Below are 56,389 nucleotides of genomic sequence, written 5' to 3' on the forward strand. Positions count from 1 at the left end.
GAGGGGGCGGGAGCTGTGGATCTGGAACTGGCGCGGGGCATGCGCCGATTGTGGCTCAGCGCGTGAGGGTGAAGCCTTCGAGGGCGCCGATCATCGGCTTGGGCAAAGGCTTTGCGAGTTCTCCGTGCTTGCTGGTGCGCAGTTTCAGCGTCACCAGCGATTCGATGAGCTTGGTGCCCGCGGCCACGCCGTCGATCACCGGCACGCCCAGCACCTGCTCGATGTGCTCGCACAGGTCGGTCATGCCGGCGCAGCCGAGCACGATGCAGTCGGCGCCGTCTTCTTCCAGCGCGCGCCGGCATTCCTCGACGATGCGCTCGCGGGCGTTGGAGCCGGGCTCCTCCAGCTCGAGCACCGGCAGCTCGCAGGCGCGCACGTTGGCGCAGAAGCGTTCCATGCCGTAGATTTCGGCCAGGTGCCAGGCTTGGCCCATGGTGCGGCCCAGCGTGGTCACCACGCTGAAGCGGCTGCCGATCATGCTGGCCAGGTGCATCGCCGCTTCGGCGATGCCCACCACGGGGCCGCGTGCCAGTTCGCGCGCGGCCTTGAGGCCTGGGTCGCCGAAACAGGCAATCACGTAGCCGTCGATGCCGTCGCGCTCGCCCGCCGCGATCTCCTGCAGCAACCCCGGCACGGCCAGGGCCTCGTCGTAGTGGCTCTCGATGGAGGCCGGCCCCATGGCCGGGCTCACGGCCACGATCTCGGTGCCGGCGTGCGCCACCGCGCGGGCGCAGGCACCGATCTTCTCGGTCATGCTCCAGGTGGTGTTGGGGTTGATGATCTTGATGCGCACGGCGCGGTCCCTTCTCTTTCAGTGTTTCAAGTCTTGCTGTTGCGGTTCAGCAGCACGTACAGGATGAAGCCCAGACCCATGCCGATGAACCACGCATAGTTGGCGGCGCCGCGCAGCGTCGGCACCATCACGCACAGGATGGGCACGATGGCCGAGGGCACCATGGCCTGGATCGCCTTCGGGTTGTAGCCCTTGCTGTACCAGTATTCGCCCTTGGTGCTCATCGTGTAGAGCGCGTCGACGTCGATGCGCTGCTTGCGCACGATGTAGTAGTCGGCAATCAGGATGCCGAACAGCGGCCCGATGAACGAACCCAGCACGTCCAGCGTGTAGTGGATGACCTCTGGGCTGTTGTAAAGGTTCCAGGGCGTGAGGAACACCGAGCCCACCGCGGCGATCATGCCGCCCGTGCGCCAGCTGATGTGCTGCGGCGCCACGTTCGAGAAGTCGAAGGCCGGCGAGACGAAGTTGGCCACGATGTTGATGCCGATGGTGGCGATCATGAAGGTCAGCGCGCCCAGCACGACGGCGGTGGTGCTGTCGATCTTGCCCACGGTGTGCACCGGGTCGGTGATCAGTTCACCAAAAACGGGCAGCGTGGCCGCCGTGGCGATCACCGTCAGCAGCGAGAAGAACACGAAGTTGACCGGCAGGCCCCAGAAGTTGCCCTTCTTCACCGCGTCGAAGCTCTTGCCGTAGCGCGAGAAGTCGCCGAAGTTGAGCATCGGGCCGCTGAAGTAGCTCACCACCAGCGCGATGGCCGAGAGCATCACGGGCAGCGCGTCCCAGCCCTGGAACTTGATGCCGCCCAGGTTCAGGTCGATGTTCTGCCAGCCGGCCTTCCACACCAGCCAGCCGCACAGCACGGCCATCACCACGTACACGGCAGGGCCGGCCCAGTCGATGAACTTGCGGATGGCTTCCATGCCGTGCCAGAACACGAAGGCCTGCAGCACCCACATGACCATGAAGGCGACCCAGCCGAGGGCGGAGAGGCCGACGAAGCCGTACTGCGCGACATCGGCGTACGGCGCCAAGCCGGGGGCCATGTGCAGCGCCAGTACCATGAAGGCGGCCGACGCCAGGTAGGTCTGCACGCCGTACCAGGCCACCGCGATCAGCCCGCGGATGATGGCCGGGATGTTCGCGCCCAGCACGCCGAAGGAGGCGCGGCACACCACGGGATAGGGCACGCCCGTCACCTGGCTGGGCTTGGCCACCAGGTTGCAGAAGAACTGCACGATCACGATGCCCACCAGCAGCGACACCAGCACCTGCCAGCTCGACAGGCCCAGCGCGAACAGGCTGCCGGCCGTGATGTAGCCGCCCACGCTGTGCACGTCGGACATCCAGAAGGCAAAGATGTTGTATTGCCCCCAGGTCTGCTTCTTGAGCGGGGCGAGGTCCTCGTTGGTCAGGCGCGGGTCGTAGCCGGGCTTGATGAGGGCGTTCGATTCCGCGTGCGGCGCGATGCCGGCTTCGCTGGCCCCGGCGGGGGCATGGCTGGCGACTGTGCTCATGGTCTTTTCCTCGTGCATGGTTGGGATGAGGGACTTTTTGACGCAAATTTCGCGCCGTCTTTATGGGTGCGTTATTTGTATACAAAAATTGAACCCAATCAAGGCCATTCAAGAAGTCATATATCCGTAGATTCCCTGATGCGGGGGCGGGCGGAGCCATAGCGCTGGGCGGTGCTGGACGCCTTGCCAGATGAAGTTCACACGGATGCACACCTGTGAAAGGCGCGGTGGTGATGTGCGGGATGTCGAGGCCTGGGCATGCGGCGCATGAGCGCCTTCAGCCCGTAAGATGCCAGCGCCTGCGGAGGTCGCAGGCCGCGTCTTGCCGCAATCGGGAGGTCTTCATGCTCGAGCTTCTGTCCGATCCCCAGGTGTGGATTGCCTTCGCCACCCTGACCGCGTTGGAGCTGGTCCTCGGGATCGACAACATCATCTTCATCTCGATCCTGGTCGACAAACTGCCGCTGGCCCAGCGGGAATTTGCGCGGCGCATCGGCCTGTTCATGGCCATGTTCATGCGCATCGGCCTGCTGCTGGTGCTGGCGTGGATCGTCGGCCTCGTGGCGCCGCTCTTCTCGGTGTTCAACCAGGAAATCTCGGGCCGGGACCTGATCCTGATCCTGGGCGGGCTGTTCCTGATCTGGAAGAGCACGAGCGAGGTGCATCAGTCGCTGGAAGGCGAAGAGGGGCACCACCAGAGCACGGGCAAGGCGACCTTCGCTTCGGTGATCCTGCAGATCCTGATCATCGACCTGGTGTTCTCGCTCGACTCGATCATCACCGCGGTCGGCATGGTGGACGATGTGCGCATCATGATCGCGGCGGTGATCGTCTCGGTGCTGCTCATGATGCTGTTCGCCGGACCGATCGGCCGCTTCGTTTCCAGGCACCCCGCCATCAAGATGCTGGCGCTGTCTTTCCTGGTGGTCGTGGGCGTGGTGCTGGTCGCCGAAGGCTTCGGCCACCACGTGCCCAAGGGCTACGTGTACTTCGCGATGGCGTTCTCGCTGACCGTGGAAATGCTCAACATCCGCATGCGCAGCAAGGCGGCCCGGCGCGTGGCACTGAATCCGCCCCGCATGCCGGGCGAGCCGGGCAACTGACGGGCGGGCAGATCCAGACCCGCCCAGGCGGCGGGGGAGGGCGGCCTACTGCGCCGCCACCTTCACGAACACCGGGTTCGAATAGAACCACAGGTCGTTGTAGTTGCGCGCATTGATCGCATTGAAGCGCGTGACCGGGTCGTCGCCAGAGGGCGTGGGCGTGCGCGCATCGAACAGCGGCTCGCCGCCGCTGGTTTCGTTCGGCACGTCGGTCCCCAGGTTGGTGCCCCGCAGGCGGAAGTACTGGTTGTTGCCAGCCTTCACCGTGTAGCTCACCGCGAAGTAGCCTTCGGCGTCGAGGGTCCAGTCGGCGCGGGTGAAGCGCTTCACCACGCGGGTCGTCGGGTTGGTGTCGCGTGCGTAGCCGGGAGTGCCCGGGAGTTCGCGGCCGGTCACGTCGCCTGCGATGAGGTCGATGTGGTCGACCACGGGCTTCACGTTGGCATACACGCCGCTGCCGAGCTGGTACTCGAAGTTGTTGTGTTCGGGGCTCTTGAAGCGGATGGTGATCTTCAGGTCTTCGCCCGGCTTGGCGCTCACCTCTGCGCCCATCTCGCCCGCGCCCTTGGCGCTTTGCACCTTGAAGTCGAGCGCGTTGATGAGGTCGCCGTTGACCGCGAAGAGTTTGCCCGAGCGCATGGCGGTGAGCAGCGATTTCGGGTCCTTGATGTCGCCCCACAGGTGGTTCTTCGCGTACTCGCCGGGCGCGTAGCCGCTGCTGTACAGGCCCTTCGAGGTCGTGAAGTGGTAGTCGGAATCGGCCACGTTCCAGATGCGGCGGCCTTCGGACAGCAGCGCGTCCCAGGTGCCGCCGAGTCTGGCGACAAGGTAGTCGACGCCTCCGTAGGTGCGCGAGGGCAGGTTGGCCGGCGTGTAGGCGCTTTCGTAGCCGCCGCGGTCGGGCTCCATCTGGTTGCCGACCATGCCTTCGAGCGAGAACACGATGTCGGGCGCGGCGTCGTTCATCTCGCGCAACTGGGCGGCCGTGTATTTGCCGGGGCTGCGCGAGGGGTGGTTGATCTGCAGGTAGCTGGAGTCGGGGTAGTTCTTCTTGAGCCAGGCGATGGCCTTGAGCACGTCTTCGTGCGTCGTGAAGGCGCGCGCGTCCTTGGCATTCCAGGCCGCGACGTCGGCGGACGGGAACAGCGCGGGGTCGCGGTTGGTGAAGAGGTACTCGAACTGGCTCACCGCCTTGAGCGCCGCGTCGGACATCGGGCTGTCGGTCAGGATGCCGACGTTGCCGTGGTCGTGCGTGGCCATGTCCCACTCGAAAGACGCGAAGATCGTCTTGTCGGCGTACTTGCCGCCGGCCTGCAGTGCCTTGATGCGCGGCACCTGGTAGAGGGCCATGCCTTGCGAGAACGGAATCGCCGGGGCGAGCTTGCGGCCGTCGTTGTCATAGGAAGACATGCGCAGATGGTCCGAAAGCGCGACCCAGTCGAGGCCGAAAGTGTCGAAGGCCTTGGCGAGCACCTGGTCGAGCGTGGAAATCTGCTGCGTGTCCTCCGACTGGATGGTGTGGACATGCAGGTCGCCCACGGTCCATCGACCGGCGGGCGCGGCCGGTGGCGGCGGTGTGGCAGGTGCGGGTGCCGGGGCGGGCGCCGGCGGCACGATGGGCAGGCCGGCGAACGGTGCGCTGCCACCGGAGCCGCCGCCGCAGGCGGTCAGCAGAGCCGCGCCGAGCGCGAGGGACGAGAGAAGGGGCGAGCGAAAGCGGGGAGCGGGAGGCAGGGTTTTCATGACGGCACAAACAGCAACGGCCAGCGCAAGGCTGGCCGTCGCTTCGGGATTTCAACGAGGCGGACTGCGTGAAAGCACATCCGCCGGAGAACCCCGGAGTCTGAAATCCTGTCGTGACGCTCCGATGAAACTGCGATGAAAGTTCGCACCCGAAGGGGCGTGCTTTCAGTCGCGTTTCAAGGTGATCAGGCGAGCAGGTCGCTCAGCGTGCGCGCCACCACCTTGGTCGCGCGGCGCAGGTCTTCGAGCACCACGCGCTCGTCGCTGCGCTTGGCGTGCGACTCCAGCACGGTGCGCGGGCCGGCGCCGTAGATCACGCCCGGAATGCCGGCTTCGACGTACAGGCGCACGTCGGTGTACAGCGGCGTGCCCATGGCCTTGACGGGCTCGCCGAACAGCTCGCCGCCGTGCTTCTGGATCGCATCGACCAGCGGCTTGTTGCCGGCCAGCGGCTTCATCGAGTTGGCCAGCAGCATGCGCTTGATCTCGACCGTGATGCCCGCGCTCTCGGCGGCGGCATCTGCGATCACCTGGCGGATGTTGGCTTCGACTTCGACCGGGTTCTCTTCGGGGATCATGCGGCGGTCGAGCTTGAACACGACCTTGCCGGGCACGACGTTGGTGTTGGTGCCGCCCTCGATGCGGCCCACGTTCAGGTAGGGGTGCGTGATGCCCTCGACCTTCGACGTGACTTGCTGGTAGAGCGTGTTCTGCGCGTACAGCGCGTTGAGGATCTTGGTCGCGCCCTGCAGCGCGTCGATGCCGGTGGCGGGCACGGCGGCGTGGGCCATCTTGCCGTGCACGGTCACTTCCATCTGCAGGCAGCCGTTGTGCGCGGTGACCACTTCATAGCTGAAGCCGGCTGCGATCATCAGGTCGGGCTTGGTCAGCCCCTTCTCGAGCAGCCAGCCCGGGCCGAGGATGCCGCCGAACTCTTCGTCGTAGGTGAAGTGCAGCTCGATGCTGCCCTTGGTGGGCTTGGCCACGGCCTCGAGCGCGCGCAGCGCGAAGGTGAAGCTGGCGAAGTCGCTCTTGCTGACGGCGGCGGCGCGGCCGTAGAGGCTGCCGTCGACGATCTCGCCGCCGTAGGGGTCGTGCGTCCAGCCTTCGCCGGGCGGCACCACGTCGCCGTGGGCATTGAGCGCGACCGTGCGCCCGCCGCTGCCGTACTGGCGGCGCACGATCAGGTTGGTGATCGATTCGAGGCCGTAGTCCTTCACTTCCTGCGCGGGCACGGCGTGCTTCTCGGCGTCGAGGCCGAAGTCCTTCAGCAGTTCGGCGGTGCGCTCGGCGTGGGGCGCGTTGTTGCCGGGCGGCGTGTCGGTGGGCACCTGCACCAGTTGCTGCAGGAACTTCACTTCCTCGTCGAAGTGGGCGTCGATCCAGGCGTCGAGTTTGGCGTAGTCGGTCATGGTTGTTCTTCTGTGGTCGGTCAGTGGGCTTGTTCGGCGGCGAGGTTGTCCAGCAAGAGCTGGAACGCTTGCACGGCGAGCTGGATGTCGTCGTTGGTGCTCGATTCGAGCGGGTTGTGGCTGATGCCCGAGTTGATGCCGCGCACGAAGAGCATGGCCTGCGGCATCACTTCGTGCAGCTTCATCGCGTCGTGGCCGGCACCGCTGGGCATGCGGAACAGCGGAATGCCCTGCGCATCCACCGCCTGTTCCCAGCGCTGCTGCCACGCCGGTGCGCTGGGCGCGGCGGCGGCGCGCATCGTCTCTTCGAGTTCGTAGCGCACACCGCGGCGTTCGCAGATGTCCTTCAGCGCGGCGACCACGTCGTTCGCGAGCGCATCGCGCTGCGCGTTGTTGGGCGCGCGCAGGTCGAGGCTGAACTTGCAGCGGCCGGGCACGACGTTGATCGAGCCGCTGGGCACTTCGAGCATGCCGACGGTGCCGACCGAGTCGCCGTCTTTCGCGGCGCGTTGCTCGGTGAAAAGAATGAGTTCGGCCACGGCGGCGGCGGCATCGCGGCGGCGGTCCATGGGCGTGGTGCCGGCGTGGCTGGCCATGCCGATGACTTCGCCCACGTAGCGCACGCTGCCGTTGATGGAGGTGACGATGCCCAGCGGCAGGTCGAGTTCGGTGAGCACCGGACCCTGTTCGATGTGCACCTCGACGAAGCCGAGGTAGCGCGCCGGGTCGCGCTGGATCTTCGGGATGTCTTCTTCCTTCAGGCCCGCGTGCTGCATCGCCTCGCGCATCGTGATGCCGTCGGCGTCCTTCTGCTCGAGCCAGCGCTGGTCGAAGTGACCGATGAGTGCGCCCGAGCCCAGGAAGGTGGCCTTGTAGCGCTGGCCTTCTTCTTCCGCGAAGCCCACGACCTCGAAGGCGAAGGGCAGGCGGCGGTTCTGGCGCTTGAGTTCGCGCACGCAGGCCATGGGCACGAAGATGCCCAGGCGGCCGTCGTACTTGCCGCCGTTGCGCACGGTGTCGTAGTGCGAGCCGGTGAGCAGGGTCTTGGCATCGGGCGTGGCACCTTCGTAGCGGCCGACCACGTTGCCGACCGCGTCGATGTGCACCGAGTCGAAGCCGCAGTCGCGCATCCAGCCGGAGATCTGCGCGGCGCAGGCGCGGTGCGCGTCGGTCAGGTAGGTGACGGTGAGCTGGCCCTTCTCGGCATAGCCGGGGTCGGTGTGCACCGACAGCTGCTCCTGCCAGTCCCACACGTCGTTGCCGAGCGTGATATCGGCGCCGAACTTGTCGTTCAGGCGGATCTCGGCGATGCGGTGGATGTTGCGCAGCGCTTCGCCAAGCTCGAAGCTCGGGTGGTTGTGCAGCCGGCGCGCGAAGGTCTCGATGATCTCGCGCTTGGGCAGGCCGAGGCCGCGCGGGCCGCGCACCGCCAGGATGAACGGGAAGCCGAACTTCGCGTTGTAGTCGGCGTTGAGCTTCTGGATCTGCGCGAACTCTTCGGGCGTGCAGTCGGTCAGGCCGGCCTTGCTCTGCTCGTTGGTCGACTCGGCCGTCAGCGTCTTGCTGACCATGGCCTTGCCCGCGAGTTCCGGGTGGGCGCGGATCAGGCCGATCTGCTCGTCGGCCGACGACGCGGCCAGCGCCTGCACCAGCGCGTGCTTCAGGTGTGCGAGCGAGCGGAAGGGGCGCTGCGCCAGCGCGCGTTGCGCGATCCAGGGCGAGTGTTCGTACACGCCGTCGAGCATGGCGACAGCGGCGGCCGGCGCGGCGGCGTTGAGTTGGGCGAGGGTGAGGACAGGGGTGCTCATGATGCGGTTCCGGCTTCGAAGGGATGCGCCTGCTTCCAGTGGCGTGCGATGTCGACGCGGCGGCAGACCCAGACCTTGTCGTGCGTGGCGATGTGATCGAGGAAGCGCTGCAGCGCGGTGATGCGGCCGGGGCGGCCCAGCAGCCGGCAATGCATGCCGATGCTCATCATCTTGGGGCTGTCGTCGCCGGCCGGGTCGCCCTCGGCGTACAGCGCGTCGAAGGTGTCCTTCATGTACTGGAAGAACGGGTCGGCGTGCGAGTAGCCCTGCGGCAGCGCGAAGCGCATGTCGTTGCAGTCGAGCGTGTAGGGCACGATGAGCTGTGGCACCACGGTGCCGTCGGTCTTCTGCACCTTCATCCAGAAGGGCAGGTCGTCGCCGTAGTAGTCGCTGTCGTACTCGAAGCCGCCGTAGTCGGCCACGAGGCGGCGCGTGCGCGGGCTGTCGCGGCCGGTGTACCAGCCGAGCGCGCGCTCGCCGGTGAGCTTCTCGATCGCTTCCATGCCCAGGCGCATGTGCTCGCGCTCGGTGGCTTCGTCGAGGTTCTGGTAGTGAATCCAGCGCCAGCCGTGGCAGGCGATTTCGTGGCCGAGTTCCTTGAAGGCGGCCGTGAGTTCGGGGTAGCGCTCCAGCGCCATGCCCACGCCGAACACCGTGAGCGGCAGGCCGCGCTTTTCGAACTCGCGCAGGATGCGCCACACGCCGGCGCGCGAGCCGTATTCGTAGATGCCTTCCATGCTGATGTGCCGGTCGGGGAAGCTCGCCGGGTTGAACATCTCGGAAAGGAACTGCTCCGAGCCCGCATCGCCGTGCAGCGTGGCGTTCTCGCCGCCTTCTTCGTAGTTGAGGACGAACTGAACGGCCACGCGCGCGCCGCCGGGCCAGCGGGCATGGGGCGGGTTGCGGCCGTAGCCGACGAGGTCGCGCGGGTAGGGCAGGGTGGTGTCGTAGACGGTCATATCAAGAACGATCGTGGCAGTGGTCGTGACTCATTCGCGAAACACCGTGGAACCGGCTTTGCCGGGCCACTGGTGTTGCCCCCTTGAGGGGGGAGGCGGCTACACGAAGTGAGCAAGCAACGGGGGTGGTCATGAGAGCGCAAGCGAAATGTCGTTGGTCGGGACCTTGCGGTCGAAGGTGAGGTTGGCCTCGACGTGCTCCAGGTGCTCGGTCATGAGGCGCACGGCGAGTTCCTCGTCGCGGGCGGCCAGCGCCTTCACGATGTCGGCGTGCTCGTCGTTGGAGTGCTCGGCGGCGCTGGTGCTCTGGTACATGAGCGTGATGAGGGCGCAGCGCGAGATCAGCTCGCCCAGGATCTGCGCCAGCACCTGGTTGCCCATGAGCTCGGCCATGCGCACGTGGAAGTCGCCCAGCAGCTCGGTGCGGCCGGAAATGTCTTCTCCGCCCACGGCCGATTTCTCGAGTGCCACGTGCTCCTTGAGCGCCTTGATCTTGGCGGGCGTGACGCTGCGCACGAAGGCGCGCGCCATCTCGGCTTCGAGCATGCGGCGCACCGCGAACACCTGCTTGGCCTCGTCGACGGCGGGCGCTGCCACGAAGGCGCCGCGCGCCGGCTCGAGGCGGATCAGCTTGTTCTGCGAGAGCTGGAACAGCGCCTGGCGCACCAGCGTGCGCGACACGCCGAAGTGATCGGCCAGCTTCTGCTCGGCGAGCTTGGTGCCGGGCTGAAGGCGGTGCTCGACGATGGCCTTCGTGAGGGCATCGACGATCGAACGGGTGGTGGAGGACTCCATGTTTTTCATGATAGACCCAAAGCCGGTAACTGTATACACTTTTGTCCACCGGAATTTCCCGCACCCCTGGTCTCCCCGATCTCTCTGATCCGGCACCATTTTTGAAGGAGCGCCCCATGGGCTTGAGCACTCACGTACTGGACACGATGCACGGCGGCCCCGCGGCCGGCATGGAGGTGGCGCTGTACACCACCGACGGCGACGCCGCGACGCTGGTGAAGCGCTTCACGCTGAATTCGGACGGCCGCAGCGACGGTCCGCTGTACGACAACAACTCGCTGAAGGTCGGCACCTACCGGCTGGTGTTCGACGTGGCCGGCTACTTCAAGGCCCGCAACGTGACGCTGCCCGAGCCGAACTTCCTGAACAAGGTCGCGCTGGACTTCGGCGTGGCGCACACCGACCAGCACTACCACGTGCCGCTGCTGGTCAGTCCGTGGAGCTACTCCACGTATCGCGGGTCTTGATGCTCGCCCCCAGGCTTCGCGCACTTCGTGTCGCTTCGCCTTCCCCCTACCGGGGGCGGGCCGGCCGCTTCGGGCGGCCGTGCGCGGCGGCCCCCGCGCAAATGCCTCCGGGTGTGTCTTCAGTCCCCCTGCTGTTGGCCTTCGGTCAGAGTGTCGAGCTGGAAGCGCCCGCTCTTGTCCCACAGCCAGGTGTCGGTCCACGTGACCGCGCCCAGGCGCTGCGCGGGCGGGAAGGGCGCGGCCTGCAGCACGGCACGCTCGATCTCGGCGATGACTTCGGGCGCGTGCTTGGGCGCGCGCAGCCAGTGCATCGAGACGACCTTGCCGCCGGTGTCGAGGTTCACCTGCAGGGTGCCGACCGCATACAGGATCGGCGGCAGCTGGCCCTTGTAGATGCGCGAGGCGTTGGCGTTGTAGATGTGGCGGGCTGCGTCGCGGCGGTAGTCGCGCGCCGTTGCGGCGCTCGAGGCGCGCGGCGCGGGTCCGCTGCCCTGTGCGTTGCTGGCGCCGCTCAACTGGCCGGGCACCGAGCCCGTCGAGCCGCAGCCGGCAAGCCACAGGGCGGAAAGAACAGTGGCGGCCCAGGCGAGGCGGCGCGGCGTAAGCTGGCGGTTCGTCATCATCGCCGGGGTTATACCGTGAGTCTCCAGGGCGCAGGCAACCGAAGGTTTCGGCCATGAACGGCGCGGTCGATCAATTGCTGGCACGTCTTCGCACGGAAGACGCGGTGCTGGTGCGCGTCGAATCGACGCAGGGTTCCGCCCCGCGCGAGGCCGGCACCTGGATGGCCGTCTGGGCCGACGGGCTCACGGCCACCATCGGTGGCGGCCAGCTCGAATTCCAGGCCACGCAGGAAGCGCGCGAGATCCTGGCCGGCACGCGCACCCTCGACGGCGTACAGCGCTACCCGCTCGGCCCGAGCCTCGGGCAATGCTGCGGCGGCGTGATGTTCCTGACCTACCGGCGCATCGGCGCGGCCGACGCGCCCGCGCTGCAGAAAGAGCTGGTCGCGCAGCTCGAACCCGTGGCGCTGTTCGGCGGCGGCCACGTGGGCGCCGCGCTGGCGCGCCTGCTGGCCGTGCTGCCGTTCTCGGTGCGCTGGATCGACAGCCGCGACGGCGTCTTCCCCGACGCGCTGCCCGCGCAGATCGACACCGAACACTCCGAGCCCGTGCAGGACGCCGTGGCCGCGCTCGCGCCCGGCAGCCGCGTGCTGATCATGAGCTTCAGCCACGCCGAAGACCTCGACATCGTCATCGCCTGTCTGAAGCGCTTGCGCGCGCGCGACGACCTGCCCTACATCGGCCTCATCGGCAGCAAGACCAAGTGGGCCACCTTCCGCCACCGGCTGGAGGCGCGCGGCTTCACGGCCGACGAGCTGGCGCGCGTCACCTGCCCGATCGGCGTGCCCGGCATCACGGGCAAGGAGCCCGAGGTGATCGCGGTGGCCGTGGCGGCACAGTTGTTGCAGTCGCTGGGCTGAGCAGGGTTTTCCCTTGGCGGCGATGCCGCAAAAAGCATCCCGCCTCGTGTCAAAACTGTATACACTTTCGGTCGACAACAAGCCGCAGCGGAGCGAGGTCCCATTCAACGGGCCTGCGTTCGCGGCACTTTCTCTGCTTACAGCGCCCGCGGTGGTGAGCAGGCAAAAACCCCTCCTTGGCGCCCCCACGCGCCAATTGGGTTGAGAGAGCGCTATATGGAAAGCTATTACCTCGACTGGGCCAACCTGCTGCTGCGCTGGGTCCACGTCATCACCGCCATCGCCTGGATCGGCGCCTCCTTCTACTTCGTGATGCTGGACAACAGCCTCGAGAAGCCGCAGGACCAGGAATCGCTCGACAAGGGCGTGGGCGGCGAGCAGTGGGCCGTGCACGGCGGCGGCTTCTACAACTCCCAGAAGTACGCGCTGGCGCCCAAGAAGCTGCCTGACCATCTGCACTGGTCGTACTGGGAGAGCTACTCGACGTGGCTCACGGGCTTCGCGCTGTTCACCATGTCGTACCTGTGGAACGCGAGCACGTACCTCATCGACAAGTCCAAGATGGACTGGCAGCCCGGCGCAGCCATTGCCGTCGCGCTGGCCTTCTTCGTCGTGTTCTGGATGGTCTACGACGGCATCTGCCAGATCTTCGGGCGCCGCAAGAACGGCGACACCATCGTCGGCGTGCTGATCGCGGTCTTCATCGCCTTCGCGACCTGGCTGGCCTGCCAGTGGTTCGCGGGCCGCGCGGCCTTCCTGCTGGTGGGCGCCATGATGGCCACCACCATGAGCGGCAACGTGTTCTTCTGGATCATCCCCGGCCAGCGCAAGAACGTGAAGGCGCTGCGCGAGGGCAAGCCGGTCGATCCGGTGCACGGCCAGCGCGGCAAGCAGCGCAGCGTGCACAACACCTACTTCACGCTGCCGGTGCTGTTCGCGATGCTGAGCAACCACTACAGCTTCACCTACACGCACAAGTACAACTGGATCGTGCTGCTGCTGATCATGCTCGGCGGCGCGGCCATTCGTCAGTTCTTCGTGGTGCGCCACCGCTTCAAGCTGGGCAACGCAGGCAACCCGCTGCCCTACGCGATGGTCGGCATCGTGGTGCTGGGCCTCACGATCATGTGGATGAAGCCCGAGCCGGCAGCCCCGGTCGCGGCCAGCGCCGCCAAGGCCGTGCCCGCCGTCGCCTACCAGGACGTGCAGAAGGTGCTGGAGCAGCGCTGCTTCATGTGCCACGGCGCGGCCGTGCAGATGAAGAACGTGCGCGTCGACACGCCTGACCAGGTGACGGCGCACGCCCAGGCGATCTACCAGCAGGTCGTGGTGACCAAGATCATGCCGATGAACAACGCCACCAACATCACCGACGAAGAGCGCGCGCTCATCAGCCGGTGGTTCCAGGCCGGCGCCAAGACGAACTAGCGAGCCGCGGTCCGCGAGGGCGGACCGGCGGGCTGGCGTTCGCAAGACAATCGCCGAATGGAGACAACACGCAAGCCATGACCGCATCGACCCCGCCCTCCGCATCCGCCACTCCCGATCCGCGCGAAGCCCCGCGCGCCTTCCTCGAACACCTGTACCGCGTGGCGGTGGACCGCGCGCTGCCGCTGTCCACGCTCGGCGCCCATCTGCCGAAGCCGCCCAAGGGCCGCACCGTGGTGCTGGGCGCCGGCAAGGCCGGCGGGTCGATGGTGCAGGCGCTCGAAGCGCTGTGGCCGGCCGATGCGCCGCTGTCGGGCCTCGTCGTCACGCGCTACGACCACATCCCGCCGCGCCCCGAGGGCGTGCCGCAGCGCATCGAACTCGTCGAGGCCGCGCATCCCGTGCCCGACGCGGCCGGCCAGCAGGCGGCCGAGCGCATCCTCGCGCTCACGCAGGGCCTCACGGCAGACGACCTCGTGCTGTGCCTCATTTCGGGCGGCGGCTCTTCGCTGCTGGTGTTGCCGGCCGACGGCCTCACGTTGGCCGACAAGCAACGCATCAACAAGCAGCTGCTCGAAAGCGGCGCCCACATCGGCGAGATGAACTGCGTGCGCAAGCACCTGTCGCGCATCAAGGGCGGGCGCCTCGCGGCGGCCTGTGCGCCGGCGCGCGTGGTGACGCTCACCATCAGCGACGTGCCCGGCGACGACCCGGCAGTGATCGCCAGCGGCCCCACGGTGCCCGACGCCACCACCTGCACCGACGCGCTGGCCATCCTCCACCGCTACGGCATCGAGGTGCCCGCGCCCGTGCGCGCGCAGCTCGAAAGCGGCGCGCTCGAAACCCCCAAGCCGGACGACGCCGTGTTCGCCGGCCACAGCACGCACCTGATCGCCACGCCGCAGCAGTCGCTCGAAGCCGCTGCCGCGGCAGCGCGCGCCGCCGGCATCGGCGTGCACGTGCTGAGCGACGAGATGGAAGGCGAATCGCGCGAGGTCGGCAAGGTGCATGCGGCGCTCGCCCGTGCCGTGGCCCATCGGGGCGAGCCCTTCGCCCGGCCCTGCGTCATCCTGTCGGGCGGCGAAACCACGGTCACCATCCGCCCGCGCCAGCCCGGCCAGGCCAAGGGCCGCGGCGGACGGGCCGGCGAGTTCTGTCTGGGACTGGCTGGCGCGCTCCTGGGCCAGCCGCAGGTGTGGGCGCTGGCCGCCGACACCGACGGCATCGACGGCGTGGAAGACAACGCCGGCGCCTTCGTCACGCCCGACACGCTCGCGCGCGCCACGGCGCAGGGCAAGAAGCTCTCCGACCACCTCGACCGCAACGACGCCTACGGCTACTTCGACGCCATCGGCGACCTGTTCGTGACCGGTCCGACGAACACCAACGTCAACGACTTCCGCGCGATCCTCGTGCTGTAGGGGCGGCCGAGCCCTCGGCGGGCTCCGGCAGCGATTGTGAACTCAGGTTAATCTACGGCTCCGGCGGCTCCTGGCCGCCGTTGTCGCATGCGCACCCCCGCATTTCCATGGGGGTGCCGCGCCGCGCGCCCGATTTCCCGTTTTCATCATCCAGTCCTCGAAGGAAAGAGTTCGCCATGACCGCCACCTACACCGACACCCGCCTGCTGATCGACGGCCAATGGGTCGACGCCGCCGACGGCAAGACGCTCGACGTGCTGAACCCCGCCACCGGCAAGGCCATCGGCAAGGTGGCGCACGCCAGCATCGTCGACCTCGACCGCGCCCTGGCCGCTGCCCAGCGCGGCTTCGAGGCCTGGCGCGACACGCCCGCCAACGAGCGCGCCGCCGTGATGCGTCGCGCCGCCGGCCTGATCCGCGAACGCGCCCTGGACATCGCCAAGCTGCTGACGCAGGAGCAGGGCAAGCCGCTGGGCGAGGCCAAGGTCGAAATGATGGCCGCCGCCGACATCATCGAATGGTTCGCCGACGAAGGCCGCCGCGTGTACGGCCGCATCGTGCCCTCGCGCAACCTGGCCGCGCAGCAGCTGGTCATCAAGGAGCCGGTCGGCCCGGTCGCGGCCTTCACGCCGTGGAACTTCCCCGTCAACCAGATCGTGCGCAAGCTCGGCGCCGCACTGGCCACCGGCTGTTCCTTCCTGGTGAAGGCGCCTGAAGAAACCCCGGCCTCGCCGGCCGAACTGCTGAAGGCGTTCGTCGATGCCGGCATTCCGGGCGGCGTCGTGGGCCTGGTGTTCGGCAACCCGGGCGAGATCTCGAGCTACCTGATCGCGCACCCGATCATCCGCAAGGTCACCTTCACCGGCTCCACGCCGGTCGGCAAGCAGCTGGCCGCGCTGGCCGGCTCGCACATGAAGCGCGTCACGATGGAACTGGGCGGCCACGCCCCGGTGATCGTGGCGGAAGACGCCGACGTGGCGCTGGCCGTCAAGGCCGCCGGTGCCGCCAAGTTCCGCAACGCGGGCCAGGTCTGCATCTCGCCGACCCGCTTCCTGGTGCACAACAGCCTGCGCAACGAGTTCGCGAGCCTGCTGGTCAAGCACGCCGAAGGCCTGAAGCTCGGCGACGGCCTGGTCGAAGGCACCAACCTCGGCCCGCTGGCCAACGCCCGCCGCCTCACGGCCATGGCCCATGTGCTGGAAGACGCGCGCAAGAAGGGCGCCACCGTGGCGACCGGCGGCGAACGCGTCGGCGACACCGGCAACTTCTTCGCGCCCACCGTGATCACCGACGTGCCGCTGGACGCCGACGTGTTCAACAACGAACCCTTCGGCCCGATCGCGGCGATCCGCGGTTTCGACACGCTCGAAGAAGCCATCACTGAAGCCAACCGCCTGCCGTTCGGCCTGGCTGGTTACGCCTTCACCAAGTCGATCAAGAGCGCGCACCTGCTGAGCCAGAAGCTCGAGCTGGGCATGCTGTGGATCAACCAGCCCGCCACGCCCTCGCCGGAAATGCCATTCGGCGGCGTGAAGGATTCGGGCTACGGTTCGGAAGGTGGTCCGGAGGCGATCGAGGCCTATCTGAACACCAAGGCTGTTTCGATCCTCGGCGTCTGAACTGGGTTCTCCCCCAGTCTCCGCGCACTTCGTGTCGCTTCGCCAACCCCCTCGCCGGGGGCAACACCTGCGGCCCGGCAAAGCCGGTTCCGCGGTGTTCCTCGAAGGGGCCGGAGGTCAGTCCTCAGCGCTGGCGTTCCAGAACGCCTGCTGGACGCCTTCCAAGGCTTCCAGCTCCGCCATCACCTGGTCGAGCTCCTCGGGCTCGACCGCGGTGGCGTAGAGCGTCGCCGCAATTTCGGTGTCGGCAGGGCCGAAGGCGTGCTGGTCGATGTCGCGCACGGGGTAGTTCGCGGCCTCCAGCTGCACCAGCAGCTGGTCCATCACCTCGGGCCGCGCGGCGCGCGAGCAGATCACGCGCACCGTGTAGGTCGCCTCGCTCGATTCCTCGTGCACCGGGCGGCGGTTGATGCGGTTCACCACGGGCCGCAGCAGCGTGTTGCTCGCGAGCACGAAGAGGGCCGCGATCAGCGCCTCGCCCAGCAGGTCGGCGCCCGCGCAGGCGCCCACCGCAGCCGACCCCCACAGCGTGGCCGCCGTGTTCAGACCCGTGATGTTGGCGCCTTCCTTCATGATCGCGCCCGCGCCCAGAAAGCCGATGCCCGAGACCACATAGGCGACCACGCGCACCGCGCCGTCGGGGCCGCCCAGACGGGCGGCCATGTCGACGAACACGGCCGCGCCGACGGCCACCAGCGTGTTGGTGCGCAGGCCCGCGGTGCGCTGGCGCACCTGGCGCTCGAAGCCGATCAGCGAGCCGAGCAGGAAGGCCGCGCCCACGCTGACGAGTGTGTCGAGCAGCGAAGGCAGGTTGATGTTGTGAAGCGCTTGCATGCGCAGGTCCTCCTTGTCGCGGCACAGGGTAGCGGTGCCATGTGACAGCCGCTACCGCCGTGCCTGTCGTTGTTCTTCTTGCTCACTGCCAGCCGTACCTGCGCGCGTACCAGCCCTTCACCGCCTGCGTCAGCGTGGCGTAGCCGACGAGCATCAGCACCAGCCAGGGGAAGTACGTGAGCGGCAGCGCCTGCAGCTTGAAGTAGTGCGCCAGCGGCCCCATCGGCAGCCAGATGCCGATCGCTGCAATCGCCACGCCCATCGCCAGCAGCGGCCAGGCGGCGCGGCTTTGCAGGAACGGAATCCGGCGCGTGCGGATCAGGTGCACGATCAGCGTCTGCGACAGCAGGCCCTCGATGAACCAGCCCGACTGGAACAGCGTCTGGTGCTCCACCGAGTTGGCCGCGAACACGAACCACATCACGGTGTAGGTCAGGATGTCGAACACCGAGCTGATCGGCCCGAAGAACACCATGAAGCGGCCCAGGTCGGCCGGGTTCCAGCGCTGCGGGGTCTTCAGGAACTCTTCGTCCACGTTGTCGAACGGGATCGCGATCTGCGACACGTCGTACAGCAGGTTCTGCACCAAGAGGTGCAGCGGCAGCATCGGCAGGAAGGGCAGGAACGCGCTGGCCACCAGCACCGAGAACACGTTGCCGAAGTTCGAGCTGGCCGTGATCTTGATGTACTTGAGCATGTTGGCGAAGGTGCGACGGCCTTCCACCACGCCCTGCTCCAGCACCATCAGACTCTTCTCCAGCAGGATGATGTCGGCCGATTCCTTGGCCACGTCCACCGCGCCGTCCACCGAGATGCCGATGTCGGCGGCGCGCAGCGCGGGCGCGTCGTTGATGCCGTCGCCCATGAAGCCGACCACGTGGCCGTTGGCGTGCAGCGCCTGCACGATGCGTTCCTTGTGCGCGGGCGTGAGCTTGGCGAACACCTGGCGCATTTCAACCACCTGCCGCAGCTCGGCCTCGTTCATGCGCTCGACCTCGTGGCCCAGCACCATGCGTCCGGCGTCGATGCCGACGTCGCCGCAGACCTTGCGCGTGACCAGCTCGTTGTCGCCGGTCAGAACCTTCACCGCCACGCCGTGCGCGGCCAGCGCCTGCAGTGCGGGTACGGTCGATTCCTTCGGCGGATCGAGAAAGGCCACGTAGCCCAGCAGCGTGAGCCCCGATTCGTCGGCCACGCTGTAGGCCGGCTTGCGTGCATCGGCGTGCAGCGTGCGGCTGGCCACCGCCACCACGCGCAGGCCCTGGGCATTGAGTTCGGAGGCCACGCGATGGATGCGCGTCATCACATTGGTATCGAGCGCGAGCACTTCGGCACCGCGTTCGACCGAGGTGCACACCGACAGGATCTCTTCGAGCGCGCCCTTGCAGATCAGCAGGTGCTCGTCGTCGCCGTGTGCCACCACCACCGACATGCGGCGGCGCGAAAAATCGAAGGGCACTTCGTCGACCTTGCGCCAGCTGGTCTGCAGTTGTGTGTCGAGCTGCACTTCGGCGTGGCTGAGCACCGCCTTGTCGAGCAGGTTCTTCAGCCCCGTCTGGTGAAAGCTGTTGAGATAGGCCTGCTGCAGCACATGGTCGGAGTCTTCGCCCCAGGCGTTGGTGTGGCGTTCGAGCACGATGCGGTCCTGCGTGAGCGTGCCGGTCTTGTCGGTGCACAGCACGTCCATCGCGCCGAAGTTGTGGATGGCTTCGAGCCGCTTCACGATCACCTTGCGGCGCGACATCACGACGGCGCCCTTGGCCAGCGTGGCGGTCACGATCATCGGCAGCATCTCGGGCGTGAGGCCGACCGCGATCGACAGCGCGAACAGCGCCGCTTCCCACCAGTTGCCCTTGGTCACGCCGTTGATCACCAGCACCAGCGGCGCCATCACCAGCATGAAGCGGATCAGCAGCCAGCTCACGCGGTTGATGCCGGCCTGGAAGGCAGTCGTGCCCCGGTCGGTGGCACTCACGCGTTGCGCCAGCGCGCCGAAGAAGGTGCGCGCGCCGGTGTGCACGATGACCGCGGTGGCCGTGCCGCTGATGACGTTGGTGCCCATGAAGAGCAGGTTGTCGCGCTCCAGCACGCCGGCCTGGTGGTCGGCGGCGGTGGCGGCGAACTTCTCCACGGGCATCGATTCACCGGTGAGTGCCGACTGGCTGATGAACAGGTCCTTGGCCGAGAGCAGCCGTGCATCGGCGGGGATCATGTCGCCGGCCGACAGCGCGATCACGTCGCCGGGCACGAGGTCGCGCATCGGCACTTCGATGCGCTGCGTGCCGGCGTGCGCGAGGTCGAAGCCGGAGTCACCCGCACGACCTGCCTTTTCGCCTGGCGTGGGGCGCAGCACCGTCGAGGTGTTGCTGACCATCGCCTTGAGCCGGTCGGCCGCCTTGTTGGAGCGCGACTCTTGCAGGAAGCGCAGCACGGTCGACAGCAGCACCATGCTGCCGATCACCACGGTGGCCTTCGTGTCCTCGGTGATGTACGAGACCAGCGCGAGCACCGTCAGCAGCAGGTTGAATGGGTTGCGGTAGCACTGCCACAGGTGGTTCCACCACGGCAGCGGCTGCTCGTGGCGCACCTCGTTGCTGCCCAGCCGCTTGCGCAGGGCCAGCGCGTGGGCTTCGGTCAGGCCTTGCGACGAGCTGTTCATGCGCACCAGCACTTCGCCCGCATCGGTGTGCGAGGCGGCGGCCAGCGCCTTGGCGATCTCGGGCGGCATCGCGGCCGATCCGACGCTGCTGGGCTTGGCGCTGAGCAGCGTCTGCCAGCGCTCGAAGTGATGCAGCATGTGGCGGCTGCGCAGGAAGCTCTCGAAAAAGGACTTCAGGACGTTCTTCATTTTTCTTCTCCTTCGTGCGGGCGTTCAGCGTGCGAATGCCCAGGTGAGACCCAGCGTCCAGCCGCGCGGACCGTCGTGGCGCAGGTCGCGTGCGTGGCTGAGGTCGACGTTCAGGGCCGGTGTGGCCGTCCAGCGCAGGCCGGCGCGCCAGGCGTTGCGTCCGCCTTCGCGGAAGCGCTCGGCCACGAGCGACAGCGCGGGCAGGGCGGCCCACTCGATCGCGGCGCCCGAATGGCTGGTGCTCGGCTGCGCGCGATGGAAGTCGCGGCCCAGGTTGAAGTGGGCGCGCCATTGCTCGTCGAATTGCCAGGTCACGGGGATCACGAGGCTGCTGTCGGTGAAGCGCAGCGAGGTGCGCTCGGCGCTGTTGCGTTGCCATGTGGCCGAGGCCAGCACGCCGGCGCTCAACGTGTCGGTGAGCGCGAAGGCCCACTTGATCTGCGGACCGGCGCGCACGGTGCGGCCGTCGGTGGTGCGTTCACGCTCGAGGTTCAGGCCCAGTTCGACCGGGCCGACACGGCAGGCCGGGCCGAGGTGCACGAGGCGCTGGCCGCCCCAGGTCTCGATCTGGCACTGGCCCGGATCGAGGATGGCGGCGTCGTCCACCGAGTGGTGTCCGCCGGCGGCGTGGGTCTGTGTGGCGGCAAGGCCGCAGAGCGTGGCGAGCCAAGCGGGGGCCGATCCCAGGGCGCGGGGTGGCGCAGGTCGGCGAGCGATGAGAGGGCGGGCGGTGGAACGGGCGGCGGTCGCCGTCCGCACGACACGCCGCAGGCGTTCGCGGGTCATGGGAGTTTCTCCTTCGGTTGCGGCGCGCCGCGAACGAAGGAGGCTCCCGTGGCGACGGCTTACTCAGCAGTCAGCGGGCAGGACTCCTTCGCAGCGCGGCAGGCTGCGAGGTGAATGGGGCATCGAAAAAGCGGTGAAGGCGGCGCGCAGCGGCGCAAGCAAGGGTCCGGGTCCATGAGGGCCTCCTGTTCTGGTTGAGTGGCAGGGGCAGGCTTCAGCGGCGCGAGCCGTGGCCGGGCTGGTCGAGCAGCAGGAAGAAGCTGCGGATGCGGCGCGTGGTCCACAGCGCGGCGGCGCGGTCCAGGGCCTGCTCGTCGTCGACGACGTGCGGCGCTGGGTTCACCCGGGCAGGTGCACCGGCGTGCGCCGACGGGCGACCGTGCGACGGTCGCGTCTGCGGATGCAACGGGCGAATCTGAAATTGGCGCATGACAAGGCTCCTTCGCGCTGAAGGGCCTCGCGCACGGACGCACGCAAGCTGACTGAAAAAGTCAGCGACGAGAACAACGGGTATCGGTAGGGGAGAGCCGCTTGCCCGAGGGGCAAGGGGTTCGCGCTGCGGGCACGCCGGCCGCAGCGCGGGAGCTGCCTGCGCTTAGAGGGCCTGGAGTGTCACGCCTGCCGAGGCACGCGTCTTGTCACTGATCCAACTGGCACTGTCCACGCACGGGGCTCCGAAATAATGATTTCCGGATTGTTGCACCGCATCATTGGCAGCGTCAACCCTTGGGGACAAGGGAAAGGCCGCGCGCGGGGCGTGTGTTGCGGATTCGCGGCTGGTTCGCGCTGCGTTCGATGGGTGTCGGAAACCAGCGGAAGATGTTCGAGTCGCCGCGCCAGCCGTCGCTGAAGCGCACGAAGAGGAAGCCCGACATCGCATTGCCCAGGTCGTCCACCGGGATGCCTGCGGCGCGCAGCGCGGCGACTTCCATCGGGGCGCTCATGTCGACGGGCAGTTTCAGCGTGATGGTGGCGCTGTGAAGGCTGGGTCTGGGCATCGGTTTCTCCCTGCGTTGGCCGTGGACCGTAGTGAAGCGCAAGAAGTTGTGTCAGGCGATACCGAAGATATGGGAGCCGCTCACAGGAGAGAGCGATGCGATGCACTCTTTCTCCCTCGGAGCATCCCTCGACCGGGGGATGCCATGGGTAGGGTGCGGCAGGGTGGCCTATGCCGAATGCCTTTGCCAGTGCCTATAGTCGACGCGCATGAAGACAAGCACGCCCGCCATCCTGTTCATCTGCACGGGCAACATCTGCCGCTCCCCGACCGCGCACGCACTGCTGGTTCACAAGGCGCGGCTCGCAGGCTTCGCGGTGGAGGTCGACAGCGCCGCGATCTCCGACGAGGAGCGCGGCAATCCGCCCGACCCGCGCTCGGTGGCCGAGGCGCGGCGACGCGGCATCGAGATGCCCGCGCACAGCGCACGCCAGGTGCGCGCGGCCGACTTCGAACGTTTCGATTGGCTCGTCGGCATGACGCAGCAGCACTGCGCCGCGCTGCGCAGGCGTGCGCCGGCGGGTGCGGCGCGCAAGGTGCGCTTGCTCTCGGAGTTCGCACCGGCCATCGGCGGCGACGTGCCCGACCCGTGGTACGGCGGGCACCAGGCCTTCATCGAGGCCTTCGACCTGATCGACCTCGGTGTGGAAGGGCTGCTCGCGCAGCTGCGTCGCGACGCAGCCTGACCGCGTTCAGCCCGTGCAGAGCGCCCGGATCGTCGGCGGAATCGGCACCGCGCGGATGCCGCCGCCTTCGCGCTTGACCGCAAAGATCCGCACCTCTTCGCATTCGAGGATCAGGTCGTCGCCGCGCGTCACGCGGTAGGTCTGCACGAAGCTCTTGTCGCGCCACTCGGTGATGCGCACCGCGATGTGCAGCGTGTCGCCGTAGCTGGCCGCCTTGACGAAGCGCGTGTGCGTGTCGACCAGCGGCGTGCCGATCACGCCGAGGGTCTGGGCGGTTTCTTCCCAGCGCGGCACGCCGCATTCGGCGAAGAAGTGCCGCGAGGCCGCATCGATCCAGCGAAAGAAGTTGGGAAACCAGACGATGCCGGCGGGGTCGCAGTCGCCGAACTCGACGCGCGCGGTGTAGACGACTTCCTTGCTGGAGCCGTCAGGAGAAGAGGGGGTGCTGTTCATCCGTCGATTGTCCGGGGTGCTCAGTCGGCCTTGATGCCGCGCTCGCGGATGAGCGCGCCGAAGCGCTGCGAGTCCGCCAGCGCACGGCGCTGGAAGTCGGCCGGCGTGCCCGGTGCCGGCTCGCCGCCGATGGCCGCGATGCGTTCCTTCACCGCCGGCAGCGCGAGCGCGCGGTTGATCTGCGTGTTGAGCTGCGCCACCACATCGGGCGGCGTGCCGGCCGGCGCGTAGAAGCCGAAGACCGTGTCGGCGTCGAAGCCACGCAGGCCTGCTTCGTCGAGCGTGGGCACATCGGGGAACTGCGACGAGCGGTGCGGGCTGCCCACGGCCAGCAGCTTGAGCTTGCCGGCGCGCACCTGGTTGAGCGCAATGCCGGGGTCGAAGGCGTAGTCGATCTGGCCGGCCAGCAGGTCCTGCAGCGCAGGAGCGGCGCCGCGATACGGCACGTGCAGCGCGAACAGGCCGGCCTGGCTCTTGAACATCTCTCCTGCCAGGTGCGGCGAGCTGCCGTTGCCCGGCGAGCCGTACGAGAGCTTGCCGGGGTTGGCCTTGAGGTAGGCCATGAACGACTTCACGTCGGTCGGCGGCAGCGAGGGGCGCGTGACCAGGAACACCAGCACGCGCGCGGCGGCGGCCACGGGCATCAGGTCCTTCGCGGGGTCGAAGCTCATGCGCGCGTACAGGTGCGGATTCACCGACACCATGCCGCCCGAGCTCATGAGCAGCGTGTAGCCGTCGGCCGTCGCGCGCGCCACGGCCTCGCCGCCGACATTGCCGTTGGCGCCGCCGCGGTTCTCGATCACCACGGGCTGTTTCAGCGCCTCCTGCAGCGGCTGCGAGACGGCGCGCGCGAGCTGGTCGGCCGCGCCGCCAGCCGGGAAGTTGACGATCACCTTGATCGGCTTCGACGGCCAGGTGTCGGCGTGCGCGAGGGGCGTGCACAGGGCGGTGCCGATCAATGCCAGCGCCAGCAGCAAGCGGCGCGGTGGAGTGGGCAGGGTGCGTGGGGTCATGGGGCTTGTCTCCTTTTTATGTGGGTGTCGTGGTGGTCGGGCGGCGCTTCATCCAGCGGATCGGTTGCGCCTGCACCGGGCGCGGCGCGGCGCCGTGGCGCGTGAGGGCGGCATCGAGCGCCTTGCCGCCTTCGTCTGCGAGCGCGGCTTCGCGCGCGGCGGCAATGGCCTCGGCGCGCGCGGCGGGCTGCATCGCCGCGCGACCCGCGAGTTCGTCGATCACGTGCAGCAGGTTGTGCTTGCCGCGCTCGTTGGTGCTGCCGTAGCCCTTGATGAGTCGGCCGCACAGCGCGAGTTCGCGGCCCAGTGCCCAGTGCGCGCGGGTGCCGGCCTCGACGGCGGAGAGCCAGCGCTCGATCAGCGCCTGCTCTTCGGCGAAGCGGCTGCCGCGTCGGCGCAGCCAGGTGAGCGACGACAACAGCCGCAGCGACGCCATGCCCAGCACCGAGTGGCTGCCCACCTGCAGCGGCAAGGCCCACGGTGCGAGCCCGCGCGACTGGCGGCCACGGTCCCACGCGGTCACGCGGCGCGCGAGCGACGGCGGCAGCAGCGCCGCGAACTCGGGCGCACCGGGCTTGAAGTGGTCGTAGACCTTCACGATGTCCTCGTCGCCGGCGCGCACTTCCTGCCGCACGCGGCTGGCACGCGTGGCGCGGCCCTTGAGCGCGGCGACGCGCACGATGTCGTCGAAGGCCATCCACAGGGCCAGCCAGCGCGCGGTTTCTCGCGTGACCGCGAAGCCCTGCGCACTCGAGGGATCGCTGGCGCGTTCGGCCTCGAGCACCCGCGCGAGGCGGTCGACGTACAGCGCGGCGTAGGCGCCGTCCTGGTAGTCGCGCACCCGCGCGTGGCCGAGCGCGAGGATGTCGTGCACGGCCGGCGGAAAGCGGCGCGCCACGTCGTCGGGCAGGGCCTGCGGTGTCGGCGGTGCGTCGCGCGTGTCGTCGCTGGCCAGCACGCCCTGCACGAAAGCAGCCTGGGCGCGCGGCGCGCTCACGGCCTCGAAGGCGGCGGCAAAGCCGCGCAGGCTGGCGGCAGCCATCTTGCCGATCTTGTCGGGCGCCGTGTCGTTGCCGCCGCGCACCGCGTGTTCGTAGGCCGCGCGCGGGAACGGGAACAGCCCGCTGCCGGCGATGGCGCCCAGCATCACGGCGCTGACCACCGTGCCGGCTTCGCGCGCCATCGCGCCCATGTCGAGCACGTGGTGCTCGCGGCTGAAGGCCTTCACCACGTCGAGCAGGCGCTGCGCGTCGGCGCGGCCGTCGCCCGGCACCATGCGCTCGGCCGTGGTGAGCACGCGCGCCGACGAGCTGATGACCAGCGTGCGCAGCGGCGCGCTCATGCCGTTGCCGATCTGGCGCGTGGTCTCCAGCAGTTCTGACGACACGATCGCGTCGAGCGCACCCGGCACCGGGCTCAGGCTGAACACGGGGCGTCGGCCGCCCAGCTGCGCGAGCGGCACCGGGAACACCTCGATGTAGTAGGTGGTGGCGCCGGTGCGCTGCGCCACGCCGGGGATCGATGTGCTCTGCGCCGCGTAGCCCGCGTGGCGCGCGGTCTCGACCAGCCATTCGGTGAGCACGCCACCGCCTTCGCCGCCGAGGGCGCAGACGAGCAGGGTGGTGGGGCGTTGGTTCTGTTCCATGTCGTTGTTCTCTCTCATGCCGGCCGCAGTGCGCTGACCACTGCGCCGCGCAGACCGTGTAGCAGCCGTTCGTGCCACTTCGGGTTCTGCACCACCTCGGCGCGGTAGAAGCTGGGGCACAGCGTGGCCGCGTGCGCATTGGCGCCGCACAGGCCGCAGCCCACGCAGCCGTCGATCACCACGGCCACCGGGTCCACCTTCAGCGGATCGGGGTTGTCCTTCAGCGTGAGCGTGGGGCAGCCCGACAGTCGGATGCAGGCGTGGTCGCCGTTGCACACGTCCTCGTCGACGCCGTACTTCACGCGCACCACGCGCTTGCCTTTCTTCAGCAGGCCGGCGATCCACGGCTTGATGCGGCGCTGGCGTTCGAGCTGGCATTCGCCCTCGGCGATCACCACCTTCAGGCCGTTGAAGTCGCTGGTGAGCGCCTCGGTCAGCGTCTTGCGCATGCGCTCCACGTCGTAGGTGGTGACGGTGCGCATCCACTGCACGCCCAAGCCCTTCAGCGTGGCCTCGATGGTCTGGTTCTTGTCGACGAGGCTTTGCTGCTTGTCTTCGGCGCGTTCCTTGATCTCGTCGTCGGGCGTGGAGATGATGTCCTGCGTGCCGGTGGCCGAGGTGTAGCCGTTCTTGAAGATCAGCAGCACCGCGTCGTCGCCGTTGAAGAGCGCGCTCTGCACGCCCGTGAGCAGGCCGTTGTGCCAGAAGCCGCCGTCGCCCATGATCGACAGCGTGCGGCGGTTCATCATCGGCGCCACGCCGGCGCGGCTCGCCAGGCTCATGCCGTAGCCGAGGATCGAATGGCCCATCGAGAAGGGCTCGAAGGTGCCGAAGGCGTGGCAGCCGATGTCGGCCGCGATGTGCACCGGCCCGGTTTCCTGCTGCGCGAGCTTGAGCGCGGAGAACACCGGCCGCTCGGGGCAGCCCACGCAGAAGCTCGGCGGGCGCGCGGGCAGCGGGGCGTCGAGCCGGCGCGCGACGGCCTCGCGGCGTTCGCGGTTGCCGGCCAGCCAGGACTGAGCCGACGCGATCGCCTCGCTCGCGCCGAGGTAGCGCTCGGCAAAGGCCGCGAGGCCGCCCGAGAGCGCTTCGACGCCGTACTCGCCTGCTTGCGGCAGCATGTCCTTGCCGTGCAGCGGGGTCTGGATGTCGCGGCGGCGCAGCAGCGTCGCAATGTCCTGCTCGATGTACTCGGGCTGACCTTCTTCCACCACCAGCACCGCGCGCTTGCCCACGCAGAAGTCGGCCACCTGCTCGGGCACCAGCGGGTAGGTCACGTTGAGCACCAGGATCGGAATGTCGGTCTCGCCGAAGGCATCGGCCAGGCCTTGCTGCTGCAGGCTGCGGATCAGCGCGTTGTAGAGCCCGCCCTGCACCACGATGCCCAGGTCGGGGTGGCGCGTGCCGGGCATCAGTTCGTTGAGGCCGTTCGCCACGATGTGGCGGCGCGCGGCCGGCATGCGCTCGTCGCCCTTGAGCTTCTCGTGGCGGAAGGTGACGGGCGGGTGCGCCAGTCGCATGTAGTCGAAGCCCGCGGGCTCGTCCATCAGCGCGCGCGTGGAAACGGTGGGCGCGATGTTGTCCTTGCAGTCGAAGCTGCCGCGCACGTGGCAGGTGCGGATGCGCAGCTCCATCAGGCAGGGCATGTTCGAGGCCTCGGAGAGCTGGAAGCCCTGCTCGACCATGCGCACCATCACGCCCAGGTCGGGCCGCGGATCGAGCAGGCACATGCTCGACTTGAGCGCGTAGGCATGCGTGCGCTCCTGGATCACGCTGGCGCCTTCGCCGTAGTCCTCGCCCACCACGATGAGCACACCGCCGGTCACGCCGGGCGAGGAGAGGTTGGACAGCGCATCGGCCGCCACGTTGGTGCCGACGATCGACTTCCAGGTGACGGCGCCGCGCAGCGGGTAGTGGATCGACGCGCCGAGCATCGCCGCCGCCGAGGCCTCGTTGGAGCAGGCTTCGACGTGCACGCCCAGCTCGTCCATGTACGTCTTGCCCTGCACCATCACGTCGAGCAGGTGGGACACCGGCGCGCCCTGGTAGCCGCCGACATAGGCCACGCCCGACTGCAGCAGGCCCTTGGTGATCGCGAGGATGCCCTCGCCGTGGAAGGTGTCGCCCGCGCCCAGGCGCAGCATTTCCACTTCCTTGCTGAATGAAACTTCCATCGTGTCTCGTGCTTCTGTCGTGGGGAGAACGCGGGAGTGTGGGCGGGCGTGCGTCATACTTCAATGCAATGAGCCAGCTATCGAATATGAAATCGGTGCATATGGAGTCGGTCGACCTCAACCTGCTGCGGTTGTTCGACGCCGTCTACCGCACCCGCAACGTGAGCCGCGCCGCCGAGGCGCTGGGCCTCACGCAGCCGGCGGCCAGCCACGGCCTCACGCGCCTGCGCCTGCTGCTGGGCGATGCGCTCTTCACGCGCAGCCTGGGCGGCGTGGCGCCTACGCCGCGCGCCGAACGGCTGGCGGCACCGGTGCAGGCGGCGCTGGCCATGCTGCAGCAGGCGCTGAGCGAGCCCGAGCGCTTCGATCCGGCCGCCTCGCGCAAGCTGTTCCGCATCCACATGAGCGACATCGGCGAGGGCCGCTTTCTGCCCGCGCTGATGGCGCGGCTGCGCGAGCTGGCGCCGGGCGTGCGTGTCGAGACCCTGCCGCTGGCTCCCGGCGAGATCGCGGGCGCGCTCGACAGCGGCAAGGTCGACTTCGCCTTCGGCTTCCTGCCGCGCGTGAAGGACACGCAGCGCACGCAATTGCTGAAAGACCGCTACATCGTTCTGCTGCGCGAAGGCCATCCCTTCGTGAAGCGTCGGCGCAGCGGCCAGGCGCTGCTCGACGCGCTGCAGGAGCTCGACTACGTGGCCGTGCGCACCCATGCCGACACGCTGCGCATCCTGCAGTTGCTGAACCTGGAAGACCGCCTGCGCCTGACCACCGAGCACTTCATGGTGCTGCCGGCCATCGTGCGTGCCACCGACCTCGCGGTGGTGATGCCGCGCAACATCGCGCGCGGCTTCGCGGCGGAGGGCGGCTATGCCATCGTCGAGCCGCCGTTTCCGCTGCGCGACTTCACGGTGTCGCTTCACTGGAGCAAGCGCTTCGAGGCCGATCCGGGCAACCGGTGGTTGCGGCAGGTGATCGTGGCGTTGTTCTCGGAGCGAGGCTGACGCTGGCCTGTGCACGCGCCCTGAACACACACGCGTTATTCTCAAGCGTTCCCGTTTCGCGTCTCCCGCCGTCCCGCCCCGTCCGCATGTCCGTCCCGCATCCCCTTTCTCCCGCCTTCCTCCACCGCTTCGCACGCTCCGGCGCGCGCTGACGGCATCCCGGTGCAAGCGATTCTTTCCGGGGCCGGCCCGATCCTCGTCTTCATGGCTTGCGTGGCCCTGGCCACCTACGCGCAGAACCTCACGGGCTTCGCATTCAGCCTCATCCTGCTGGGCCTGGTGTCGGTGTTCGACATCGTCAGCGTCAACGAGGCCGCGAATGCCGCGACCGTGCTGAGCCTCATCAACGCCTGGACCTACTTCCGCGCGCGCCCCGGCCCCGTGCCCTGGCAGCTGATGAAGCCCGCGCTCAACGGCAGCACCGTCGGCGTGATCGTCGGGCTCATGCTGCTCGTGTGGCTCAGCGGCAGCGCCGTGGTGTGGCTGAAGGGCCTGCTGGGCGTGTCGATCCTGGTCTGCGCGGTATTGCTGCTGCTGCAGGGCAAGCCGCTGCCGGCGGTGTCGGGCCGCACCAGCTTCGCGCTCATCGGCGGACTTTCGGGCGTGCTGGGCGGCTTGTTTTCCGCCTCCGGCCCGCCCATCGTCTTCCACATGTACCGCCAGCCGCTGGACCGTGAACTCGTGCGCCGCGCGCTGCTGTTGATGTTCGCCTTCAACTCGCTCGTGCGGCTCGTCATCGTGGTACCCACCGGCCATTTCTCGTGGCGCTCGGCGCTGCTCGCCGGCTGCGCGATGCCCGTGGTCTACGGCGCGACGCGGCTGCACCACCGCCTGCCCAACAAGCTGCAGCCGCGCACGCTGCAATGGCTGGTCGGCGGGCTGTTGTCGGTGGCCGGCGTGACGCTGCTCGCGACCGCCTGGACCGCCATCGCGCACGGCTGAAAAAAGCCGAAAACCCTCGATTTCCGGCGTGGCCCGGGAATTGCAGCGTCAATCCAAGGGTTTCCCCGGACGTGGCATACCGGCCCTCACATACGCGTTATGGGCGCCCCCGTATGCAAGACCCCGCGCAAGCCGCTAACGTCCATGACTGGCCCACCCAGGGCCGCCCACGAGCCTGAAAAGCATGAGCACCGAGAGCAGTAGCAGCAGTAATCCGATTCAACCGATCCGCTTTTTCCATCGCGGAAAGATCGTCGACGTCAGCGGCGTCCACCCGACCCGTTCGGTCCTCGACTGGCTGCGCGAGGACGCGCGTTGCACTGGCACCAAGGAAGGCTGCAACGAAGGCGACTGCGGCGCCTGCACCGTCGTGATCGGCGAGCTGGCCACCGACGACGGCGCACCCGGCACGGTCGGCGGCCTGCAGCTGCAGACGGTCAACGCCTGCATCCAGTTCCTGCCCACGCTGCACGGCAAGGCGCTGTTCACGGTCGAAGACCTGAAGGGCCAGTGTGCAACGCAATGCAAGCCCAAGGCCGAAGCCCCCGCCAAGCACGCCGTCCACCCGCTGCACCCCGTGCAGCAGGCCATGGTCGACTGCCACGGCTCGCAGTGCGGCTTCTGCACGCCGGGCTTCGTGATGTCGCTGTGGGCCAGCTACGAACACCACCAGGCCGAGGGCACGCAGCCCACGCGCCAGCAACTGGCCGACGACCTCTCGGGCAACCTCTGCCGCTGCACGGGTTACCGCCCGATCCTCGATGCCGGCCAGCGCATGTTCGACCTGCCCGCCGTGCGCCTGGACACCGCGCCCGTGGTGGCCGCGCTCACCGCGCTGAAGAACGACGGCCTGGACTACGCGGCCCCGCTCGGCGCCCGCATCGACCACTTCCATGCCCCGAAGACCATCGCCCAGCTCGCCGCGCTGCGCGTGCAGAAGCCGCGTGCCCAGCTGCTGGCCGGCTCGACCGACGTCGGCCTGTGGGTCAACAAGCAGTTCCGCGACCTCGGCGACATCATCTATGTCGGCGACGTGGCCGAGCTGAAGACGGTGGAAGAGCGTGCCGACGAGCTGTACATCGGCGCCGGCGCTTCGCTCGAGGCCGCCTTCGGCGCGCTGGTCGAGCGCGTGCCCAGCCTGTCGGAGGTGTGGCTGCGCTTTGCCTCGCCGCCGATCCGCCACGCCGGCACCATGGGCGGCAACGTCGCCAACGGCTCGCCCATCGGCGATTCGCCGCCGGTGCTGATGTCGCTCGACGCGCAGATCGAGCTGCGCCGCGGCGACGTGGTGCGCCGCATGCCGCTGCCCGACTTCTACATCGACTACATGAAGAACCACCTGCAGCCCGGCGAGTTCGTGCAGGGGCTGGCCGTGCCGCTGGCCGCCATGCGCCGCCAGGTGCGTGCCTACAAGATCAGCAAGCGCTTCGACTGCGACATCTCGGCGCTGTGCGCGGGCTTCGCCATCGAACTGGAAGAAGGCAGCGACACGGTGAAGGCCGTGCGCCTGGCCTTCGGCGGCATGGCCGCCACCGTCAAGCGCGCCGCGAACGCCGAAGCGGCGCTCGTCGGCAAGCCCTGGACGCAGGCCAGCGTCGCCACCGCCAAGCTCGCGCTGGCGCAGGACTTCAAGCCGCTGTCCGACATGCGCGCCTCGGCCGACTATCGGCTGCAGGTGGCGCAGAACCTGATCCAGCGCCTGTGGCTGGAGACCCGTGCGCAGGACGCACTGTCCCTCGAAGAAACCAGCGTCTGGAGCGTGATGCCCCATGTCGTTGCCAAGGTTGCGGCGGAAGGACTCTGACCATGAACAAACCCATCGACGCCCGACTGCTGCAGCCGGCCGAGGCCTTTGCCGACTACCTGAAGAACACCGCCGCCCGCATCGACGTGGGCGCCGAAGCGCTGGCGCACGATCGCGGCATGCGCGTGGGCATCAGCCGCCCGCACGAGTCGGCGCACCTGCATGTGGCCGGCGAGGCCACGTACATCGACGACATCCCCGAACTCGCGGGCACGCTGCACTGCGCGCTGGGCCTGTCGCCCGTGGCCAACGGCCGCGTGACGGCGCTGTCGCTCGACGCCATCCGTGCCATGCCCGGCGTGGTGGCCGTCATCACCGCCGACGACATCCCCGGCACCAACGACTGCGGTTCGATCATCCATGACGACCCGATCCTGCTGCCCGTGAACGATGGCGGCCAGATCCGCTACCTCGGCCAGCCCGTGTTCGCCGTGATCGCCGAAACACGCGATGCCGCGCGCCGCGCCGCCGCCAAGGCCAAGGACGCGCTGACCATCGAGGCGCAGCCGCCCGTGCTCACGCCGCAGGACGCCCATGCGCGCGGCCAGTACGTGGTGCCGCCGATGCACATCGTGCGCAGCGGCGGGGCCGCCAACGAAGGCGACGAGGCCGCCGTGCGCGCTGCCATCGCGAAGGCGCCGCACCGCCACCAGGCCACGCTCGACGTCGGCGGGCAGGAACAGTTCTACCTCGAAGGCCAGATCAGCTACGCCATCCCGAAAGAGGGTGGCACGCTGCACATCCACTGCTCGACGCAGCACCCGAGCGAGATGCAGCACCTGGTGGCGCATGCGCTGCATCTGTCCTCGAACGAAGTGCACGTCGAATGCCGGCGCATGGGCGGTGGCTTCGGCGGCAAGGAATCGCAGTCGGCCATCTTCGCCTGCGTGGCGGGCATCGCGGCGCGGCAGCTGCAGCGCCCCGTGAAGCTGCGGCTCGATCGCGACGACGACTTCATGATCACCGGCCGCCGTCACTGCTTCTGGTACGAGTACGACGTGGGCTACGACGACGAGGGCCGCATCCTCGGCGCGGAGATCACCATGGTCTCGCGCGCCGGCCATTCGGCCGACCTGTCGGGTCCGGTGATGACGCGCGCGCTGTGCCACTTCGACAACGCCTACTGGCTGCCCAACGTGAGCATGCACGGCTTCTCGGGCAAGACCAACACGCAGAGCAACACCGCGTTCCGCGGCTTCGGCGGCCCGCAGGGCGCCATCGCCATCGAGAACATCATGGACTCGGTGGCGCGCGAGTTGAAGCGCGATCCGCTCGACGTGCGGCGCGTCAACTTCTACGGCAAGGGCGAGAACAACGTCACGCCGTATCGCCAGACCGTGACCGACAACATCGTCCACGAACTCGTGGCCGAGCTGGAAACCACCAGCGACTACCGCGTGCGCCGTGAAGAGATCGCCGCCTTCAACGCGAAGAGCCCGGTGCTCAAGCGCGGCCTGGCGCTGGCGCCGCTGAAGTTCGGCATCTCGTTCAACGTGAAGCACTTCAACCAGGCCGGCGCGCTGGTGCATGTGTACACCGACGGCTCGATCCTCGTGAACCACGGCGGCACCGAGATGGGGCAGGGCCTGAACACCAAGGTGGCGCAGGTGGTGGCGCATGAGCTGGGCGTGAGCTTCGAGCGCGTGCGCGTCACCGCGACCGACACGACCAAGGTGGCGAACACCTCGGCCACGGCTGCCTCGACCGGCGCCGACCTCAACGGCAAGGCCGCGCAGGACGCCGCCCGCCAGATCCGCGAACGCCTGGCTGCCTGCGCGGCAGATCGCCACGGCGGCACTGCTGCCGACGTGCGCTTCGCCAACGACCAGGTCGAGGTCAACGGCCGCACGCTGGCCTTCAGCACCGTGGTGGGCGAGGCGTATCTCGACCGCAAGCAGCTGTGGTCCGACGGCTTCTACGCCACGCCCGGCCTGAGCTGGGACAAGGACAAGATGCAGGGCCGCCCGTTCTACTACTACGCCTACGGCGCGGCGGTGAGCGAGGTGGTGGTGGACACGCTCACCGGCGAATGGAAGCTGCTGCGCGCCGACATCCTCCACGACGCGGGCAAGTCGCTGAACCCGGCGGTGGACATCGGCCAGGTCGAAGGAGCCTTCATCCAGGGCATGGGCTGGCTCACGACCGAAGAGCTGGTGTGGCATCCGCAAAGCGGCAAGCTCACCACGCACGCGCCGAGCACCTACAAGATCCCGACGGCCAACGACTGCCCGCCGGTGTTCAACGTGCGCCTGTTCGAGGGCCAGAACTTCGAGGATTCCATTCACCGCTCCAAGGCCGTGGGCGAACCGCCGCTGCTGCTGCCGTTCTCGGTGTTCTTCGCGATCCGCGATGCCGTGTCGGCCGCGGGCGGGCACCGGGTCGATCCGCCGCTGAAGGCGCCGGCCACGAGCGAATCCATCCTGCGCGCCCTCACCGCGGTGCAGGCAGCCTCTGGCGAATGAGCACCGGCCGTGCTCGCACGGTCCGAGCGTCCTTCCGTTCTCCAAATGTTGCGCTGTATAACTGTTCGCACAGACAAGAAAGGTGTGAACAGCCATGAGAGACCAGGCGCTTTTCGACAAGATCGACCTTCATCTGATTCGGGTGCTTCACACCGTGTTGACCGACCGCAGCGTCTCGCGCGCAGCCATCCGCCTGGGCATGTACCAGCCGGCCGTTTCGGCCGCGCTGAAGCGCCTGCGCGAGCTGTCGGGCGACCCGCTGCTGGTGCGCTCGGGCTCGGGCATGGTGCCGACCGATGCGGGGCTGCGCATGATCGAACCCGCCGCGAGCATCCTGCGCGCGGCCGAAATGCTGTTCTCGGATGCACGGGGCTTCGAGCCGCAGTCGGCGGCCACTACCTTCCGCATCGCGGCCAGCGACTACATGGACCCGCTGTTCCTGCCGATGCTGGTGGCGCAGGTCAAGCGCGAGGCGCCGCTGTGCCAGATCGAGATCCATGCGCTCACGCCCGATTCGGACTACCACGGGCACCTGGCGCTCGGGCAGGTCGACCTGGTGATCGGCAACTGGCTCAAGCCGCCGGAAGACCTGCACATGGCGCGCCTCTTTGGCGACGAGGTGGTGTCGCTGGTCAACCAGGACCATCCGGCGGTGCGCCGCGGCTGGGACCTGGAGACCTGGCTGGCGGCCGAGCACATCGCGCCCACGCCGATGCACCCGGGCGGGCGCGGCATCATCGACCAGATGCTCGACGAGCTGGGGCGGCAGCGCAACATCACGGCGCGCTGCGCGCACTTCAGCCTCATTCCCGACATGGTGGCCTCCAGCCTGCTGGTGCTGACCACCGGGCGCCAGTACTGCGAGCGCTTTGCCGCACGGCTGCCCGTGAAGATCCTCGAGTGCCCGGCCGCGCTGCCGCGCCTCATGTACTACCAGCTCTGGCACGAACGCACGCACTCGTCGAGTTCCGCGCGCTGGCTGCGCGAATGCATCAAGGGCGTGGCGGCGTCGCTGCGGCCCGGCTTCGATGCCGCCCCGCCCATCGCGCGTGCCCTGCCGGCTGAACCGCTTTCCGATCCTCCCTGAGGCTTCCGTCGCGCCGGCGTCGCGACCGAGGCAACGATGAACGAACCGCCAACACACAACAGCTGGAGACAAGCGAAATGAACAGGTTTGAAGAGGCGCCGAAGGCCGCCAACTCCCGCGCGAGCGGGGCCACCGAGGCCGCGCCCTTGCGCGCCGCCGCGCCGCTCAATGGGGGCTTGCTGGAACGCTTTTTCAAGCTGAGCGAGCACAACACCACCGTGCGCACCGAAGTCATCGCAGGCCTGACGACCTTCCTGACGATGGCCTACATCATCTTCGTGAACCCCTCGATCCTCGGCGACGCCGGCATGCCCAAGGGCGCCGTCTTCGTCGCCACCTGCCTGATCGCGGCCATCGGCACGCTGATCATGGGCCTGTACGCCAACTACCCGATCGCCATGGCGCCGGGCATGGGCCTGAACGCCTACTTCGCCTATGTGGTCGTGCTCGGCATGGGCTACACGTGGCAGACCGCACTGGGCGCGGTGTTCATCTCGGGCTGCCTGTTCCTGATCGTGACGGTCACCGGGTTGCGGGAGCTGTTCATCGCGGGCATACCGCAGTCGTTGCGAACGGCGATCACCGTGGGCATCGGCATGTTCCTGGCACTGATCGCGCTCAAGAGCGCGGGCGTGGTCGCGGCCTCGCCGGCCACCTTCGTCACGCTGGGCGACCTGCACTCGGCGCCGGTGATCCTGGCGACCATCGGCTTCCTCATCATCGTGGCGCTGGACAAGCTCAAGGTGCGCGGCGCCATCCTGATCGGCATCATCACCGTGACGGTGCTGTCGTTCTTCTTCGGCGGCAACAAGTTCCATGGCGTGTTCGACGCGCCGCCGTCCATCGCGCCGACCTTCATGCAGCTGGACATCCTGAGCGCGCTCAAGGGCGGCATCCTGAACGTGGTGCTGGTGTTCTTCCTGGTCGAGATGTTCGACGCCACCGGCACGCTGATGGGCGTGGCCAAGCGCGCCGGCCTGCTGGTGCCCGGCAAGATGGAACGCATGAACAAGGCCCTGCTGGCCGACAGCGGCGCGATCTTCGCGGGCTCGCTGCTGGGCACCTCGAGCACCACGGCCTACGTGGAAAGCGCGGCCGGCGTGCAAGCCGGTGGCCGCACCGGTCTCACGGCCGTGGTGGTGGCGGTGCTGTTCCTGGCCTGCCTGATGATCTCGCCGCTGGCGGGCTCGGTGCCGGCCTACGCCACCGCCCCGGCGCTGCTCTTCGTGGGCTGCCTGATGCTGCGCGACCTGGTCGAACTCGACTGGGAAGACACCACCGAAGTCATTCCCGCCGCCGTCACGGCGCTGGCCATGCCCTTCACCTACTCGATCGCCAATGGCCTGGCCTTCGGCTTCATCACCTACGCCGTGCTCAAGCTGTGCACCGGCCGGGCACGGGAAGTGCATGCGATGGTCTGGGTGATCGCGGCGATCTTCCTGTTCAAGTTCGCCTACATCGGCGGACACTGAACGACGCGCCGCTGGGCGCCGATGGTTGCGGGGACGCTATTAAACTTATAGCTGTCCCCGCTTTGTTGCAGTTGAACGAGACAAACCCACGAAACCCGGCATGACAACCCCCAGACTCCAGCTGGCGCACATCACCAAGCGGTACCCCGCGGTGGTGGCCAACAGCGACATCTCCCTGGCCGTGGCGCCCGGTGAAATCCATGCCGTGCTCGGAGAGAACGGCGCGGGCAAATCGACCCTGATGAAGATCATCTACGGCTCGGTCAAGCCCGACGAAGGCACCGTCACCTTCGACGGCCAGACGGTCAACCTGCGCAATCCGCAGCAGGCGCGGGCGCTGGGCATCAGCATGGTGTTCCAGCACTTCAGCCTGTTCGACACGCTCACCGTGGCCGAGAACGTCTGGCTGGGCCTGGACAAGTCGCTCGCGCTGGCCGAGGTGGCCCGCAGCATCACGGCCAAGGCCGGTGAGTACGGCCTGGACATCGACCCCGCGCGCCCCGTGCACACGCTGTCGGTGGGCGAGATGCAGCGGGTGGAGATCATCCGCGCGCTGCTCACCAACCCCAAGCTGCTGATCCTCGACGAGCCGACCTCCGTGCTCACGCCGCAGGCCGTCATCCGCCTGTTCGGCGTGCTGAACAAGCTGGCCTCGGAAGGCTGCAGCATCCTCTACATCAGCCACAAGCTGCACGAGATCCAGGAACTGTGCACGGCGTGCACGGTGCTGCGCGGCGGCAAGGTCACGGGCGTGTGCAACCCGCGCAACGAGAGCACCGAGTCGCTCTCGCGCCTGATGATCGGCAGCGAGCCGCCGCCGCTGCAACACCGTCCGCTGCATGCCGGCGCGGTGGCGCTGCGCGTGCAGGGCCTGAAGCTGGCGCGCGAGGACCAGTTCGGCGTCGACCTCGACGGCATCTCGTTCGAAGTGCGCGCGGGCGAGGTCGTCGGCATCGCCGGTGTCTCGGGCAACGGCCAGAAGGAACTGCTTTACGCGCTCTCGGGCGAGGACGTGCGCGCCGAGGCCGCGATGGTCCAGGTGTTCGACAAGCCCGCCGGCCGGCTGCGCCCGCGTGCGCGGCGCGCGCTGGGCCTGCACTTCGTGCCCGAGGAGCGGCTGGGCCGCGGCGCGGTGCCCACGCTGGGCCTGGCGCACAACCTGCTGCTCACGCGCGGCGACGCGGTCGGCAAGGGCGGATGGATCCGCACCTCGGCGCTCGAGAAGCAGGCGTGCGCCATCATCGAGCGCTTCAAGGTGAAGGCCGGTGGTCCGGGCGCGGCAGCCCGCTCGCTGTCGGGCGGCAACCTGCAGAAATTCATCGTCGGTCGCGAGATCGACGCGAACCCGAAGCTCTTCATCGTCTCGCAGCCGACCTGGGGCGTGGACGTGGGCGCGGCTGCGCTCATCCATGCCGAGATCCTCGCGCTGCGCGACGCCGGCTGCGCCGTGCTCGTCATCAGCGAGGAACTCGACGAACTCTTCAACATCAGCGACCGGCTGCATGTGATCGCCAAGGGCCGGATGTCGCCTTCCATCGACCGCGCGGCGGCCACGCTGCCGCAGATCGGCGAATGGATGAGCGGCCTGTGGCACGGCAAGGAGCCGCAACAGCAGCAGAAGGAGGGCGCCCATGCTCAAGCTTGAACCCCGCCCGGAGCTGTCGCGCTTCTGGAGCTATGCATCGCCGCTGCTCGCGCTGCTGATCACCGTGCTCATCGGCGTGGCGCTGTTCGCCGCGCTCGGCAAGGACCCGATCAAGGGCCTGCAGGTGTTCTTCTACGAACCGATCAAGAGCGGCTACGCCATCGGCGAGCTGATGGTGAAGGCCACGCCGCTGCTCATCATTGCGCTCGGGTTGGCCGTGTGCTTTCGCTCCAACGTCTGGAACATCGGCGCCGAAGGGCAGTTCGTCTGCGGCGCCATCGCGGCGGGCGGCGTGGCGCTCATGGCCGACAAGACCACCGGCGGCTGGATCGTCGCGGCCATCCTGCTGGCGGGCATCGCGGGCGGCATGGTGTGGGCCGGCATCGTCGCGTTCCTGCGCGACAAGTTCAACGCCAACGAAATCCTGGTGAGCCTGATGCTGGTCTACGTGGCCACGCTGATGTTGAGCTACCTGGTCTTCGGTCCCTGGAAAGATCCGCAGGGCTACAACTTCCCGCAGACCAAGACCTTCGAGGCGGTGACGCAGATCCCGCGGCTCATGAAGGGCTCGCGCGTGTCGATCGGCCTGATCATCGCGCTGGTCGGCGCGGGCGCGTTGTGGGTGTTCCTGTTCCGCACGCGCGCGGGCTTCGCGCAGCAGGTGGGCGGGCTGGCGCCTGCGGCGGCGCGTTACGCCGGCTTCTCGGCACGCCGCGCGGTATGGATCGCGCTGCTCACCTCGGGCGGCGCGGCCGGCCTGGCGGGCGCGCTCGAAGTGGCCGGCCCCATCGGCCAGCTCACGCCGTACGTGCCCGCGGGCTACGGCTTCGCGGCCATCATCGTGGCCTTCGTCGGGCGGCTGCATCCGGTGGGCATGATCTTCTCGGCCATCCTGATGAGCATGTTCTACATCGGCGGCGAGCTCGCGCAGTCGCGCCTGGGCCTGCCCAAGTCGCTGACCGGCGTGTTCCAGGGCCTGCTGCTGTTCACGCTGCTGGCCTGCGACACGCTCATCGCCTACCGCATCCGCCGCAAGGCCGCCACGAAGGCGGCCGCGCTGACGACCAGCTCGCTGCAGGTCAGCACGCCGCTCACCGCGCCCGTGGCGCGCCCCAAAGAAGGGAGCCTCTGACCATGGAAAGCTACGCACTCCTGCTGGGCTCCACCTTGAGCGCGGGCACCGTGCTCGCGATCGCGGCGCTGGGCCTGCTGATCAACGAGAAGGCCGGTGTCGTCAATCTCGGCGCCGAGGGCATGATGCTGTGCGCCGCCATCGCGGGCTTCGCGACGGTGGTCATCACGCACAACCCGTGGCTCGGCTTCCTGGCCGGCATGGCGGCCGGCGCCTTGCTCGCCGCCTTCTTCGGCGTGCTGGTGATCTGGCTCAACACCAACCAGTACGCCACGGGGCTCGCGCTGAGCCTGTTCGGCGTCGGCTTCTCGGCCTTCGCGGGCATCAGCTTCGTGCAGGCCAAGCTGCCCGAGAGCACGCCCTTCGCCATTCCCGTGCTGGCCGACATCCCGCTGGCCGGCCCCGCGCTGTTCCGTCATCACCCGATGGTGTACGTGGCGGTGCTGCTCACCATCGGGCTCATCTGGTTCCTGTACCGCACGCGCGCGGGTCTCGTGCTGCGTTCGGTGGGCGAGTCGCCCGAGTCGGCGCATGCGCTGGGCTACCCGGTGCGGCGCATCCGCTTCATGGCGGTGATCGCGGGCGGCGCGCTGTGCGGCCTGGCGGGCGCGTACCTCTCGACCGTCTACACGCCGCTGTGGGTCGAGGGCATGGTCGCCGGCCGCGGCTGGATCGCGCTGGCGCTGACCACCTTCGCCACCTGGCGTCCGATCCGCGTGCTGCTCGGGGCCTACCTGTTCGGCGGCGTCTCGATGCTCGGTTTCCACCTGCAGAGCAGCGGCGTCGACGTGCCCTCGCAGTTCCTCAGCATGGCCCAGTACATCGCGCCGATCGTGGTGCTGGCGCTGATCTCGCGCAACCCGGCGTTCATCCGCATCAACATGCCGGCCTCGATGGGGAAACCGTTCTACCCCGGCTCATAATCGCGTTCTCGTTTTTTTGCCAACCCGTCCTTTTCTTCTGAGGATTTCGACAATGAATGATCTGAACAAGCGTTCCCTGCTCAAGCTCGCGGCCTTCACCGCGGTGGCTTCGGCGGCCCTCATCGGCTGCGGCAAGAAGGAAGAGGCGGCCGCTCCCGCTGCACCGCCGGCACCGGCGCCTGCAGCCGCTCCGGCCCCCGCGCCGGCCGCACCGCTGAACATCGCATTCGCCTATGTCGGTCCCGTGGGCGACGGCGGTTGGTCCTTCGCGCACGACAACGCCCGCAAGGCGCTGGAGAAGGAATTCGGCGACAAGATCAAGACCACCTTCGTCGAAAGCGTGCCCGAGTCGGCCGACGCCGAGCGCGTGTTCCGCGACTTCGTGGGCCAGGGCAACAAGCTGATCTTCGGCACCACCTTCGGCTACATGGAGCCCATGCTCAAGGTTGCCAACGACAGCAAGGACGTGAAGTTCGAGCATGCCACCGGCTACAAGACCGCCGAGAACATGCGCACCTACGACAGCCGCACCTACGAAGGCGCGTACATGGCCGGCGTGATCGCCGGCTCGATGACCAAGAGCAACACGCTGGGCGTGGTCGGCTCGGTGCCGATTCCTGAAGTGCTGCGCAACATCAACAGCTTCACGCTGGGCGCGCAGTCGGTCAACCCGAAGATCACAACCAAGGTCGTGTGGGTGAACGAGTGGTTCAGCCCGCCCAAGGAAACCGAAGCCGCCACCGCGCTGATCAACGGCGGCGCCGACGTGCTGTTCCAGAACACCGACTCGCCGGCCGTGCTCAAGACCGCACAGGAAAAGGGCAAGCGCGCCTTCGGCTGGGATTCCGACATGACCGCCTACGGCCCGAAGGCCCACCTGGGCTCGGCCATCATCAACTGGGCGCCGTACTACATCAAGACCACGCAGGACGCGCTGGACGGCAAGTGGAGCACCGGCCAGACCTGGTGGGGCGTGAAGGAAGGCGCGATCGACATCGTCTCGATCGCCGAAGACGTGCCCGCCGAAGCCAAGGCCAAGGTCGAGGAAGTGAAGAAGGGCCTGAAGGACGGCACCTTCTCGATCTGGAAGGGCCCGATCGTCGGCCAGGACGGCAAGGAGCTGATCGCCAAGGACGCGGTCGCCGACGACAAGTTCTTGTCGGGCGTGAACTTCTACATCAAGGGCGTGGAAGGCAAGGTGCCGGGCGGCGACAAGAAGTAATCGATCGATTCATCGCCTCGGCGATCGGCATCCAAAGGGTCGTCTGCGGACGACCCTTTTTTCATTCGGACAAGGGGTTCACCTCATGAAGCTGCAAAGGGGCATGGCTGCGGGTGCGGCACTGCTGGCGCTGTCGATCGCGCCGTTGTCGTTCGCCGCACCACCGACGTTCTCGAAAGAAGAGCAGCGTCTGCGCAAGGCCGTGGACGACGCGGAAATGTGCTTTCACTTCGCCGGCGAATTCAACGGCGACGGTTCGGCGCGCGACAAGGAAGTGGCGCGCCAGCAGCGCAAGCACTGCGGCAAGGAAAGCCAGCAACTGGTGTTGCAGGCCTACCGCAAGAACCCGCAGGATGTGCGGCTCTACCCGGCGGTGCTGAGGCTGGACGGGCTGATGCCTGGGCTCACGTTGCCCGCGGCCGAGAAGGCACGGCTCTGCGCTGTGGCGAAGACGGAGCTGGCCTGCCCCTGAGTGTGCTTACTGCGCAGCTGCCTGCAGCTGCGCCCCCATCTTCTGGTGGATGAGGTTCACCGCCTTCAGCGGACGCAGCATCACCTTGAACTCGGTGATCTTTCCGTCGGCGTTCCACTTCATCATGTCGACGCCGTTGATCGCGATGCCATCGAGTTCAAGTTCGAACTCGAGCACGGCATCGTTCGGCCCCTGGAGTTCGCGCACGTAGCGGAAGCTCTCGTTGAAGAAGACCTGGAACGCTGCGGCCAGGTACTGCTTCGTGATCGCCTTGCCGACCTGCGGGCGATGCACCACGGGAGAGAGGAAGACGGCGTCGTCGGCCAGCAGGGTGTCCAGGCCCGCCACGTCGCGTGTCTTGACGAGCCGGTGCCAGGTGGAAAGGGTGTCGATCGCCATGGGTCTCCTCGCAGGATGGATGGGAAACCCAGTCTAGCCAAGCGACGACGGGCCCGTCGTCGCGGGCGCGACGGGGCCTGACGGGAAGCCTTACGCGCCCTTCCAGCGCTTGAGCACCAGTGTGGCGTTGGTGCCGCCGAAGCCGAAGCTGTTGCTCATCACGGTGTCGACGGTGGCGTTCTCGCGCGTGGCGGTCAGGATGGGCATGTCGGCCACGTCAGGGTCGAGCGTGTCGATGTTGGCCGAGCCGGCCATGAAGTTGCCTTCCATCATCAGCAGGCAGTAGATCGCCTCGTGCACGCCGGCGGCGCCCAGCGAGTGGCCCGACAGGCTCTTGGTGGAGCTGATGGCCGGCGCCTTGTCGCCGAAGACTTCGCGCACGCCCTTCATTTCCATGACGTCGCCCACGGGTGTCGAGGTGCCGTGGGTGTTCAGGTAGTCGATGGGGGTGTCGGTGGTCGACAGGGCCATCTGCATGCAGCGCACAGCGCCTTCGCCGCTGGGCGCGACCATGTCGTAGCCGTCGGAGGTGGCGCCGTAGCCGACGATTTCCGCGTAGATTCTTGCGCCGCGCGCCAGCGCATGGTCGAGTGACTCGACCACGACCATGCCGCCGCCGCCGGCGATGACGAAGCCGTCACGCTGGGCGTCGTAGGCGCGGGAGGCCTTGTCGGGGGTGTCGTTGTACTTGGTGGACAGCGCGCCCATGGCGTCGAACAGGAACGACTGGGTCCAGTGTTCTTCCTCGCCGCCGCCGGCGAACACGATGTCCTGCTTGCCCATCTGGATCTGCTCCATGGCATTGCCGATGCAGTGCGCGCTGGTGGCGCAGGCCGAGGCGATGGAGTAGTTCAGACCCTTGATCTTGAAAGGCGTCGCCAGACAGGCGGACACGGTGCTGCTCATGGTCCGCGTCACGCGGTAGGGGCCGACGCGCTTGACGCCCTTTTCGCGCAGCAGGTCGAGCGCTTCCATCTGGTTCAGGGTCGAGGCGCCGCCGGAGCCGGCGATCAGGCCGGTGCGCGGGTTGGACACCTGCTCCTCGGTGAGGCCGGCGTCGGCGATGGCGTCCTTCATGGCCAGGTAGGCGTAGGCCGCCGCATGGCCGACGAAGCGATAGAGCTTGCGGTCGATGAGGTCTTCGAGGGGCAGGTCGATGGCGCCGGCCACCTGGCTGCGCAGGCCCATCTCGGCGTAGTCGGGCTTGAAGCGGATGCCGGGGCGGCTGGCCTTGAGGTTGGCGGAGACGGTCTCCTTGTCATTGCCCAGGCACGAAACGATGCCCAGACCCGTGATGACGACGCGACGCATGCAGGAATCCTCAGAAGTTGTCGGTGGAAGTGAACACGCCGACCCGCAGGCCCTCGGCGGTGTAGATCTGGCGGCCGTCGACGCTGACGGAGCCGTCGGCGATGGCCAGGTTCAGCTTGCCCTTGAGCACGCGCTTGATCTGGATGTTGTAGGTGACGAGCTTGGCGGTCGGCAGCACCTGGCCGGTGAACTTCACCTCGCCCGAGCCCAGGGCGCGGCCGCGGCCCGGCAGGCCCTGCCAGCCGAGGAAGAAACCGACCAGCTGCCACATGGCATCCAGGCCCAGGCAGCCCGGCATCACCGGGTCGCCCTCGAAGTGGCAGGCGAAGAACCAGAGGTCGGGCGTGATGTCCAGCTCTGCGGTCAGTTCGCCCTTGCCGTAGGTACCGCCCTCGGCGCTGATGTGGGTGATGCGGTCCACCATCAGCATGTTCGGGGCGGGCAGCTGTGCGTTGCCGGGGCCGAACAGTTCTCCGCGGCTGCAGCGCAGCAGGTCTTCGCGGGTGAAGGCGTTTTGTAGGGTCATGCGAATCGATCAAGGACGGCGCCAGGGCACGAATGCACGCTGCGCGCGGGATGGGAGGGAACACACGCCCGATGCCGGGCCTGCCGGGGTCCAAGCCTAGCGCATCCGCCGAGGCCAGAATTTGACCCACATCAGTTTGGGGAAAAGGGGCTGGCAGCGTATACGTTTTCGGAGATGGCGCCGATGGTGTCTGCCCTTATGCTGTGCGCGATCACAACGTCGCCTCCCGGGCGCTCCACCCCATGACCGATTCCAGCCGCCCCCACTTCGACCCGACCTTCGCGCAGCGCATTCCCGCCGGGCGCCTGCCCGAACTGCTGCGCGCCATGCCCAAGGCCGAGCTGCACATGCACATCGAAGGCTCGCTCGAGCCCGAGCTGATCTTCGCGCTGGCGCAGCGAAACGGCGTTTCGATCCCGTATGCCAGCGTGGAAGACCTGCGCAAGGCTTACGCCTTCACCAACCTGCAGAGCTTTCTGGACATCTACTACGCCGGCGCCAGCGTGCTGCTGAAGGAGCAGGACTTCTACGACATGGCCTGGGCCTACCTGGAGCGCGCCGCCGCCGACCACGTGGTGCACACCGAGATGTTCTTCGACCCGCAGACCCACACGGCGCGCGGCGTGTCGATGGAGACGGTGGTCACCGGCCTGCACCGCGCCTGCGTTGACGCATTGCCGAAGCTGGGCGTGAGCGCCTCGCTCATCCTGTGCTTCCTGCGCCACCTGAGCGAGGAAGAGGCCTTCGAGACGCTGGAACAGGCCCTGCCGTACCGCGACAAATTCATCGGCGTGGGGCTCGATTCGAGCGAGGTCGGCCATCCGCCCGAGAAGTTCGCGCGCGTGTTCGCGCGCTGCCGCGAGCTGGGCTTTCACCTCGTCGCGCACGCGGGCGAAGAGGGCCCGCCGGCCTATGTGTGGAGCGCGCTCGACGTGCTGAAGGTCGAGCGCGTCGACCACGGTGTGCAAAGCGCGAAGGACCCGGCACTGATGAAGCGGCTCGCGCAAGACCGCATTCCGCTCACCGTTTGCCCGCTGTCGAATCTCAAGCTGTGCGTGTTCCCCGACCTGGCGCAGCACAACCTCGGCGCGCTGCTCGACGCGGGGCTGGTCGCCACCGTCAACTCGGACGACCCGGCCTACTTCGGCGGCTACATGAACCAGAACTTCACGCAGACCTTCGCGGCGACCGGCCTCGGCGTGCAGCAGGCGTGGCAGCTTGCGGCCAACAGCTTCGAGGGCAGCTTCATCGACGCGGCGGCCAAGCGCGCCTACGTCGACCGGCTCAACGCCGTCTTCGCGACCTTCTGAGCGAGGTCGGCCGTGCAGGCGCCGGGCTGCGGTCCGGCGCTCTTGCGCGGCAGGAGCAACGGCATCGCGACCAGCGCGCAGGCACTGGCCGCCAGCCACACGACCGGCCAGCCTTGCAGTGTCAGCAGATGCGGGATCGAGAAGGGCGTGAGGAAGCACACCAGGAACACGCTGGTGTTCGCCATGCCCAGGGCGGTGCCGGCGCGCGCCGCGCCGGCCAGCGTGGCCAGCTCGGTGTAGGCCACGCCGTGCCAGGCCGACACGCACACGCCGCTCACGGCCAGCAGTGCGATCAGCGCCCCGCGCAGCGGCAGGGAGGGCGCCTCGGTGCCCGCCGCCATCACCAGCGCGGCCAGGCCCGCGAACAGCACCACGCTGAGCGCGCTGCAGGCCCGCAGGTAGGCCGGGCGGTTGCGGCGGCGGTCGGTCCAGCGGCCGCTCCACACGCGCATCACCATCGCGCCGACCTGCACGAAGACCATCGCGGCGGTGATCGTGCCCAGTCCCACCTGGCCGAAGTCGTGCAGGAACACAGTGCCGAAGGAGAGCACCGCGAACTGCGGCGCGCACAGGATGCCGATGCCGGCCACGATGCGCCACACGCGCACGTCGCGCAGCGGGCTGTGCTTCGGTGTGGCCGCTTCCGTGGACTTGGGATGCGCCGCGATGGGCGGCTCGTGCACCCAGGCCCAGCTCATGGCCGCGCTCAGCGTGCACAGCAGCGCGAGCAGGCCGTACAGCGCTGCAAAGCCGTAGTGCAGCGCCACGAAGGGCAGCACCAGCGCGCCGATGCCGCCGCCCATCGGCACGGCCGTCTGCCGGATGCTCATGGCGAGGCCGCGCTCGCTGGCGTCGAACCAGGTCATCACCGCGCGCCCGCTGGCGCCGTTCACGCTGCCGCCGAGCAAGCCGACCAGCAGCAGCCCCGCACCGAGCACGCCGAGGCCGGGCACATGGCCGGGGCCCGGCGCCGCCCACAGCGCCATTGCGACCAGCGCGATCGCTGTGCTGCCCAGCCCGGCCAGCAGCACGGGGCGGTCGCCCCAGCGGTCGGTCAGCAGGCCCCAGGGCAGCTCGCTCACGGCGATGCCCAGGCCCATGAGGCCGAGCACCAGGCCGAGCGAGGCGTTGTCGAGCTGGTAGCCGGTGCGCATGAGCACGGCGGTCATGGGAATGCCGCTGAAGGCGACCGAGAAGGCCGCGTTGGCAGCCACGCCGGCGGCGAGGACTTTCCAGCGGTGGCGGGGTGACAACACGGAGGGGGAAGTGGGCGAATGTGTCATGTTGCGGTGCAGTGTCCGCCGCTGGAAAGGTTTTGAAAATCAGAAAATAATGCGCCTATCGTCCTGAAATTCAGGACGATGAAAGAACCGACGCGAGGACCCGCAATGACCCAGGTGATGTTCGATCTCGACGTGCTGCGCACCTTTTCCACCGGCATGGCGCTCGGCAGCTATGCGCGCGCGGCCGACAAGCTGGGCCGCTCGACCTCGGCCGTGAGCGCGCAACTCAAGAAGCTGGAGTCGCAGGCCGGCACCGTGCTGTTCCGCAAGGAGGGCCGCGGCCTGGCGCTCACCGATGCCGGCGAAACGCTCTTGGCCTACGCGCACCGCATGCTGGAGCTCAACGACGAAGCCAGCGCAGCCCTGCGCGGCGCCGACCTGCAGGGCTGGGTGCGGTTGGGCCTGCAGGAGGACTTCGGCGAGACGCTGCTGCCAGCCGTGCTCGGCCGTTTTGCGCGCGCGCATCCCAAGGTGCGCATCGAGGCCTGCGTGGCGCGCAGCGGCGAGCTGCGTGAGCGGCTGGAGCTGGGCCAGCTCGACCTGGCGCTGGCATGGGACGCGGGCGACCAGCCGCTGTCGCCCCATGCCGAGCGCGTGGCGCGGATGCCGCTGCTGTGGATCGGGCCGACGGCGCCCGAGCGCGTCGATGCGCCCTGGTGGACCGAGCGCGAGCACCGCGGCACCGGCGCACGCCCGGCCAGGAGCACGGAACCGCTGCCGCTCATCATGCTCGACGCCCCGTGTCCGCTGCGAGAGATCGTCATCACCGCGCTCGACCGCGCCGGCCTGCCGTGGCGCCGCGCCTTCGGCAGCGCCAGCCTGGCGGCGCTGTGGGCCGCGACCTCGGCCGGGCTGGGCCTGACGGTGCGCACGCCGTTCGGATTGCCCTCGCACGTGCGTGTGCTCGATCGCGCGGTGCTCTCGCTGCCGGCGCTGCCGCAGATCTCGCTCGTGCTGTACCGCGCGCAGGCCCGCGCCGAGGCACCGGCGAGCCGGCTGGCCACGCTGCTGCTGGAGGCGGTGCGCCAGCATGCGCAGTTCGAGGCTGTGCAGGTCCGCTGACCGCCTGACCCCGCAGGGCGCAGGCCCTTGCCGGGGCTGCCGCCGCGATGCGTGAGAATCCGCCGCAAGAGACAAGCGCAAGCGACAAGACCCAAGCGAGACGGCATGACCACCACGCGGCACAACTCCCTGCATCTGTGGGACGACAGGTTCCTCTACATCACACCGGCGATCCAGTCGGGGCTCACGGCGCGTTCGTCGGCCACGCTGCTGGCGTCGGTCAGCGGCCATCCCTTCACGCTGGAGGCGCTCGACGGCACGCGCGTGCGCTGCACCGCCGCGCTGGTGGGCCCGCATGTGTCGCGCCGCCTCGATGTCGACGGCTGCGGGCTGCTGTCGCTGAACCTCGATCCGGCCTCCAGCGCCTACCGCATGCTCTCGCGGCACATGGGCGGTCACGGCATCCAGCCGATCGACGCACGCTGCTTCGGCCGCGTGCGCGACGACTTCGAGCCGGCACAGCACGGCGCGTTGTCCGACCGGCGCCTGCAGCTGCTGAGCTCGAAGCTGGTCACGTCGATCACCGAGAGCCCCGAGATCCAGCCCGCCATCGACCCGCGCATCGACCGCGTGCTGCAGGCCATCCGCACGCACGCGGGGCAGATTCCGCTGCGCGAGCTGTCGGCGCTGGCCTTTCTCTCGCCCGACCGGCTCACGCACCTGTTCGCGCAGCAGGTGGGTGTGTCGATCAAGCGCTATGCGCTGTGGACCAAGGTGCGCCGCACGGTGCAGCAGTTCACCGCGCGCCGCCCGCTGACCGACGTGGCGCTCGCCAGCGGCTTCACCGACGCGGCGCACATGAGCCGCACCTTCCAGCGCTACTTCGGCCTGTCGCCGTCGTTCCTGTCGAACCAGGTGCGCGTGACGGCCGACGAGCACGCCTCGCACGCGTGGGGGCGCGGGCTCGCGCACTGAGCCTTCGCCCATCTCCAGACGCCCAGACGCGAGGCCATGGGACGGCAGGACAGCGGCTGCGTTCAAGCCCCGCCGTGCCCGCGCACCTAAGCTGTGCGGTGCTCCGCCAAGAGAGCGCGCCATTCACTGGAGAGACCATGAGACCTCGGATTTCCTCGCGCGGTGCGTTGCCGCGCCTGCTCTGGCCCACGCTCGCCGCGGCGGCCGCACTGACCGCCTGCGGCGGTGGTGGAAGCAGCGGCAGCAGCGGCTTCCTGCTCCCCGGCACGCCGCCGGCCGGCAACACCTCCTACAAGGCGGAGATCCGCCGCACCGCGATGGGCGTGCCGCACATCAAGGCCGACAGCTGGTCCGGCCTGGGCTACGGCTATGGCTACGCGCAGGCGCAGGACAACCTCTGCACCATGGCCGACTCGTTCCTCACCTACCGGGGCGAGCGTTCGCAGCATTTCGGCGCCGACGCGAAGCTCGTCGCCAGCAGCACCATCGGTCTGCCGAAGAACATCGATTCCGACTTCTTCCATCGCCACGTGATCTCGCCCGATGTGCTGCAGCAGATGATCGACGCGCAGTCCGCGCACATGAAGCAGCTGGTGGCGGGCTTTGCCGCTGGCTACAACCGCTATGTGCGCGAGGTGAAGGCCGGCGGCAGCGCGCACGCGGCCTGCCGCACTGAGGCCTGGGTGAAGCCGGTGACCGCTGAAGACATCTTCCGCCGCATGTACGCGACCAACCTGGCGGGCGGCTACAGCAACTTCCTGGCGCACATCGCGAATGCGACCCCGCCGGCAGCATCAGCATCAGCACCGGCGAAGGTCTCGGCCCGCGACGACGCGCGGCGCAAGCCGCTGCAGCTCGCGGCCCGCGACATCGCGGTGCCTCTGCAGGTCGGCGGCGAGGAGGGCGTGGGCAGCAACATGATCGGCTTCGGCACCGCGGCCACCGGCGACGCGAGCCCGCTGCTGTTCGGCAACCCGCACTGGTACTGGCGCGGGCCCGACCGCTTCTACCAGGCCCAGCTCACGCTGCCGGGCCAGCTCGACGTCAGCGGCACCTCGTTCCTGGGCGTGCCGGTGATCCTGATCGGCTTCAACGACCACATCGCGTGGAGCCACACCGTCTCGACGGCCAAGCGCTTCGGCTTCTACGAACTGAAGCTGGCCTCGGGCGACCCCACCAGCTACATGCGCGACGGCCGCGCGGTGAAGATGCAGGCGAACGAGATCACCGTGCAGGTGAAGCAGGGCGACGGCAGCGTGGTGCCCGTGAAGCGCACGCTCTACAAGTCCGCGTACGGCCCGATCGTCAACCTGCAGCACCTGAGCGACAAGCTGCCGCCGTGGACCCCCACCACGGCCTACGCGATGCGCGACATCAACGACCAGAACTACCGCACCTTCCGCAACTGGCTGCGCTGGGGCCAGTCGCGCTCGCTCGACGAGCTCATCGCCATCCAGCGCGAGGAGGCGGCCATCCCGTGGGTCAACACCGTGGCCGTCGGCCGGGGCAGCGCCAAGGCCTGGTACGCCGACATCGGCGCGGTGCCCAACGTGTCCGCGGACCAGATGGCGAACTGTTCGAGCAAGAGCCCAGTCGGCGCGGCGCTGCAGGCCGTGGCGGCGCTCGCCCGCGTGCCGGTGCTCGACGGCTCGCGCAGCGCCTGCGACTGGCAGACCGATGCCGACTCGGCGCAGAAGGGCGCGCTCGGCGCCGCCCGCATGCCGAGCCTGCTGCGCGACGACTACGTGGCCAACATGAACGACAGCTACTGGCTGGCGAACCCGAAGGCGCCGCTGACCGGCTACCCGGCGATCATGGGACCGGCCGGCACCGACCCCGTGACCTTCCGCACGCGCTTGGGCCATCTGCTCGCGCAGGGGCGCCTGGACGGCACCGATCGCCATGGCGCACGGGGCGCCACGCCCGACACCGTGAAGCGCATGGTGCTCGACAGCCGCGCACTGACGCCCGAACTCTTCAAGGCACAGGCGCTGCCGCTGGTGTGCGCGAGATCCGCCATCACCGTCGCGACCGATCCGCTGACCAGCGAAGCCGTCGGCCGCGACATCGACGTCACCGCCGCCTGCAGCGCGCTGCAGGCCTGGGACGGCACCGGCGGGGCGGGTGCACGTGGCGCGCACGTGTGGGACGAGTTCTGGAGCCGCGCCTCGCGCATTCCGGCGGCCGACCTGTACGGCGTGCCCTTTGACCCGGCCGACCCGATCCGCACCCCGCGCGACCTGAAGCCCACCGCCGCCCCCGCGCTGCAACAGGCTTTCGGCGCTGCCGTGGCGCGCGTGCAGGCCAGCGGCTTCGCCGAGAACGCAGCGCGCGGCGACTACCTGTTCGCCACCCGCGGCGGCCAGAAGATCCCGCTGTACGGCGGCTGCGGCGGCCCGGGCTACTTCACCATCGCCTGCTCCGAGAACCGGCTCGACAAGGGCGGCTACACCATGGACCTCAACCCGAACGGCAACAGCTACATGCACATCGTGCGCTTCCCCTCGGGCGGCGTGGAGGCCCACACCTTCCTGGCCTTCTCGCAGTCGGACGATCCGGCCTCGCCGCACCACGCCGACTACACCCGGGCCTACAGCGCGGGGCAGTGGCTCAAGGTGCCGTTCTCCGAAGCCGAGATCAAGGCCGACGCGGCCTACCGCAGCACGGTCGTCAGCGAGTAGATCCGCGAGCAGTAGACGACGCGGCCGCGCGCTGCGCGAGCCAGTTCCATCCGGCACCTGCGGCCATGAGCACGCAGGTGCCGAGGAACACGGCGCGCATGCCGATGTGCCCGCCCACGAAGCCGCCGAGCAGCGGGCCCGCCACCTGGCCCGTGTACTGCGCCGAGGTCGAATAGCCGAGCATGTTGCCGGCCACGCGCTCGGGCACGTTGTGGCGGATCACGCTTGCGATGCAGGGCAGCAGACCGCCGAGCGACAGCCCCATGAGAAAGCGCAGCACCACCAGTTGCCAGCCCGCCGTGACGAAGGCCTGCGGCACCAGCAGCAGCGCCGACACCGCCAGGCATCCGACGATCACGTTCCAGTGCCCCACGCGGTCGGCCAGCTTGCCCAGCCGCGAGGCCGAGAGGATGCTGCCGAGCGCGGCGGCCGACATCACGAGGCCGGCCATCATCGTCACGCGCTGCGGGTCTTTGACCAGCGTGGCGACGTAGACCGTGATGATCGGTTCGATCGACATGTTGGCCAGCATCAGCAGCATGCCGGTGAAGAGCATTGCGACCAGCGGGCGCTTGTCGGGCACGGCGGCCCAGCCGGTGTCGGGGGTGCCGTCCTGCTTGATGGCGGCAGGGGCTTTTTTCTCTTCGCGGATCAGGAACGCGGTGGCGAGAAAGGCCACGAAGATCATCGCGCCCGCCGCGAAGAAGGTCGCGCGGATGCCGATGAGCGGCGGCAGTGCGCCGCCCACCAGCGGGCCCACGAGGTTGCCGGCCATGATGGCCGACGACATGGTGCCCAGCGCCCAACCCGTGCGGTCCTTCGGCGTCTGCGTGGCGACCAGCACCATCGAGCCCGAGGCATAGCCGCCCAGCAGGCCCGCAAGCAGCCGCAGGCCCACGAGCTGCCACACATTGCCGGCCATGCCGATCAGCGCCATCGCCACCGCCATGCCCAGGCTCGCGCGGATCAGCATCGGCTTGCGGCCATAGCGATCGGCCAGGCGCCCCCACAGCGGCGCCACCAGCGCAGCGCTGAAGAAGGTGGCCCCATAGGCCGCGCCCGACCACTGCACGATGGCCGCATGGTCCTTCACGCCCAGTTGTTCGACATACAGCGGCAGGAACGGCAGCAGCAGCGTCATCGCCACGATGGTGGTGAAGGAGCCGAACATGCAGACGGCAAGGTTGCGTTGCCAGTGCGCGTGGCTGGCGTGGGGGATCGGGTTCGTCATGGGGCGAATCGATTGTGTGGCGCGGCGGGCTGAAGCCGCACTGCCGATTCGCGGCGGGGCCCATCGCGATGCCCGACGGATCGCCGTCGCACTAAAATCTTCCCCCCCCCCCGCAGCCGGGCGTCCCGGCCGGCTGCGGGTTTCTTGTTCGACCGGGGCCATGTAGAGGACCACCATGTACAAAAACCTCGCGGGCCGCGCCGTTCTGGCGTGGGTGACCGCCTGTTTTTTATCCCCCGCCTTTTCACAGACCGCGCCGCCGAAGCCGCCTCCCGCCAAGGACGCGCTGAAGATCGGCTTCGTCTACGTCACGCCCGTCACCGATGCCGGCTGGGTGCGCCAGCATGAGGAAGGCCGAAAGGCCGTCGAGGCGGCGCTGGGCAGCCGCGTGAGCACGACCTTCGTCGAGAACGTGCCCGAGGGTGCCGACGCCGAGCGCGTGATCCGCGACCTCGCGCAGCAGGGCAACCAGCTGATCTTCACGCCCAGCTTCGGCTACATGGAGCCGACGATGAAGGTCGCGAAGGACTTCCCCGGCGTGAAGTTCGAGTCGATCACCGGCTACAAGACCGCGCCCAACGTCGCCACCGCCAATGCCCGCTACTACGAAGGCCGCTACCTCGCAGGCATCGCGGCCGGGCGCATGACGAAGACGAACATCGCGGGCTATGTCGCGGGCTTTCCCATTCCGGAAGTGCTGCAGGGCATCAACGCCTTCACGCTCGGCATGCGCTCGGTGAACCCCAAGGCCAAGGTGGTCGTGGTGTGGCTCAACGAGTGGTTCGATCCGCCGAAGGAGCGCGACGCGGCGATGGCGCTGTTCAACCAGAACGCCGACGTGCTCGCCTTCCACACCGGCTCCACCGCCGTGATGGCCGCCGCGCAGGAGCGCGGCAAGATGGCCGTGGCCTACCACTCCGACATGCGCAAGGTCGCGCCCGACGCGCAGATCGTCGCCGTCACGCACCAGTGGGGCGGCTACTACACGCAGCGCGCCCGCGCGGTGCTCGACGGCACCTGGAAGAGCGGCAACCTCTGGGGCGGCGTGAAGGAAGGACTGATCCGCGTCGGGGACTTCGGCACCAAGGTGCCCAAGGCCGTGCAGCAGGAGGTGCTGGCGCGCCAGCAGGACATCGAGGCGGGCAGGCTGCAGCCGTTCCGGGCGGTGGCCGCCGATGTGCGCGACAACGAGGGCCGTGTCGCGATCGCCAAGGGCGCGCAGCTGACCGACGAGCAGATCCTGAAGATGAGCTGGCTGGCCGAGGGCGTGCAGGGCCGCGTGACGCGCTGAGCCTTGTAAACAGTGGGAAGAAGAGAGCGCTGGGCGTATAGCACTCATACGCGCAGGGCAATTCCCGTCGTCCGGGGCTGGATTACCCTCCGGATCCACGATGAAAAAAGCCTACCGCGCCTCCCTCCTGCGATTCGACGCCGCCGGCCTGCCCGTTTTCGATGAAGACGGCCTGCTGGTCGTCGCCCCCGACAGCACTGGCCGCCAGCGCGTGCTCGACGCCGGCAGTCATGCCGACGTGGCCCCGCGCCATGCCGGCGCCCACACGACCCACCTGCCGGGCCGCATCCTGGCGCCGGGCTTCGTGGACATGCATGTGCATTACCCGCAGACCGACATCATCGGCGCGCCCGCCGCCGGCCTGCTGCCCTGGCTCGAGAACTACACCTTCCCGGCCGAAAGCAAGTTTGCCGACCCTGCGCATTCGCGCGAGGTGGCCGACGTGTTCTTCGACGAGCTGCTGCGCAACGGCGTGACCACCTCGCTGACCTTCGCGACCTCGCACGTCGCCTCGGTCGACGCCTTCTTCGAGAGCGCGCAGCGCCGCCAGCTGCGCATGATCACCGGCAAGGTGCTGCAGGACCGCAATTCGCCCGACGGCGTGCGCGATCAGATCGAGCAGAGCCTCGTCGACACCGAGGCGCTGATCCGCAAGTGGCACAACGTCGACCGGCTCGGCTACGCCATCACGCCGCGCTTTGCACCCACCAGCACCGACGCGCAGATGCGCGGTGCCGGCGAGCTGGCCGCGAAGTACGGCGACACCTGGATCCAGTCGCATGTGGCCGAGAACCGCGACGAGGTGAAGTGGGCGCGCGAGCTGTACCCGAAGTCGCGCTCCTACCTCGACGTGTACGCCGACTTCGGCCTGCTGCGCGAGCGTGCGGTGTACGCCCACTGCATCTACCTGGACGACACCGACCGTGCGCTCATGCACGAGACGAAGACCGCCGCCGCCGTGAGCCCCACGAGCAACCTGTTCCTGGGCAGCGGCTTCTTCGACTTCGGCGCGGCCGATCGTCTCGAACAACCGTATGGCCTGGCCAGCGACGTGGGCGGCGGCACCAGCTTCAGCCCCTTCCATACCATGCTGGCCGCGTACTACGTGGGCCGCGAAGGCCAGACCAAGACCGGCCTGAGCATCGCGCCCTCGCGGCTGTGGTGGCATCACACCGGCGGCGCAGCGCGCTCGCTGGGGCTCGACGGCGTGGTCGGCAACCTGCAGCCGGGCTGCGAGGCCGACTTCCTGGTGCTGAACCCCTCCGCCACGCCGCTGCTGGCGCGCAAGACCTCGCTGGCCAACAACCTCGAAGAGCTGCTGTTCGCGATGATCGTGCTGGGCGACGACCGGCTGGTCGAGCGCACGGTGATTTCGCAGGCGGGCTGATCTGCCCATGGGGGGAGGCGCACAGGGCGCCCATGCCACAATTCGGCCCCGATTCCCCCGCAGCAGCATCAGCGAGCGCATATGAGCATCAAGAGCGACAAATGGATCCGGCGCATGGCCGAGCAGCACGGAATGATCGAGCCCTTCGAGCCCGGTCAGGTGCGCGAGGCCGACGGCCACAAGATCATCAGCTACGGCACCTCCAGCTACGGCTACGACATCCGGTGCGCGCCTGAGTTCAAGGTCTTCACCAACATCCACAGCACGGTGGTCGATCCGAAGAACTTCGACGAGAAGAGCTTCGTCGACATGCACGGCGACCACTGCATCATCCCGCCCAACAGCTTCGCGCTGGCGCGCACCGTGGAGTACTTCCGCATCCCGCGCAACGTGCTCACGGTCTGCCTGGGCAAGAGCACCTATGCGCGCTGCGGCATCATCGTCAACGTGACCCCCTTCGAGCCCGAATGGGAAGGCTACGTGACGCTCGAATTCAGCAACACCACGCCGCTGCCCGCCAAGATCTACGCGGGCGAAGGCTGTGCGCAGGTGCTCTTCTTCGAGAGCGACGAAGTCTGCGAAACCAGCTACAAGGACCGCGGCGGCAAGTACCAGGGCCAGCGCGGCGTCACCCTGCCCAAGACCTGAGACCCCTGATACCCATGCCCTGACCGTCGGTTACGTCGCCGGCGGCCGGGGCAAGTACCATCCTGCGACATTCCGGCAAAAACTTCAGCAGAGCCGGCAAGGAGAGTGCGATGAGATGGGAAGGCAACGAACAGTCCGACAACGTCGAAGACCGCCGTGATGGCGGCGGCGGTGGAGGCGGGGGCTTCATCGGGGG

Annotated in this window: 47 protein-coding genes; 25 read left to right on the forward strand and 22 right to left on the reverse strand. The window is 68.3% G+C overall.

Translation table 11 applies throughout. The annotated features are described in order from the left end of the window. Positions 1–55 precede the first annotated feature (55 nt). Both D3H34_RS24675 and D3H34_RS24680 read right to left on the reverse strand, forming a co-directional pair. Complete coding sequence (locus tag D3H34_RS24675; protein WP_119556879.1) at positions 56–793, reverse strand: aspartate/glutamate racemase family protein; 738 nt, start codon at positions 791–793, stop codon at positions 56–58. 26 nt (positions 794–819) lie between these two features. After that, positions 820–2,313 (reverse strand): NCS1 family nucleobase:cation symporter-1, encoded by a 1,494-nt coding sequence (locus D3H34_RS24680; protein ID WP_119556880.1) that lies wholly within the window; start codon positions 2,311–2,313, stop codon positions 820–822. Positions 2,314–2,657: 344 nt separating this feature from the next. Between D3H34_RS24680 and D3H34_RS24685 the strand changes: the two genes are divergently transcribed. Beyond that, the gene (locus D3H34_RS24685) at positions 2,658–3,416 is read left to right on the forward strand and encodes a TerC family protein (protein ID WP_119556881.1); all 759 of its coding nucleotides are present in this window, start codon (positions 2,658–2,660) and stop codon (positions 3,414–3,416) included. Positions 3,417–3,461: 45 nt separating this feature from the next. On the opposite strand, the gene D3H34_RS24690 is transcribed toward D3H34_RS24685, so the two are convergent. The 5 genes from D3H34_RS24690 to D3H34_RS24710 all read right to left on the reverse strand — a co-directional run bounded on the left by D3H34_RS24690 (position 3,462) and on the right by D3H34_RS24710 (position 10,142). Then, positions 3,462–5,159 carry a CehA/McbA family metallohydrolase domain-containing protein gene (locus D3H34_RS24690; RefSeq protein WP_119556882.1) on the reverse strand — a complete coding sequence of 566 codons (1,698 nt, stop codon included), beginning with the start codon at positions 5,157–5,159 and terminating at the stop codon, positions 3,462–3,464. 185 nt (positions 5,160–5,344) lie between these two features. Next, a complete protein-coding gene (locus tag D3H34_RS24695; RefSeq protein WP_119556883.1) occupies positions 5,345–6,571 on the reverse strand; it encodes a M20 family metallopeptidase in 1,227 nt (408 codons plus the stop codon). A 20-nt stretch (positions 6,572–6,591) separates the two neighbouring features. Next, positions 6,592–8,379: a 2-oxo-4-hydroxy-4-carboxy-5-ureidoimidazoline decarboxylase gene (gene uraD, locus D3H34_RS24700; protein WP_119556884.1), complete on the reverse strand. Its 1,788-nt coding sequence runs from the start codon at positions 8,377–8,379 to the stop codon at positions 6,592–6,594. Beyond that, on the reverse strand, positions 8,376–9,338 hold the full coding sequence (gene puuE, locus D3H34_RS24705) for an allantoinase PuuE (RefSeq protein ID WP_119556885.1): 963 nt from the start codon (positions 9,336–9,338) through the stop codon (positions 8,376–8,378). Before puuE ends, uraD begins: the two co-directional genes overlap by 4 nt. A 129-nt stretch (positions 9,339–9,467) precedes the next feature. After that, positions 9,468–10,142 (reverse strand): GntR family transcriptional regulator, encoded by a 675-nt coding sequence (locus D3H34_RS24710; protein ID WP_119556886.1) that lies wholly within the window; start codon positions 10,140–10,142, stop codon positions 9,468–9,470. Positions 10,143–10,249: 107 nt separating this feature from the next. Between D3H34_RS24710 and uraH the strand changes: the two genes are divergently transcribed. Further along, complete coding sequence (uraH, locus tag D3H34_RS24715) at positions 10,250–10,600, forward strand: hydroxyisourate hydrolase (RefSeq protein ID WP_119556887.1); 351 nt, start codon at positions 10,250–10,252, stop codon at positions 10,598–10,600. A gap of 119 nt (positions 10,601–10,719) precedes the next feature. Here the strand turns inward: uraH and D3H34_RS24720 are convergent, their stop codons facing one another. Continuing rightward, positions 10,720–11,223, reverse strand: a complete 504-nt coding sequence (locus tag D3H34_RS24720; RefSeq protein WP_119556888.1) for a hypothetical protein — start codon at positions 11,221–11,223, stop codon at positions 10,720–10,722. 53 nt (positions 11,224–11,276) lie between these two features. Between D3H34_RS24720 and xdhC the strand changes: the two genes are divergently transcribed. The 4 genes from xdhC (at position 11,277) to D3H34_RS24740 (ending at position 16,551) form a co-directional block, all read left to right on the forward strand. Further along, positions 11,277–12,083: a xanthine dehydrogenase accessory protein XdhC gene (xdhC, locus tag D3H34_RS24725; protein ID WP_119556889.1), complete on the forward strand. Its 807-nt coding sequence runs from the start codon at positions 11,277–11,279 to the stop codon at positions 12,081–12,083. Between the two features lie 216 nt (positions 12,084–12,299). After that, a complete protein-coding gene (locus D3H34_RS24730; RefSeq protein ID WP_119556890.1) occupies positions 12,300–13,511 on the forward strand; it encodes a urate hydroxylase PuuD in 1,212 nt (403 codons plus the stop codon). Positions 13,512–13,588: 77 nt separating this feature from the next. Next, positions 13,589–14,932, forward strand: coding sequence for a glycerate kinase type-2 family protein (locus tag D3H34_RS24735; RefSeq protein WP_119556891.1), 1,344 nt, complete (start codon positions 13,589–13,591; stop codon positions 14,930–14,932). A gap of 176 nt (positions 14,933–15,108) precedes the next feature. Then, positions 15,109–16,551, forward strand: coding sequence for an NAD-dependent succinate-semialdehyde dehydrogenase (locus D3H34_RS24740; RefSeq protein ID WP_119556892.1), 1,443 nt, complete (start codon positions 15,109–15,111; stop codon positions 16,549–16,551). Between the two features lie 117 nt (positions 16,552–16,668). Here D3H34_RS24740 and D3H34_RS24745 read toward each other — a convergent pair whose 3' ends face one another. The 5 genes from D3H34_RS24745 to D3H34_RS24765 form a co-directional block, all read right to left on the reverse strand. Continuing rightward, a complete protein-coding gene (locus tag D3H34_RS24745) occupies positions 16,669–17,385 on the reverse strand; it encodes an MgtC/SapB family protein (RefSeq protein ID WP_119556893.1) in 717 nt (238 codons plus the stop codon). Positions 17,386–17,467: 82 nt separating this feature from the next. Then, positions 17,468–20,233, reverse strand: coding sequence for a magnesium-translocating P-type ATPase (gene mgtA, locus D3H34_RS24750; RefSeq protein WP_119556894.1), 2,766 nt, complete (start codon positions 20,231–20,233; stop codon positions 17,468–17,470). Between the two features lie 24 nt (positions 20,234–20,257). Then, a complete protein-coding gene (locus D3H34_RS24755) occupies positions 20,258–21,019 on the reverse strand; it encodes a PA4824 family protein (RefSeq protein ID WP_147400482.1) in 762 nt (253 codons plus the stop codon). Between the two features lie 214 nt (positions 21,020–21,233). Beyond that, entirely contained in the window at positions 21,234–21,449 is a 216-nt protein-coding gene (locus D3H34_RS24760; protein WP_119556896.1) for a hypothetical protein, read from the reverse strand. A gap of 289 nt (positions 21,450–21,738) precedes the next feature. After that, on the reverse strand, positions 21,739–22,017 hold the full coding sequence (locus D3H34_RS24765) for a hypothetical protein (RefSeq protein ID WP_286186198.1): 279 nt from the start codon (positions 22,015–22,017) through the stop codon (positions 21,739–21,741). Between the two features lie 208 nt (positions 22,018–22,225). On the opposite strand from D3H34_RS24765, the gene D3H34_RS24770 reads away from it, so the two are divergent. Beyond that, entirely contained in the window at positions 22,226–22,702 is a 477-nt protein-coding gene (locus D3H34_RS24770) for a low molecular weight protein-tyrosine-phosphatase (RefSeq protein ID WP_119556897.1), read from the forward strand. Positions 22,703–22,708: 6 nt separating this feature from the next. Here the strand turns inward: D3H34_RS24770 and D3H34_RS24775 are convergent, their stop codons facing one another. Genes D3H34_RS24775 through D3H34_RS24790 form a run of 4 tightly spaced genes read right to left on the reverse strand, consistent with a single transcriptional unit; the run spans position 22,709 to position 27,987 of the window. Continuing rightward, positions 22,709–23,155, reverse strand: coding sequence for an acyl-CoA thioesterase (locus tag D3H34_RS24775; RefSeq protein WP_119556898.1), 447 nt, complete (start codon positions 23,153–23,155; stop codon positions 22,709–22,711). 20 nt (positions 23,156–23,175) lie between these two features. After that, positions 23,176–24,168, reverse strand: coding sequence for a Bug family tripartite tricarboxylate transporter substrate binding protein (locus D3H34_RS24780; protein WP_119556899.1), 993 nt, complete (start codon positions 24,166–24,168; stop codon positions 23,176–23,178). A gap of 16 nt (positions 24,169–24,184) precedes the next feature. Continuing rightward, positions 24,185–25,813 (reverse strand): indolepyruvate oxidoreductase subunit beta family protein, encoded by a 1,629-nt coding sequence (locus D3H34_RS24785; protein ID WP_119556900.1) that lies wholly within the window; start codon positions 25,811–25,813, stop codon positions 24,185–24,187. 14 nt (positions 25,814–25,827) lie between these two features. Beyond that, positions 25,828–27,987, reverse strand: a complete 2,160-nt coding sequence (locus D3H34_RS24790) for a thiamine pyrophosphate-dependent enzyme (protein ID WP_119556901.1) — start codon at positions 27,985–27,987, stop codon at positions 25,828–25,830. Between the two features lie 86 nt (positions 27,988–28,073). Between D3H34_RS24790 and D3H34_RS24795 the strand changes: the two genes are divergently transcribed. The 11 genes from D3H34_RS24795 (at position 28,074) to D3H34_RS24845 (ending at position 42,149) form a co-directional block, all read left to right on the forward strand. Continuing rightward, a complete protein-coding gene (locus tag D3H34_RS24795; RefSeq protein WP_119556902.1) occupies positions 28,074–28,988 on the forward strand; it encodes a LysR family transcriptional regulator in 915 nt (304 codons plus the stop codon). 162 nt (positions 28,989–29,150) lie between these two features. Next, positions 29,151–29,930, forward strand: coding sequence for a sulfite exporter TauE/SafE family protein (locus D3H34_RS24800; protein WP_119556903.1), 780 nt, complete (start codon positions 29,151–29,153; stop codon positions 29,928–29,930). A 184-nt stretch (positions 29,931–30,114) separates the two neighbouring features. After that, positions 30,115–31,734 carry a xanthine dehydrogenase small subunit gene (gene xdhA, locus D3H34_RS24805; RefSeq protein ID WP_119556904.1) on the forward strand — a complete coding sequence of 540 codons (1,620 nt, stop codon included), beginning with the start codon at positions 30,115–30,117 and terminating at the stop codon, positions 31,732–31,734. A gap of 2 nt (positions 31,735–31,736) precedes the next feature. Further along, a complete protein-coding gene (gene xdhB / locus D3H34_RS24810; RefSeq protein ID WP_119556905.1) occupies positions 31,737–34,196 on the forward strand; it encodes a xanthine dehydrogenase molybdopterin binding subunit in 2,460 nt (819 codons plus the stop codon). 94 nt (positions 34,197–34,290) lie between these two features. Further along, positions 34,291–35,283, forward strand: a complete 993-nt coding sequence (locus tag D3H34_RS24815; protein ID WP_119556906.1) for a LysR family transcriptional regulator — start codon at positions 34,291–34,293, stop codon at positions 35,281–35,283. A gap of 77 nt (positions 35,284–35,360) precedes the next feature. After that, complete coding sequence (locus D3H34_RS24820) at positions 35,361–36,755, forward strand: NCS2 family permease (RefSeq protein ID WP_119556907.1); 1,395 nt, start codon at positions 35,361–35,363, stop codon at positions 36,753–36,755. 100 nt (positions 36,756–36,855) lie between these two features. Beyond that, positions 36,856–38,400, forward strand: coding sequence for an ABC transporter ATP-binding protein (locus D3H34_RS24825; protein WP_119556908.1), 1,545 nt, complete (start codon positions 36,856–36,858; stop codon positions 38,398–38,400). Next, on the forward strand, positions 38,387–39,532 hold the full coding sequence (locus tag D3H34_RS24830) for an ABC transporter permease (RefSeq protein WP_119556909.1): 1,146 nt from the start codon (positions 38,387–38,389) through the stop codon (positions 39,530–39,532). The genes D3H34_RS24825 and D3H34_RS24830 overlap by 14 nt, the downstream gene beginning before the upstream one ends. Before the next feature lie 2 nt (positions 39,533–39,534). Next, positions 39,535–40,455, forward strand: a complete 921-nt coding sequence (locus D3H34_RS24835; RefSeq protein WP_119556910.1) for an ABC transporter permease — start codon at positions 39,535–39,537, stop codon at positions 40,453–40,455. 52 nt (positions 40,456–40,507) lie between these two features. After that, on the forward strand, positions 40,508–41,677 hold the full coding sequence (locus tag D3H34_RS24840) for a BMP family ABC transporter substrate-binding protein (RefSeq protein ID WP_119556911.1): 1,170 nt from the start codon (positions 40,508–40,510) through the stop codon (positions 41,675–41,677). Positions 41,678–41,762: 85 nt separating this feature from the next. Beyond that, positions 41,763–42,149, forward strand: a complete 387-nt coding sequence (locus D3H34_RS24845; RefSeq protein WP_147400483.1) for a hypothetical protein — start codon at positions 41,763–41,765, stop codon at positions 42,147–42,149. A gap of 6 nt (positions 42,150–42,155) precedes the next feature. Here D3H34_RS24845 and D3H34_RS24850 read toward each other — a convergent pair whose 3' ends face one another. From D3H34_RS24850 to fabA, 3 genes are all read right to left on the reverse strand, one after another. Beyond that, positions 42,156–42,548: a nuclear transport factor 2 family protein gene (locus tag D3H34_RS24850; RefSeq protein ID WP_119556913.1), complete on the reverse strand. Its 393-nt coding sequence runs from the start codon at positions 42,546–42,548 to the stop codon at positions 42,156–42,158. A 90-nt stretch (positions 42,549–42,638) separates the two neighbouring features. Then, positions 42,639–43,859 (reverse strand): beta-ketoacyl-ACP synthase I, encoded by a 1,221-nt coding sequence (gene fabB / locus D3H34_RS24855; protein WP_119556914.1) that lies wholly within the window; start codon positions 43,857–43,859, stop codon positions 42,639–42,641. Between the two features lie 10 nt (positions 43,860–43,869). Beyond that, entirely contained in the window at positions 43,870–44,385 is a 516-nt protein-coding gene (gene fabA / locus D3H34_RS24860) for a 3-hydroxyacyl-[acyl-carrier-protein] dehydratase FabA (protein WP_095744206.1), read from the reverse strand. A gap of 242 nt (positions 44,386–44,627) precedes the next feature. On the opposite strand from fabA, the gene D3H34_RS24865 reads away from it, so the two are divergent. Beyond that, the gene (locus D3H34_RS24865; protein WP_119556915.1) at positions 44,628–45,695 is read left to right on the forward strand and encodes an adenosine deaminase; all 1,068 of its coding nucleotides are present in this window, start codon (positions 44,628–44,630) and stop codon (positions 45,693–45,695) included. Here D3H34_RS24865 and D3H34_RS24870 read toward each other — a convergent pair. Continuing rightward, positions 45,656–46,978, reverse strand: coding sequence for an MFS transporter (locus D3H34_RS24870; protein WP_119556916.1), 1,323 nt, complete (start codon positions 46,976–46,978; stop codon positions 45,656–45,658). The two genes, D3H34_RS24865 and D3H34_RS24870, sit on opposite strands and share 40 nt — an antisense overlap. A gap of 105 nt (positions 46,979–47,083) precedes the next feature. Between D3H34_RS24870 and D3H34_RS24875 the strand changes: the two genes are divergently transcribed. From D3H34_RS24875 to D3H34_RS24885, 3 genes are all read left to right on the forward strand, one after another. Then, positions 47,084–48,040 (forward strand): LysR substrate-binding domain-containing protein, encoded by a 957-nt coding sequence (locus D3H34_RS24875; protein ID WP_119556917.1) that lies wholly within the window; start codon positions 47,084–47,086, stop codon positions 48,038–48,040. Positions 48,041–48,145: 105 nt separating this feature from the next. Next, positions 48,146–48,955: a helix-turn-helix domain-containing protein gene (locus D3H34_RS24880; protein ID WP_119556918.1), complete on the forward strand. Its 810-nt coding sequence runs from the start codon at positions 48,146–48,148 to the stop codon at positions 48,953–48,955. A gap of 137 nt (positions 48,956–49,092) precedes the next feature. Continuing rightward, positions 49,093–51,636 (forward strand): penicillin acylase family protein, encoded by a 2,544-nt coding sequence (locus D3H34_RS24885; RefSeq protein ID WP_119556919.1) that lies wholly within the window; start codon positions 49,093–49,095, stop codon positions 51,634–51,636. On the opposite strand, the gene D3H34_RS24890 is transcribed toward D3H34_RS24885, so the two are convergent. Next, a complete protein-coding gene (locus D3H34_RS24890) occupies positions 51,626–52,867 on the reverse strand; it encodes an MFS transporter (protein WP_119556920.1) in 1,242 nt (413 codons plus the stop codon). The two genes, D3H34_RS24885 and D3H34_RS24890, sit on opposite strands and share 11 nt — an antisense overlap. A 175-nt stretch (positions 52,868–53,042) precedes the next feature. Here D3H34_RS24890 and D3H34_RS24895 point away from each other — a divergent pair, with 175 nt between their 5' ends. The 3 genes from D3H34_RS24895 to dcd all read left to right on the forward strand — a co-directional run bounded on the left by D3H34_RS24895 (position 53,043) and on the right by dcd (position 56,193). Continuing rightward, positions 53,043–54,158, forward strand: coding sequence for a BMP family ABC transporter substrate-binding protein (locus tag D3H34_RS24895; RefSeq protein WP_119556921.1), 1,116 nt, complete (start codon positions 53,043–53,045; stop codon positions 54,156–54,158). A 100-nt stretch (positions 54,159–54,258) separates the two neighbouring features. Continuing rightward, on the forward strand, positions 54,259–55,545 hold the full coding sequence (gene guaD / locus D3H34_RS24900) for a guanine deaminase (RefSeq protein ID WP_119556922.1): 1,287 nt from the start codon (positions 54,259–54,261) through the stop codon (positions 55,543–55,545). Positions 55,546–55,626: 81 nt separating this feature from the next. Then, on the forward strand, positions 55,627–56,193 hold the full coding sequence (gene dcd, locus D3H34_RS24905) for a dCTP deaminase (protein ID WP_119556923.1): 567 nt from the start codon (positions 55,627–55,629) through the stop codon (positions 56,191–56,193). Positions 56,194–56,389 lie beyond the last annotated feature (196 nt).

It is taken from the genome of Acidovorax cavernicola (assembly GCF_003581445.1).

Excerpts from the sequence above, each read along its gene's own strand:
- D3H34_RS24785 (WP_119556900.1), bottom strand. The coding sequence starts at position 25,813 with ATGGAACAGAACCAACGCCCCACCACCCTGCTCGTCTGCGCCCTCGGC.
- D3H34_RS24830 (WP_119556909.1), top strand. The coding sequence starts at position 38,387 with ATGCTCAAGCTTGAACCCCGCCCGGAGCTGTCGCGCTTCTGGAGCTAT.
- D3H34_RS24890 (WP_119556920.1), bottom strand. The coding sequence starts at position 52,867 with ATGACGAACCCGATCCCCCACGCCAGCCACGCGCACTGGCAACGCAAC.
- fabB (WP_119556914.1), bottom strand. The coding sequence starts at position 43,859 with ATGCGTCGCGTCGTCATCACGGGTCTGGGCATCGTTTCGTGCCTGGGC.
- D3H34_RS24775 (WP_119556898.1), bottom strand. The coding sequence starts at position 23,155 with ATGAACAGCACCCCCTCTTCTCCTGACGGCTCCAGCAAGGAAGTCGTC.
- guaD (WP_119556922.1), top strand. The coding sequence starts at position 54,259 with ATGAAAAAAGCCTACCGCGCCTCCCTCCTGCGATTCGACGCCGCCGGC.
- uraD (WP_119556884.1), bottom strand. The coding sequence starts at position 8,379 with ATGAGCACCCCTGTCCTCACCCTCGCCCAACTCAACGCCGCCGCGCCG.
- D3H34_RS24845 (WP_147400483.1), top strand. The coding sequence starts at position 41,763 with ATGAAGCTGCAAAGGGGCATGGCTGCGGGTGCGGCACTGCTGGCGCTG.
- mgtA (WP_119556894.1), bottom strand. The coding sequence starts at position 20,233 with ATGAAGAACGTCCTGAAGTCCTTTTTCGAGAGCTTCCTGCGCAGCCGC.
- D3H34_RS24870 (WP_119556916.1), bottom strand. The coding sequence starts at position 46,978 with ATGACACATTCGCCCACTTCCCCCTCCGTGTTGTCACCCCGCCACCGC.
- D3H34_RS24755 (WP_147400482.1), bottom strand. The coding sequence starts at position 21,019 with ATGACCCGCGAACGCCTGCGGCGTGTCGTGCGGACGGCGACCGCCGCC.
- D3H34_RS24885 (WP_119556919.1), top strand. The coding sequence starts at position 49,093 with ATGAGACCTCGGATTTCCTCGCGCGGTGCGTTGCCGCGCCTGCTCTGG.
- D3H34_RS24760 (WP_119556896.1), bottom strand. The coding sequence starts at position 21,449 with ATGCGCCAATTTCAGATTCGCCCGTTGCATCCGCAGACGCGACCGTCG.
- D3H34_RS24835 (WP_119556910.1), top strand. The coding sequence starts at position 39,535 with ATGGAAAGCTACGCACTCCTGCTGGGCTCCACCTTGAGCGCGGGCACC.
- D3H34_RS24745 (WP_119556893.1), bottom strand. The coding sequence starts at position 17,385 with ATGCAAGCGCTTCACAACATCAACCTGCCTTCGCTGCTCGACACACTC.
- uraH (WP_119556887.1), top strand. The coding sequence starts at position 10,250 with ATGGGCTTGAGCACTCACGTACTGGACACGATGCACGGCGGCCCCGCG.
- D3H34_RS24680 (WP_119556880.1), bottom strand. The coding sequence starts at position 2,313 with ATGAGCACAGTCGCCAGCCATGCCCCCGCCGGGGCCAGCGAAGCCGGC.
- D3H34_RS24875 (WP_119556917.1), top strand. The coding sequence starts at position 47,084 with ATGACCCAGGTGATGTTCGATCTCGACGTGCTGCGCACCTTTTCCACC.
- xdhC (WP_119556889.1), top strand. The coding sequence starts at position 11,277 with ATGAACGGCGCGGTCGATCAATTGCTGGCACGTCTTCGCACGGAAGAC.
- D3H34_RS24880 (WP_119556918.1), top strand. The coding sequence starts at position 48,146 with ATGACCACCACGCGGCACAACTCCCTGCATCTGTGGGACGACAGGTTC.
- D3H34_RS24735 (WP_119556891.1), top strand. The coding sequence starts at position 13,589 with ATGACCGCATCGACCCCGCCCTCCGCATCCGCCACTCCCGATCCGCGC.
- D3H34_RS24740 (WP_119556892.1), top strand. The coding sequence starts at position 15,109 with ATGACCGCCACCTACACCGACACCCGCCTGCTGATCGACGGCCAATGG.
- D3H34_RS24770 (WP_119556897.1), top strand. The coding sequence starts at position 22,226 with ATGAAGACAAGCACGCCCGCCATCCTGTTCATCTGCACGGGCAACATC.
- xdhA (WP_119556904.1), top strand. The coding sequence starts at position 30,115 with ATGAGCACCGAGAGCAGTAGCAGCAGTAATCCGATTCAACCGATCCGC.
- D3H34_RS24820 (WP_119556907.1), top strand. The coding sequence starts at position 35,361 with ATGAACAGGTTTGAAGAGGCGCCGAAGGCCGCCAACTCCCGCGCGAGC.
- D3H34_RS24710 (WP_119556886.1), bottom strand. The coding sequence starts at position 10,142 with ATGAAAAACATGGAGTCCTCCACCACCCGTTCGATCGTCGATGCCCTC.
- D3H34_RS24840 (WP_119556911.1), top strand. The coding sequence starts at position 40,508 with ATGAATGATCTGAACAAGCGTTCCCTGCTCAAGCTCGCGGCCTTCACC.
- D3H34_RS24795 (WP_119556902.1), top strand. The coding sequence starts at position 28,074 with ATGAAATCGGTGCATATGGAGTCGGTCGACCTCAACCTGCTGCGGTTG.
- puuE (WP_119556885.1), bottom strand. The coding sequence starts at position 9,338 with ATGACCGTCTACGACACCACCCTGCCCTACCCGCGCGACCTCGTCGGC.
- D3H34_RS24790 (WP_119556901.1), bottom strand. The coding sequence starts at position 27,987 with ATGGAAGTTTCATTCAGCAAGGAAGTGGAAATGCTGCGCCTGGGCGCG.
- dcd (WP_119556923.1), top strand. The coding sequence starts at position 55,627 with ATGAGCATCAAGAGCGACAAATGGATCCGGCGCATGGCCGAGCAGCAC.
- D3H34_RS24895 (WP_119556921.1), top strand. The coding sequence starts at position 53,043 with ATGTACAAAAACCTCGCGGGCCGCGCCGTTCTGGCGTGGGTGACCGCC.
- xdhB (WP_119556905.1), top strand. The coding sequence starts at position 31,737 with ATGAACAAACCCATCGACGCCCGACTGCTGCAGCCGGCCGAGGCCTTT.
- fabA (WP_095744206.1), bottom strand. The coding sequence starts at position 44,385 with ATGACCCTACAAAACGCCTTCACCCGCGAAGACCTGCTGCGCTGCAGC.
- D3H34_RS24685 (WP_119556881.1), top strand. The coding sequence starts at position 2,658 with ATGCTCGAGCTTCTGTCCGATCCCCAGGTGTGGATTGCCTTCGCCACC.
- D3H34_RS24695 (WP_119556883.1), bottom strand. The coding sequence starts at position 6,571 with ATGACCGACTACGCCAAACTCGACGCCTGGATCGACGCCCACTTCGAC.
- D3H34_RS24765 (WP_286186198.1), bottom strand. The coding sequence starts at position 22,017 with ATGCCCAGACCCAGCCTTCACAGCGCCACCATCACGCTGAAACTGCCC.
- D3H34_RS24720 (WP_119556888.1), bottom strand. The coding sequence starts at position 11,223 with ATGATGACGAACCGCCAGCTTACGCCGCGCCGCCTCGCCTGGGCCGCC.
- D3H34_RS24815 (WP_119556906.1), top strand. The coding sequence starts at position 34,291 with ATGAGAGACCAGGCGCTTTTCGACAAGATCGACCTTCATCTGATTCGG.
- D3H34_RS24850 (WP_119556913.1), bottom strand. The coding sequence starts at position 42,548 with ATGGCGATCGACACCCTTTCCACCTGGCACCGGCTCGTCAAGACACGC.
- D3H34_RS24780 (WP_119556899.1), bottom strand. The coding sequence starts at position 24,168 with ATGACCCCACGCACCCTGCCCACTCCACCGCGCCGCTTGCTGCTGGCG.
- D3H34_RS24690 (WP_119556882.1), bottom strand. The coding sequence starts at position 5,159 with ATGAAAACCCTGCCTCCCGCTCCCCGCTTTCGCTCGCCCCTTCTCTCG.
- D3H34_RS24825 (WP_119556908.1), top strand. The coding sequence starts at position 36,856 with ATGACAACCCCCAGACTCCAGCTGGCGCACATCACCAAGCGGTACCCC.
- D3H34_RS24865 (WP_119556915.1), top strand. The coding sequence starts at position 44,628 with ATGACCGATTCCAGCCGCCCCCACTTCGACCCGACCTTCGCGCAGCGC.
- D3H34_RS24730 (WP_119556890.1), top strand. The coding sequence starts at position 12,300 with ATGGAAAGCTATTACCTCGACTGGGCCAACCTGCTGCTGCGCTGGGTC.